Origin of the sequence: Pueribacillus theae, from assembly GCF_003097615.1 — a bacterium.
GTDB lineage: Bacteria > Bacillota > Bacilli > Bacillales > UBA6769 > Pueribacillus > Pueribacillus theae.
In genome coordinates this window covers 1-57,671 of sequence record NZ_QCZG01000008.1, presented here as the reverse complement: position 1 = coordinate 57,671, position 57,671 = coordinate 1, and the positions used below count along the sequence as shown (strand labels likewise).

Annotated in this window: 60 protein-coding genes; 53 read left to right on the top strand and 7 right to left on the bottom strand. The window is 39.8% G+C overall.

What is annotated here, in order from left to right:
• The first annotated feature begins 341 nt into the window (after positions 1-341).
• Positions 342-1,337: a DNA polymerase III subunit delta gene (holA, locus tag DCC39_RS05650; protein ID WP_240613549.1), complete on the top strand. Its 996-nt coding sequence runs from the start codon at positions 342-344 to the stop codon at positions 1,335-1,337.
• 76 nt (positions 1,338-1,413) lie between these two features.
• Here holA and DCC39_RS05645 read toward each other — a convergent pair whose 3' ends face one another.
• Together DCC39_RS05645 and DCC39_RS05640 are read right to left on the bottom strand one after the other, a co-directional pair.
• Complete coding sequence (locus DCC39_RS05645) at positions 1,414-2,028, bottom strand: DUF2306 domain-containing protein (protein ID WP_116553913.1); 615 nt, start codon at positions 2,026-2,028, stop codon at positions 1,414-1,416.
• Between the two features lie 25 nt (positions 2,029-2,053).
• The gene (locus DCC39_RS05640) at positions 2,054-2,488 is read right to left on the bottom strand and encodes a DUF2269 family protein (protein ID WP_116553912.1); all 435 of its coding nucleotides are present in this window, start codon (positions 2,486-2,488) and stop codon (positions 2,054-2,056) included.
• Between the two features lie 577 nt (positions 2,489-3,065).
• Between DCC39_RS05640 and DCC39_RS05635 the strand changes: the two genes are divergently transcribed.
• Both DCC39_RS05635 and DCC39_RS05630 read left to right on the top strand, forming a co-directional pair.
• The gene (locus DCC39_RS05635; protein ID WP_116553911.1) at positions 3,066-3,752 is read left to right on the top strand and encodes a response regulator transcription factor; all 687 of its coding nucleotides are present in this window, start codon (positions 3,066-3,068) and stop codon (positions 3,750-3,752) included.
• Between the two features lies 1 nt (position 3,753).
• Positions 3,754-5,079, top strand: coding sequence for a sensor histidine kinase (locus tag DCC39_RS05630; RefSeq protein WP_116553910.1), 1,326 nt, complete (start codon positions 3,754-3,756; stop codon positions 5,077-5,079).
• Positions 5,080-5,174: 95 nt separating this feature from the next.
• Here DCC39_RS05630 and rpsT read toward each other — a convergent pair whose 3' ends face one another.
• The gene (gene rpsT, locus DCC39_RS05625) at positions 5,175-5,441 is read right to left on the bottom strand and encodes a 30S ribosomal protein S20 (RefSeq protein ID WP_116553909.1); all 267 of its coding nucleotides are present in this window, start codon (positions 5,439-5,441) and stop codon (positions 5,175-5,177) included.
• Between the two features lie 242 nt (positions 5,442-5,683).
• Here rpsT and gpr point away from each other — a divergent pair, with 242 nt between their 5' ends.
• From gpr to DCC39_RS05395, 45 genes are all read left to right on the top strand, one after another.
• Positions 5,684-6,793 carry a GPR endopeptidase gene (gene gpr / locus DCC39_RS05620; protein WP_116553908.1) on the top strand — a complete coding sequence of 370 codons (1,110 nt, stop codon included), beginning with the start codon at positions 5,684-5,686 and terminating at the stop codon, positions 6,791-6,793.
• A gap of 259 nt (positions 6,794-7,052) precedes the next feature.
• A complete protein-coding gene (gene spoIIP, locus DCC39_RS05615; protein ID WP_116553907.1) occupies positions 7,053-8,231 on the top strand; it encodes a stage II sporulation protein P in 1,179 nt (392 codons plus the stop codon).
• 20 nt (positions 8,232-8,251) lie between these two features.
• Positions 8,252-8,578, top strand: a complete 327-nt coding sequence (locus DCC39_RS05610; RefSeq protein ID WP_116553906.1) for a hypothetical protein — start codon at positions 8,252-8,254, stop codon at positions 8,576-8,578.
• Positions 8,579-8,807: 229 nt separating this feature from the next.
• Complete coding sequence (lepA, locus tag DCC39_RS05605) at positions 8,808-10,631, top strand: translation elongation factor 4 (RefSeq protein ID WP_116553905.1); 1,824 nt, start codon at positions 8,808-8,810, stop codon at positions 10,629-10,631.
• Between the two features lie 85 nt (positions 10,632-10,716).
• Positions 10,717-11,856 carry a radical SAM family heme chaperone HemW gene (gene hemW / locus DCC39_RS05600; protein WP_116553904.1) on the top strand — a complete coding sequence of 380 codons (1,140 nt, stop codon included), beginning with the start codon at positions 10,717-10,719 and terminating at the stop codon, positions 11,854-11,856.
• 105 nt (positions 11,857-11,961) lie between these two features.
• Entirely contained in the window at positions 11,962-12,990 is a 1,029-nt protein-coding gene (gene hrcA / locus DCC39_RS05595; RefSeq protein ID WP_116553903.1) for a heat-inducible transcriptional repressor HrcA, read from the top strand.
• A gap of 131 nt (positions 12,991-13,121) precedes the next feature.
• Complete coding sequence (gene grpE, locus DCC39_RS05590) at positions 13,122-13,748, top strand: nucleotide exchange factor GrpE (RefSeq protein WP_240613548.1); 627 nt, start codon at positions 13,122-13,124, stop codon at positions 13,746-13,748.
• Between the two features lie 35 nt (positions 13,749-13,783).
• Entirely contained in the window at positions 13,784-15,622 is a 1,839-nt protein-coding gene (dnaK, locus tag DCC39_RS05585; protein WP_116553902.1) for a molecular chaperone DnaK, read from the top strand.
• Between the two features lie 102 nt (positions 15,623-15,724).
• Positions 15,725-16,834: a molecular chaperone DnaJ gene (gene dnaJ / locus DCC39_RS05580; protein ID WP_116553965.1), complete on the top strand. Its 1,110-nt coding sequence runs from the start codon at positions 15,725-15,727 to the stop codon at positions 16,832-16,834.
• A gap of 38 nt (positions 16,835-16,872) precedes the next feature.
• A complete protein-coding gene (prmA, locus tag DCC39_RS05575) occupies positions 16,873-17,817 on the top strand; it encodes a 50S ribosomal protein L11 methyltransferase (RefSeq protein WP_116553901.1) in 945 nt (314 codons plus the stop codon).
• A gap of 1 nt (position 17,818) precedes the next feature.
• On the top strand, positions 17,819-18,562 hold the full coding sequence (locus DCC39_RS05570; RefSeq protein WP_116553900.1) for a 16S rRNA (uracil(1498)-N(3))-methyltransferase: 744 nt from the start codon (positions 17,819-17,821) through the stop codon (positions 18,560-18,562).
• A 4-nt stretch (positions 18,563-18,566) separates the two neighbouring features.
• Positions 18,567-19,910 (top strand): tRNA (N(6)-L-threonylcarbamoyladenosine(37)-C(2))-methylthiotransferase MtaB, encoded by a 1,344-nt coding sequence (gene mtaB, locus DCC39_RS05565; RefSeq protein ID WP_116553899.1) that lies wholly within the window; start codon positions 18,567-18,569, stop codon positions 19,908-19,910.
• Between the two features lie 70 nt (positions 19,911-19,980).
• The gene (gene deoC / locus DCC39_RS05560; RefSeq protein ID WP_116553898.1) at positions 19,981-20,631 is read left to right on the top strand and encodes a deoxyribose-phosphate aldolase; all 651 of its coding nucleotides are present in this window, start codon (positions 19,981-19,983) and stop codon (positions 20,629-20,631) included.
• Positions 20,632-20,835: 204 nt separating this feature from the next.
• The gene (locus DCC39_RS05555) at positions 20,836-22,191 is read left to right on the top strand and encodes an IS1182 family transposase (protein WP_116553897.1); all 1,356 of its coding nucleotides are present in this window, start codon (positions 20,836-20,838) and stop codon (positions 22,189-22,191) included.
• A gap of 300 nt (positions 22,192-22,491) precedes the next feature.
• Entirely contained in the window at positions 22,492-23,709 is a 1,218-nt protein-coding gene (locus DCC39_RS05550; protein WP_116553896.1) for an acyl-CoA dehydrogenase, read from the top strand.
• 140 nt (positions 23,710-23,849) lie between these two features.
• Positions 23,850-24,623, top strand: coding sequence for an SDR family oxidoreductase (locus DCC39_RS05545; protein WP_116553895.1), 774 nt, complete (start codon positions 23,850-23,852; stop codon positions 24,621-24,623).
• 260 nt (positions 24,624-24,883) lie between these two features.
• Positions 24,884-26,065, top strand: a complete 1,182-nt coding sequence (locus DCC39_RS05540) for a thiolase family protein (RefSeq protein ID WP_116553894.1) — start codon at positions 24,884-24,886, stop codon at positions 26,063-26,065.
• Between the two features lie 184 nt (positions 26,066-26,249).
• A complete protein-coding gene (locus DCC39_RS05535; RefSeq protein ID WP_116553893.1) occupies positions 26,250-26,663 on the top strand; it encodes an acyl-CoA thioesterase in 414 nt (137 codons plus the stop codon).
• Positions 26,664-26,679: 16 nt separating this feature from the next.
• Positions 26,680-27,435: a 2-phosphosulfolactate phosphatase gene (locus tag DCC39_RS05530; RefSeq protein WP_116553892.1), complete on the top strand. Its 756-nt coding sequence runs from the start codon at positions 26,680-26,682 to the stop codon at positions 27,433-27,435.
• Positions 27,436-27,562: 127 nt separating this feature from the next.
• Entirely contained in the window at positions 27,563-27,736 is a 174-nt protein-coding gene (gene rpsU / locus DCC39_RS05525) for a 30S ribosomal protein S21 (RefSeq protein ID WP_116553891.1), read from the top strand.
• 18 nt (positions 27,737-27,754) lie between these two features.
• Positions 27,755-28,198: a GatB/YqeY domain-containing protein gene (locus DCC39_RS05520; RefSeq protein ID WP_116553890.1), complete on the top strand. Its 444-nt coding sequence runs from the start codon at positions 27,755-27,757 to the stop codon at positions 28,196-28,198.
• A 63-nt stretch (positions 28,199-28,261) separates the two neighbouring features.
• Entirely contained in the window at positions 28,262-29,599 is a 1,338-nt protein-coding gene (locus tag DCC39_RS05515) for an NfeD family protein (protein WP_116553889.1), read from the top strand.
• Between the two features lie 27 nt (positions 29,600-29,626).
• Complete coding sequence (gene floA, locus DCC39_RS05510; RefSeq protein WP_116553964.1) at positions 29,627-30,631, top strand: flotillin-like protein FloA; 1,005 nt, start codon at positions 29,627-29,629, stop codon at positions 30,629-30,631.
• A 5-nt stretch (positions 30,632-30,636) separates the two neighbouring features.
• The gene (locus DCC39_RS05505) at positions 30,637-31,119 is read left to right on the top strand and encodes a hypothetical protein (RefSeq protein WP_116553888.1); all 483 of its coding nucleotides are present in this window, start codon (positions 30,637-30,639) and stop codon (positions 31,117-31,119) included.
• Positions 31,120-31,321: 202 nt separating this feature from the next.
• Positions 31,322-31,609 (top strand): sporulation protein YqfC, encoded by a 288-nt coding sequence (gene yqfC, locus DCC39_RS05500; protein WP_116553887.1) that lies wholly within the window; start codon positions 31,322-31,324, stop codon positions 31,607-31,609.
• A 58-nt stretch (positions 31,610-31,667) separates the two neighbouring features.
• Positions 31,668-32,858: a sporulation protein YqfD gene (gene yqfD / locus DCC39_RS05495; protein WP_116553886.1), complete on the top strand. Its 1,191-nt coding sequence runs from the start codon at positions 31,668-31,670 to the stop codon at positions 32,856-32,858.
• A 5-nt stretch (positions 32,859-32,863) separates the two neighbouring features.
• On the top strand, positions 32,864-33,823 hold the full coding sequence (locus DCC39_RS05490) for a PhoH family protein (RefSeq protein ID WP_116553885.1): 960 nt from the start codon (positions 32,864-32,866) through the stop codon (positions 33,821-33,823).
• A gap of 101 nt (positions 33,824-33,924) precedes the next feature.
• Positions 33,925-36,075, top strand: a complete 2,151-nt coding sequence (locus tag DCC39_RS05485) for an HD family phosphohydrolase (protein ID WP_240613547.1) — start codon at positions 33,925-33,927, stop codon at positions 36,073-36,075.
• A gap of 35 nt (positions 36,076-36,110) precedes the next feature.
• On the top strand, positions 36,111-36,545 hold the full coding sequence (ybeY, locus tag DCC39_RS05480; RefSeq protein WP_240613553.1) for an rRNA maturation RNase YbeY: 435 nt from the start codon (positions 36,111-36,113) through the stop codon (positions 36,543-36,545).
• Positions 36,523-36,912: a diacylglycerol kinase family protein gene (locus DCC39_RS05475; RefSeq protein ID WP_116553883.1), complete on the top strand. Its 390-nt coding sequence runs from the start codon at positions 36,523-36,525 to the stop codon at positions 36,910-36,912. The genes ybeY and DCC39_RS05475 overlap by 23 nt, the downstream gene beginning before the upstream one ends.
• Before the next feature lie 30 nt (positions 36,913-36,942).
• On the top strand, positions 36,943-37,341 hold the full coding sequence (locus DCC39_RS05470; protein WP_116553882.1) for a cytidine deaminase: 399 nt from the start codon (positions 36,943-36,945) through the stop codon (positions 37,339-37,341).
• Entirely contained in the window at positions 37,334-38,242 is a 909-nt protein-coding gene (gene era / locus DCC39_RS05465) for a GTPase Era (RefSeq protein ID WP_116553881.1), read from the top strand. The genes DCC39_RS05470 and era overlap by 8 nt, the downstream gene beginning before the upstream one ends.
• A 125-nt stretch (positions 38,243-38,367) precedes the next feature.
• Entirely contained in the window at positions 38,368-38,511 is a 144-nt protein-coding gene (locus tag DCC39_RS05460) for a YqzL family protein (protein WP_116553880.1), read from the top strand.
• Positions 38,512-38,565: 54 nt separating this feature from the next.
• Complete coding sequence (recO, locus tag DCC39_RS05455; RefSeq protein ID WP_116553879.1) at positions 38,566-39,306, top strand: DNA repair protein RecO; 741 nt, start codon at positions 38,566-38,568, stop codon at positions 39,304-39,306.
• Positions 39,307-39,615: 309 nt separating this feature from the next.
• Positions 39,616-40,248: a helix-turn-helix transcriptional regulator gene (locus DCC39_RS05450; protein ID WP_240613552.1), complete on the top strand. Its 633-nt coding sequence runs from the start codon at positions 39,616-39,618 to the stop codon at positions 40,246-40,248.
• 28 nt (positions 40,249-40,276) lie between these two features.
• On the top strand, positions 40,277-41,092 hold the full coding sequence (locus DCC39_RS05445; protein ID WP_116553877.1) for a pyruvate, water dikinase regulatory protein: 816 nt from the start codon (positions 40,277-40,279) through the stop codon (positions 41,090-41,092).
• Positions 41,093-41,523: 431 nt separating this feature from the next.
• Complete coding sequence (locus tag DCC39_RS19780) at positions 41,524-41,823, top strand: DUF188 domain-containing protein (RefSeq protein ID WP_116553875.1); 300 nt, start codon at positions 41,524-41,526, stop codon at positions 41,821-41,823.
• Between the two features lie 14 nt (positions 41,824-41,837).
• Positions 41,838-43,667, top strand: a complete 1,830-nt coding sequence (gene dnaG / locus DCC39_RS05430) for a DNA primase (protein ID WP_116553962.1) — start codon at positions 41,838-41,840, stop codon at positions 43,665-43,667.
• Between the two features lie 39 nt (positions 43,668-43,706).
• Positions 43,707-44,819 (top strand): RNA polymerase sigma factor RpoD, encoded by a 1,113-nt coding sequence (gene rpoD / locus DCC39_RS05425; RefSeq protein WP_116553874.1) that lies wholly within the window; start codon positions 43,707-43,709, stop codon positions 44,817-44,819.
• Between the two features lie 301 nt (positions 44,820-45,120).
• Entirely contained in the window at positions 45,121-45,465 is a 345-nt protein-coding gene (gene cccA / locus DCC39_RS05420; protein ID WP_116553873.1) for a cytochrome c550, read from the top strand.
• A gap of 91 nt (positions 45,466-45,556) precedes the next feature.
• Entirely contained in the window at positions 45,557-46,261 is a 705-nt protein-coding gene (locus DCC39_RS05415) for a tRNA (adenine(22)-N(1))-methyltransferase (RefSeq protein WP_116553872.1), read from the top strand.
• Complete coding sequence (locus tag DCC39_RS05410) at positions 46,258-47,376, top strand: Nif3-like dinuclear metal center hexameric protein (RefSeq protein ID WP_116553871.1); 1,119 nt, start codon at positions 46,258-46,260, stop codon at positions 47,374-47,376. Before DCC39_RS05415 ends, DCC39_RS05410 begins: the two co-directional genes overlap by 4 nt.
• A gap of 51 nt (positions 47,377-47,427) precedes the next feature.
• Positions 47,428-47,790 carry a hypothetical protein gene (locus DCC39_RS05405; RefSeq protein WP_116553870.1) on the top strand — a complete coding sequence of 121 codons (363 nt, stop codon included), beginning with the start codon at positions 47,428-47,430 and terminating at the stop codon, positions 47,788-47,790.
• Between the two features lie 296 nt (positions 47,791-48,086).
• Positions 48,087-49,070, top strand: a complete 984-nt coding sequence (locus tag DCC39_RS05400) for an MBL fold metallo-hydrolase (protein ID WP_116553869.1) — start codon at positions 48,087-48,089, stop codon at positions 49,068-49,070.
• Between the two features lie 81 nt (positions 49,071-49,151).
• Positions 49,152-49,532 carry a hotdog family protein gene (locus DCC39_RS05395; protein WP_116553868.1) on the top strand — a complete coding sequence of 127 codons (381 nt, stop codon included), beginning with the start codon at positions 49,152-49,154 and terminating at the stop codon, positions 49,530-49,532.
• Between the two features lie 104 nt (positions 49,533-49,636).
• On the opposite strand, the gene DCC39_RS05390 is transcribed toward DCC39_RS05395, so the two are convergent.
• Positions 49,637-50,587: a 4-hydroxy-3-methylbut-2-enyl diphosphate reductase gene (locus DCC39_RS05390; RefSeq protein ID WP_116553867.1), complete on the bottom strand. Its 951-nt coding sequence runs from the start codon at positions 50,585-50,587 to the stop codon at positions 49,637-49,639.
• A 163-nt stretch (positions 50,588-50,750) separates the two neighbouring features.
• Positions 50,751-51,257: a VrrA/YqfQ family protein gene (vrrA, locus tag DCC39_RS05385; RefSeq protein ID WP_116553866.1), complete on the bottom strand. Its 507-nt coding sequence runs from the start codon at positions 51,255-51,257 to the stop codon at positions 50,751-50,753.
• Between the two features lie 189 nt (positions 51,258-51,446).
• On the opposite strand from vrrA, the gene DCC39_RS05380 reads away from it, so the two are divergent.
• Together DCC39_RS05380 and DCC39_RS05375 are read left to right on the top strand one after the other, a co-directional pair.
• A complete protein-coding gene (locus DCC39_RS05380; RefSeq protein ID WP_240613546.1) occupies positions 51,447-52,715 on the top strand; it encodes a DEAD/DEAH box helicase in 1,269 nt (422 codons plus the stop codon).
• 94 nt (positions 52,716-52,809) lie between these two features.
• The gene (locus tag DCC39_RS05375; RefSeq protein WP_116553961.1) at positions 52,810-53,703 is read left to right on the top strand and encodes a deoxyribonuclease IV; all 894 of its coding nucleotides are present in this window, start codon (positions 52,810-52,812) and stop codon (positions 53,701-53,703) included.
• A gap of 47 nt (positions 53,704-53,750) precedes the next feature.
• Here the strand turns inward: DCC39_RS05375 and DCC39_RS05370 are convergent, their stop codons facing one another.
• Entirely contained in the window at positions 53,751-54,020 is a 270-nt protein-coding gene (locus tag DCC39_RS05370) for a DUF2624 family protein (protein WP_116553864.1), read from the bottom strand.
• Positions 54,021-54,188: 168 nt separating this feature from the next.
• On the opposite strand from DCC39_RS05370, the gene DCC39_RS05365 reads away from it, so the two are divergent.
• The gene (locus DCC39_RS05365; protein WP_165820783.1) at positions 54,189-55,241 is read left to right on the top strand and encodes a two-component system sensor histidine kinase NtrB; all 1,053 of its coding nucleotides are present in this window, start codon (positions 54,189-54,191) and stop codon (positions 55,239-55,241) included.
• Between the two features lie 36 nt (positions 55,242-55,277).
• Here DCC39_RS05365 and DCC39_RS05360 read toward each other — a convergent pair whose 3' ends face one another.
• A complete protein-coding gene (locus DCC39_RS05360; protein ID WP_116553862.1) occupies positions 55,278-56,231 on the bottom strand; it encodes a magnesium transporter CorA family protein in 954 nt (317 codons plus the stop codon).
• Positions 56,232-56,361: 130 nt separating this feature from the next.
• Between DCC39_RS05360 and DCC39_RS05355 the strand changes: the two genes are divergently transcribed.
• Positions 56,362-57,051, top strand: coding sequence for a TrkA C-terminal domain-containing protein (locus tag DCC39_RS05355; RefSeq protein WP_116553861.1), 690 nt, complete (start codon positions 56,362-56,364; stop codon positions 57,049-57,051).
• A 91-nt stretch (positions 57,052-57,142) separates the two neighbouring features.
• Positions 57,143-57,517 (top strand): DUF308 domain-containing protein, encoded by a 375-nt coding sequence (locus DCC39_RS05350; protein ID WP_116553860.1) that lies wholly within the window; start codon positions 57,143-57,145, stop codon positions 57,515-57,517.
• Positions 57,518-57,671 lie beyond the last annotated feature (154 nt).

Below are 57,671 nucleotides of genomic sequence, written 5' to 3'. Positions count from 1 at the left end.
GCCCTCCTTTTACCCAATTTTAGTATAAGCGAAAAATATGTGAAAAGCTAGGCGGGAATCGATAATATGTGAACATTTTGAGGCCAAACTTTTCCAATGTAAGACCTTAAAGATCCAGAATATCACGATTCCTTCCAGTTTTACTAAGAGTTTTCACCTATAGGTTTTCAAAGCATAGGATAGGATAAGAAATACAAAAGAAAAACATCGCCAGCAAAAGGGTATCCGCGGGCTCTTCTTGCTGGCGTTCACATACATGGGGGATTAGTTTTTAAGCTAATCTCCCTTTTCTCTTGTCAATTCACATAAATGATTATACTCTAAAGATCGAGGTGAAAACAGTGGGTAAAGATTTTCCTCTTTATTTATTATATGGAAGTGAAAGGTTTTTAATCGACGAAGCAACACATGAAATTGTGAAATCAACTTTGGACGAAGATACATATGATTTTAATTTGGCTATTTATGATATGGGGGAAGTGGCAATCGAAGAAGCCATAGATGACGCTGAAACATTACCGTTTTTGGCTGATAAACGGGTTGTCGTCATAAAAAATCCTCTTTTTTTAACGTCTGAAAAACAAAAAAATATCGAGCACAATGTTAAAAAGCTCGAAGAGTATATAAAGAATCCTTCACCGCATTCTATTGTTATATTCGAAGCGCCGTATGAAAAGCTTGATGAACGCAAGAAAATAGTGAAGGAACTTAAAAAATCAGCGAAAGTAATATCGGCCGTCCCTTTAAAAGGCAAAGCATTAATTGAATGGCTAAAAAAAGAAGCAAGCGAGCTTCACTTTTCAATCGATGATGACGCATTAAAAAAACTTGTGCTGCTCGCAGGCACTGAACTTAGAAAGTTGAAGAATGAAATGGCAAAGCTTGCCCTTTATATTGAAGAAGGGGAGAGTGTGACTGAAGAGATGATTGATCGGCTTGTCGCGCGCACCTTGGAAGACAATGTGTTCGTGCTAGTCGATCATGTGGTGAACCAACGTATGGAAAAAGCATTCCAAACCCTTTACGATCTGTTTGAGCAAAAAGAAGAACCAATAAAGCTCGTTGGGCTTCTCGCAAGACAGTTTCGAATCATTTATCAAGTAAAGGAGTTATCGAGAAGGGGATATTCTCAAAAGCAAATGGCTTCTTTTTTAAAGCTCCATCCTTATGCCGTTCAGCAGGCAATAAGGCAAGGAAAAAATTTTTCTGAAGCAGAATGCTTTCGGCTCATTGACAAATTAGCTGAGGCGGACTACCAAATGAAAAGCGGAAAATTTGAAAAGCATTTATTATTGGAGCTTCTTTTTGCAGAAATTCCCGATCGCTCTACTGGGTAACAGTCGTGTGAATCTGATTCATATGATTGTTTTTTTGTAAAAAAATAAGGGTATTCGGAAAAGGTATACTATCCAATTATATAAATACTTTTTTTCTTATCATGGTTTCAGCAATGCATAAACTGATCACCCAGCATAACCATACAGCAATTGTGTAGGAAGTACCATATGAAAATTGCAAGGCATTGTGCGAAATGGCCACAATGATGTAGATGATCATATTGGCAAAGGCAAGAAAGAAGCTTCTTGACATCCATGAACTATGCTTTATCACATTTTTTCTTCTAATATTGATATAGCCTAGAATTGTTGTACCAAACCATAGTGTATTTAAAACGAGAAATCCAATGGTGCTCAACCATCCTCCTGTTGCAAAAAAAGAAACGTAAATACCAGGGATAAAATTTAACAAAATAGACAGCGCATAGACTCGACCATTCCAACGATGAAATTGGATAGATTTCATTCGTAATTTCTTGATCACACCCAAAGGTCCAGTGATAAGGGAGATAATAGCAAAAATTATATGTAACCTGATCATAAGTATCCACAACGATTCGTTAGTTAAAACTTCATCTTTTTTAGCAAGAAAGTTCTGAAGAGTGGGATCAACCATGAAGTTTTTTGAAAATGTATGCATGACCCACATGAACGACACGATTAAAAAAATGATCCAAATGTTATTTTTCATTTATCGTTATCCTTTCCCCTAATATTTAGGCAAATAAACCACGATTTGTCATAACAAAAACAACAGTAAAAATAAGCACAAATGTAAACCAACCGAGTGTATTAAGTTTGGCCTTATTTCGTTGCAACGCATTGTCAGGATCCTCTGCAAGAATGACTCGTTTCAAGTTATTTTGTATCATACCGATCAAAGCACCAATAAGCATAAGCAGGATGAATGATAGCACCACCCATAACAAAGAAGGATAAGTGGCATATCCCATTACCATCCATCCTCCTGTAATGATTAACAAAATTAATGCATAATGGCCAAAGCGGGTAAAGCCTACCAATGTTTTAACAGATATTTTTAATTCATGACCTGAACGTGACAAAGGAGATTTAAACGCAACTGGAAAAGCTAAAAAACTACCGAGCAATAAAGCACCTATTACATGAACAAATACAATAAATGAATACATAACTACAACTCCATTCTTAAGAAATACGATGTCCAATTCATTTTAATGAGGGAAGCATACCTGCCTTTGCTTCACCAAACATACTGTTTCCATCTACAGAAACGATAAATCTTAAAGAAAGTCTTATAGGCCTCTTCATTTCATAGACCACTTTAATTGATTCCCTTCCTGTACAATTAAAACGAAAAGATCCCCAATAGGTGTGGAAAAAGCACTTATCAGTTTGATTAGAGGAGCTGGAACTTGTTGCTTCCATTGGATTTTTATGTTTGCTTTCTTTAGGTGCATTTCCTTCAGCTTTCCAAACTATAGTTGTTCCACCGCATGTGCTTAACCCCCTTAAAGTAGTAAAAGTGAGGCGAAACACTTATTTATAGTGAATATTCGCCGATTGTTTCACAATTAGAGAATAACCTTTAAGTGTCTCAAATGATGGGACAAAAAGATCACAAAACAATCACAATCCATCACAAAAAAGTGATGTGAAGTTATCATTGTTGAAACAGTGATATACTGAAAGTTGATTTCGATGGAAGGCCCATTTCTTTAACTAGCATCGAAGGGAAGGTAGGATTATGTGAAGGAAATACAGACGATTCTGGTTGTGGATGATGACAAAAGCATTGTCGAACTACTAAGGGACTTCTTGGAGAATGACGGTTTCTATGTAAAAACCGCTTATGACGCCGATCAAGCACTGTCCACACTTAAGCAGATTACAATTGATTGCATCATTCTTGACATCATGATGCCGAGACAAAATGGTTTCGAGTTCTGTAGGCAGGTACGGGAGAAAAGTGACATTCCTATCCTCTTCTTGAGCGCCCTCAGTGATGATGTAGATAAAATTCGCGGGCTGGCCCTTGGAGGGGATGATTATATAGTTAAAACTGCATCTCCGGGTGAGATTATTGCCCGAGTGAAGGCTGTATTGCGACGCTCTGGTTCCCAGAAGGGATTTAACAGGACGATCTTGGATTATGGTGGCCTGACTTTGGATTTATCCACAAGAGAAGTATTTGTAGAGGGAAGATCCATCTCACTTACGCCAAAAGAATATGAATTATTGCGACTGTTTGCCGAGCATCCGCAAATTGTTTTTACATATGATCAATTACTTGAAAAATTTTGGGATGGAATTGGCGATAAACATACTGTCCGCGTCCATATTAGCCGCCTACGTGAGAAAGTTGAGTCCGATCCAAGCGAACCAAAATATATAGTCAATGTCTGGGGTATAGGCTACCGTTTTAAAGGAGAATAAAATGAGATCAATTCGCATTCGCACATTTTCTATACTTAGTTTGCTTTTAATCTTGATGTTGCCATGGGTATTTTACGTAACGGCCCACTTACTAACAACAAAATCACTCAGTTTCGGTACGAATGAAGCTCAGAAAGAAAATTTTAAAAAAATGAGCAACTTCATTGAAACAAATATAGAAAACTGGTCTAACCCCAAATGGCAAGATGATTTAAGAGGAAAGTTACAAGCGTTGGACATGGGTGTAGAAATTTTAACCGAATCAAATCAAGAGATTTTTCAATTTTTCCCTGAGGAGGATCACTCATTTACGCGAGCGGAACAGTTTTCAATTATGCAAGATGGACTCCTAATTGGGAGAGTAATGATTTTTCAGCCGAACCCAAGAGGGGGTCAGATGATTGTGGCCTTTACAGGTTTATTGTTAGCCTTTTTTATCATCGGTTATGTTATGCGAAGGTTCATTCTCAAACCGCTTGAGAAAATGAGCCTGGCAGTCCGACAAGTCGCAGAAGGCGATTTGGATGTCCTATTGCCAATGTCCCCGATCAAAGAAATTACGGAAGTATATGGTGGAATTCGAATAATGACAGAAGGTCTCCAAGATTCCATGCAAAAACAAGTGGAATTGGAAGAAGAACGACGATTTATCATTGCTGCAGTCGCCCACGATTTACGGACACCATTATTCGCCTTACGAGGTTATTTGGATGGTCTAGAGGAAGGAATTGCTGATTCTCCAGATAAACAAGCAAGGTATCTGGCGGTTTGTAAGGAAAAGTCAGCACAATTGGCCCGTCTTGTCGAGGATCTTTTTACATTTACAAAGACGGAATATTTGGAGATGGAACTCAAAAAAACCACGGTTAATCTTCCGAATTTATTAAAGAAGTCGATTGATAGCCTGAATCCACTAGCTAAGCAAAACAACATCTCGATTATCACAAACTATTTTGGGGACGATTGTATGATCATGGGCGATTCGTATTTATTAGAGCGCGCAATAAATAACTTATTGGATAATGCTGTCAGACATACACCACACTCTGGTAAAATTTTTATACAATGCTATAAGGACGGTAACAGAGTGGTCTTTACTGTTCAAGATACGGGGAAAGGTTTCTCTTCCGAAGAGATTCATCGCGTTTTTGATCCACTATATCGCGGTGAAGCATCACGAAATCGTTCAACCGGAGGGGTGGGGTTAGGGTTAACTATTTCAAGAAGGGTCGTTAGACGACACGGGGGTGACCTTGTCGTAGATAACCATTCAGAAGGCGGTGCACTGATAAAAGGTTGGATACCAGCTCACTGTTCTAATGCTTGATAACCCTTATTAATGCTATGTGAACATTTATTAGGTAAAATGAGTTTTCTACACTAAAATCCGAATACCCAAAAATAAAAGCGACCTTTACCAGGTCACTTGCTTTGAGCGTTGATTTTTTTAGCAAGCCTTTCTTTATGGCGTGCTGCTGTATTTTTGTGGATCACATTTTTGTTTGCTGCTTTATCAAGCTTTTTTGTTGCGAATGAAAAAGCTTCTTTCGCACCTTCAATATCATCATTTGAAAGTTTCGTTTCAACTGATTTCATCGCTGTGCGCATTGCTGACTTGATTGCAGTGTTATGTGCACGGCGTTGTTCGTTTTGACGCGTACGTTTAATTGCAGATTTAATATTTGGCATTTATGTCACCTCCTAAGTCTAACCGAAACACGAACAAAAGAAAAAATTATTTTTTCAATTAGAACAAATGTATTTTATCAAATCCAACATGCAATTGCAATAAAGAATGAAAAAGGTGAAAAGCGGTGAGAATATTTGAAGAATGAGCTATATAAGCTGAACAAAAGAATGTTGACCACAGACTGCTGTTAAAATCTTCTGTTTCTAATTTATAGAAAGAATGAGAAAAAGGGTGAAGTGATATGGAAAAAGACATTAGTTTGGAAAAGTATGAAATACGCACCGACTTAGCATTAGAAGCTCATGAAATGGTCGTTGAAAAAGAAAAAGGAACAAAAGCCGAAGATATAAATGGAGTCGCCGTAAAAGAAAGAAACGAAAGCGGCATTAAAATAACGACAGTTGAAATTTCGAAAGAAGGGGAAGAGAGAATCGGAAAAAAAGCTGGGCGTTATTTAACATTTGAAATGCAAGGCATCCGCGAAAAAGACTCAGATCTGCAGGAAACGGTTCAAGCTATTTTTTCAAAAGAATTTGCTGCTTTTTTACAGGAGCTCAACATAAAAAAAGATGCAAGCTGCCTTATTGTTGGTTTAGGGAATTGGAATGTGACGCCTGATGCTTTAGGGCCTGCAGTTGTTGAGAATGTGTTAGTGACAAAGCATTTATTTGATCTGTCCCCTGAAAGTGTGAAAGAAGGTTTCCGTCCTGTAAGCGCCATTTCCCCCGGGGTAATGGGGATAACCGGAATTGAAACGAGTGATATCATCAACGGTGTCATACAGAAAACGAAACCGGATTTTGTCATTGCAATTGATGCTTTGGCATCACGTTCGATCAGCCGAATTAATACGACGATACAAATTTCTGATACAGGCATCCATCCAGGTTCAGGGGTTGGAAACAAACGTAAAGAGCTAAGTTTTGATACGCTTGGAATCCCTGTCGTCGCAATTGGGATTCCCACAGTAATTGAGGCGGTAACGATTGCAAGCGATACGATTGACTTTATTTTGAAGCATTTTGGCAAAGAGCTTCGCGAGGGGGGCAAACCATCTAGAAAGCTTACACCTGCCGGCATGGTGTTTGGCGAACGCACTGTATTAACAGATGAGGATTTGCCTGATAAGAAAAACAGGGAAATTTTTATGGGTGTTGTCGGCAACCTTGAGGATGAGGAGAAAAAACAATTGATTCGAGAAGTCCTTGCACCTCTTGGGCATAATATGATGGTTACGCCGAAGGAAGTTGATGTATTTATAGAAGACATGGCAAACGTTATTGCCGGTGGTTTGAACGCCTCACTTCATGGACAAGTAAACCAAACGAACAGCGGAATTTTTACAAAGTGAATCTGCATAGAATGAACTAAAAATTTTAATAGCAGTCTTTTGAGTTTGAATAGCTAAACGAAGAGCACCGGAAAGCGGTCAACGTTGCTATTGCTTTCAGTCGCTCCGTAGGTCTCGAAGTGCCCCGAATACTTCCTCGCCAAACTCAAACCAACTGTAAGTAAAATTCTTTAGTACAACGTATATATTTTTTAAATCCTGTTCTTTCCTTTCAAATGTCTGCATAGATTAAAAAACAGACAAGCTTTGCTTTGAAAGGATGAAGAAGATGGACAAACCTTCTGGAATCCAAGCCTATTTTGAAGGGACAAGCCTGAAAAGGCTTGTTATAACGGGATTTATTGGATTTATAACGATTAGTTCCTTTATATTGTTGCTTACTTCGTATGAAATGAAATATCGTTTCGCATCTTCAACCATTCATAATTGGCTTACGAACTTTTCCAGCGAATCATTAATCTATGTGATGGGGATGGAAAACCGCTATTTTACAACGATACTTCCGGAAGAAAGTGAACCTCCGAATTTTTCATCAGTTGCCTTTGAATTTGCGACAAGCATTAAGCCTGGTGATATTCGCAGTCTTCTTGGAAGGGAATTGCCCGGCTTCGCATTATACGATGCGGAAATCTATGTAGCGGGGGAAGGAACGGATTATACGAGCCTGCCTATTGAGTCGTCCCCACCGATGGAGGTGCTTCTGGCAGAACGGAAAGCATCGATTGAAGAACTGGAAAAATATGAATCTGAAAATGAAGAAGTGAAACCACCTGCAATGACAACCGGAAATAAGAACGTTGTGTTTATTTACCATTCCCATAGTTCTGAATCTTATCTTCCCCACTTGGAAGGGGTAAAAAATCCGAATCTCGCCCACCATTCCAAAGTAAATATAACGATGGTCGGAAAAAAATTCAGCGAGGAATTGAAGAAAAGAGGAATCGGTGCCCAGGCCGATGAAACGAACATCATGAAAAAGTTAAATGAAAGAGGTTTAAAATTTGGCAGTTCTTATCGAATGTCACGAGAAGTTGTACAATCTGCCATGGCGAGTGATAAAAATTTAGCTTTTTTCTTTGATTTTCACCGCGATTCTCAGAGGAGAGATAAAACGACAGTTACAATTAATGGGAAAGCGTATTCGAGATTATTTTTCGTCATCGGAAAAGCAAACAAAAATTATGAAGAGAACCTTCAGTTCGCAAAACAATTAAACGAAAAGTTGGAAAAAAAATACCCGGGCTTAAGCAGAGGAATCATTACAAAAGACAAATCGCAGGGAAACGGTATTTATAACCAAGATCTTTCCGATCGTTCCGCGCTTCTTGAGGTTGGCGGCGTTGACAACACGATGGAAGAAAATTATCGTACAGCTGCAGCATTAGCGGATGTTTTTAGTGAATATTATTGGGACGGTGAAAAAGTTTCAAATAAGTGAGAAAGGAAGGAATGTGCAAAATGTCAAAATTCATTATGGCTTGCCTGCTGATAGGCGCTGTTTTTTATAGCGGGATTTATTTTGGACAGAACTTATCCGATCATCCGGGTAAAACGGGCAAGGAAGAAACAATGTTTTCGGAATATGAAGAATGGAAAGACCAGCAAAAGATAAAAGAAGAAGAGCGTGCGAACGAAACCAAGATTGAAAAAACATATGATGAAAATAAAGACAATGTCTATTCTCTCACAGCAAACGGGATTTCCAATGTATTAAAAAGCACGTCAAGAACGATCATTTTTCAATTTTTATCTGCATTTGAAAAAGCGATCCATACCTTTGTTTAATGAAACTGCAAAATGCAGTTTTTTTGTTTGGCCATAAGTTTCGCTAACACCCTGATAATTCTCGTTTATCGAGACTGCGAACGAAGTGAGTTAGCGAGAATTATACTCTGTGAGTGCTAACCATCAGTGGAGACGAAAATGATCCCCACTGATGAAGTCTCGCTTTATTGAATCAATGCTTGTCAATTGCTATAATCAAGTCTGTGTAGTTCGCCTTAGGAGGAAGAAAATGAATCGAGAAGAGAAATTAGCCCGGCAATCACGGATTCGAAATTTTTCCATTATTGCTCATATTGATCACGGGAAATCGACCCTTGCCGATCGCATTTTAGAAGAAACAGGGGCATTAACTCAGCGTGAATTAAAAGAACAAACGCTTGATGCGATGGATTTAGAGAGAGAACGTGGAATTACAATTAAGCTGAATGCTGTCCAATTAAATTATAAAGCGAAAGATGGGCAAGACTATATTTTTCATCTTATTGACACTCCAGGGCATGTCGATTTCACTTATGAAGTTTCAAGAAGCCTTGCCGCTTGTGAGGGGGCTTTATTAATCGTTGACGCTGCCCAGGGAATTGAAGCGCAGACACTTGCCAATGTTTATTTAGCATTGGAAAATGACCTCGAAATCTTGCCGGTCATTAATAAAATCGACTTGCCAAGCGCCGATCCGGAGCGGGTGAAAAGGGAAATCGAAGATGTCATTGGTTTAGATGCCAGTGAGGCTGTGCTTGCTTCCGCAAAAACAGGAATTGGGATCAGTGAGATTCTAGAACAAATTGTTGAGAAGGTCCCGCCTCCTGATAAAGATCCCGATGCCCCCCTAAAAGCATTGATTTTTGACTCATTATACGATTCTTACCGGGGTGTCGTTGCTTATATCCGTATTGTTGAAGGCAGTGTGAAAATCGGAGATAAAATTAGAATGATGGCCACAGGTAAAGAATTCGAAGTAACCGAACTAGGGGTTTTCTCACCGAAAGCGATTGAAAAAGAGGAATTAACCGTTGGCGATGTCGGCTATTTAACTGCTTCAATTAAAAATGTCGGCGATACGAGAGTCGGCGATACGATTACGAGCGTTTCAAATCCGGCAGATGAGCCTTTGCCTGGCTATCGAAAAATGAATCCGATGGTATTTTGCGGAATGTATCCAATCGATTCAAATCAATATAATGATTTAAGAGAAGCCCTTGAACGCCTGGAATTAAACGATTCTTCGCTGCAATATGAACCAGAAACTTCACAGGCGCTTGGTTTCGGTTTCCGCTGCGGATTCCTTGGGCTTCTTCACATGGAAATCATTCAAGAAAGAATCGAACGTGAATTTAATATTGATCTGATTACAACTGCACCAAGCGTTATCTATGAGGTCGAGCTGGCAGACGGTGAGCTTCTTACTGTTGATAATCCCGCAAACATGCCGCCTGCACAAAAGATAAGTTCTGTAAAAGAACCGTTTGTGAAAGCGACGATTATGACACCAAAAGAGTATGTCGGATCGGTAATGGAGCTTTGCCAGAAAAAACGCGGAGAGTTTATCGATATGCAATATTTAGACGAAAACCGTGTAAGTATCGTCTATCATTTGCCTTTAAGTGAAATTGTGTACGACTTTTTCGACCAGCTTAAATCAAGCACGAAAGGGTACGCTTCACTTGATTATGAGTTAATTGGCTACAAAGAGTCTAAACTTGTAAAAATGGAAATTCTTTTAAATGGTGAAAAAATTGATGCGCTTTCGATCATTGTCCATAAAGATTTTGCTTTCGAGCGGGGAAAAGCAATTACTGAAAAATTAAAAGAGCTCATCCCTAGACAGCAGTTTGAAGTGCCTGTCCAGGCGACAATCGGCCAAAAAATAATCGCTCGTTCAACAATTAAAGCTCTCAGGAAAAATGTCCTCGCAAAATGTTACGGGGGAGACGTATCAAGAAAGCGAAAACTTCTTGAAAAGCAAAAAGAAGGTAAGAAGCGTATGAAAACAGTCGGGAAAGTAGACGTTCCGCAAGAAGCGTTTATGGCCGTTTTGCGGATGGATAATGATTAAACGGTACAGAAATCTATGATGAAAAACGCACTTGACGAAAGATTTGTCAGGCGCGTTTTTACTTTTACGATAGGAGGCGATTCCGATCGTCCAGTCTGTTTATTTCCATATTCCGTTTTGTGAACAAATTTGTTATTACTGTGACTTCAATAAATTTTTTTTAAAAAACCAGCCGGTCGATGAATATTTGGATGATATGGCAAAAGAGATGGAAAACACGGTGAAACGTTTTTCATACTCCCGCATGAAAACAGCTTTTGTCGGCGGAGGCACGCCTTCTGTGCTGAATGAAAAGCAGTTCGACCGATTTTTTGGTGCGATCCATTCCAATTTCAAATTTGAACCGGGTTATGAATTCACCTTTGAAGCCAACCCGGGGAGTCTTGATTACGATAAATTAAAAGCACTGAAAGAATACGGTGTCAATCGTTTGAGTATCGGCGTACAAGCCTTTCAGGATGAATTGCTTAAACGTATTGGCCGGAACCATCAGGAAAATGATATTTATGAAAACATTGAATTAGCAAGGCAAGCAGGCTTTAACAATATTTCGATTGATTTAATGTCTGGCTTGCCGGGACAAACATTACGTATGTTCAAAGAATCACTTGAGAAAGCAAAAAAACTGCCTATTGACCACGTCTCATCCTATTCCCTGCAAATCGAGCCAAAAACGATTTTTTATAATCAGATGAACGCAGGAACACTTCATCTGCCGCCTGAGGAAGAAGAAACAGCAATGTTTGAGGAATTAATAAAGCAAATGAGAGATAATGGTTTTATTCATTATGAAATTAGCAATTTTGCAAAACCCGGCAAGGAAAGCAAGCATAATCTAACCTATTGGGACAATAATGAATACTACGGAATCGGCGCTGGAGCGCACAGTTATATTGACGGCGTGCGCCGAGAAAATGCAGGCCCTTTGAAAAAATACATGTTGCTCGTTAAAAAAGAAGGCTTTCCTTACTTTAGGGAAAACAGATTAACATTAGAACAGAAGATGGAAGAAGAGATGTTTATGGGGCTTAGAAAACGAACAGGCGTTTCAAAAGACATTTTTTATCACAAATTCGGCCGGACAATCGATGATGTGTATGGCAGGGCAATTGATCAACTTTTAAAAAAGGGGCTCATTACGATCGATAACGAAAGTGTTTGTTTAACAGAACAAGGTGTTTTTTTAGGCAATGAGGCTTTCGAAGCGTTTTTAATTGATGGATAGCTTTTTTGTCGGGCAAAAGGATTGACAAAAGGGAGCTCGTTTTGATACTTTATAAGTACATTTAGCACTCAAATGTCAAGAGTGCTAACAGAGGTGATTATCATCATGTTAACGGAGCGCCAGTTGAAAATTCTTCGTGTTTTGATTGATGACTATATTCTCCATGCAGAACCGGTTGGTTCACGTACAATTTCAAAACGGGGTTCTATTAATTACAGCCCTGCAACGATACGAAATGATCTAGCTGATTTGGAGGAAATGGGGTATCTGGAGAAAACCCATAGCTCATCTGGGCGAATCCCGTCGGAAAAAGGTTATCGCTTTTATGTTGATCATCTTTTATCACCTTTTGTTTTTGATCATAATGAGCTTGAAAACATAAAATCATTATTCACTGAGAAGTTTTATGAATTTGAGAAGGTGATTCAAGAATCGGCAATTATTCTTTCTGAGCTAACGAATTATACTTCGATCATATTGGGACCTGAAATGTTCGAAACAAAGCTAAAGCATTTACAAATTATCCCAATTTCAGATACAATTGCTGTTGCGATTATTGTCACAGATACAGGCCAAGTTGAAAACAGGACCATTTCGATTCCAGATGATCTTGATTTATCTGAGTTGGAGAAAGTCATTAACATACTCAATGAACGCTTAAAAGGTGTTCCAATCGTCCAGCTTAGGAATAAGGTCTTTAAAGAAATTGATTCTGTTTTAAAAGCTTATATCCATAATTATGGACAAGTAATGAACATGCTTGCTACGCTGTTTTCAAATGAAAAGAGAGCAGAAAAGGTGTATTATGGCGGGAAAAACAATATTTTGGCTCAGCCCGAATTTCGTGATTTGGAAAAAGTACGGCTATTGCTTGATACAATTGAAGAAGAAGAATTAATTTATCAGATTTTACGGACAGAAAACGATGGAATTGAAGTAAAAATAGGACATGAAAACGACTTGCAAGTGATGAAAAATTGCAGCTTGATCACCGCATCGTATTCTGTCGTCGGCCAACATGTAGGCTCGATAGCCATCGTCGGGCCGACAAGAATGGAATATAAACGGGTCATTGGCCTCCTTGATTTTATTTCGAAAGACTTGACAAAAGCTTTAACGAAACGGTATCAGTAATTTTGAAGAAGGGCACAGTGGTAAATGAGATGGAGGATTCTGTCTTCCATCCCTTTGCTATTTCCAAATACTATGTTTAAATTTATTAAAGAACAACCTTTACGAGGAATTGACATGTAAGGAGTGTCGTCATGGATAACCAGAAGGAAGAGCGTACTTCAAACGTTCTCAATGAAGAGGAAATGGAAGAAACAGAAAAGGCCCAAGAAGAAAAGGTAATCGAAGAACAGCAAGAAAACGCGGATGAACAACTTGAAAACGTTGAAGAAACAGAAGTAGACACTGAAAAGGAAAGAGCTGAAAAGGAAAGAGCTGAAAAGGAAAGAATCGAAGCGGAATTAAAGGAATTAAACGAACGTTTTCTCCGTGTTCAAGCTGATTATGACAACTTCCGAAAACGGACGAAAGCCGAAAAGGAAGCGGCTGCAAAATACCGCTCGCAATCTCTTGCGGAGCAGTTGCTGCCGGTGCTTGACAACTTTGAGCGGGCTCTATCGGTCGAAACGACAAATGAAGAATCGAAATCCATCTTACAAGGTGTAGAAATGGTTTATCGCCAGTTTCTGGAAGCTTTGAAGCAAGAAGATATTGAAGAAGTGGAAGCTTATGGCGTTCCATTTGATCCGAATAAACATCAGGCAGTCATGCAAGAAAAATCTGAAGAACATGAACCAGGAATTGTGTTAGAAGTCTTGCAAAAAGGCTATCGGCTAAAAGATAGGGTGATTCGCCCAGCAATGGTGAAAGTAAACGAATAAATCACTTACTTAATGATGTCATGGGAGGAACAATAATGAGCAAAATTATCGGAATTGATTTAGGTACAACAAACTCTTGTATAGCAGTGATGGAAGGCGGGGAAGCAACCGTTATCCCTAACCCTGAAGGCAACCGGACAACACCTTCTGTTGTTGCTTTTAAAGATGGGGAACGATTAGTAGGTGAAGTTGCGAAACGCCAAGCAATCACAAATCCAAACACAGTTCAATCGATTAAGCGCCATATGGGAACCGATTATAAAGTGGAAATCGAAGGCAAATCTTATACACCTCAAGAGATTTCGGCGATCATTTTACAAAAATTAAAATCATATGCCGAAGATTATTTAGGTGATAAAGTGACGAAAGCTGTGATTACGGTACCCGCCTATTTCAATGATGCGGAAAGACAAGCGACAAAGGATGCAGGAACAATTGCCGGCCTTGAAGTGGAGCGTATCGTAAACGAACCAACTGCTGCTGCGCTTGCTTACGGGCTTGAAAAAGAAGAAGATCAAACGATCCTCGTATTCGACCTTGGCGGCGGAACATTTGACGTTTCAATTCTTGAACTCGGCGACGGAATTTTTGAAGTAAAATCAACTTCTGGCGACAATCGTTTAGGCGGTGACGACTTTGACCAAGTCATCATCGATTATCTCGTTTCTGAATTTAAAAAAGAGAATGGAATCGATCTTTCTCAAGACAAAATGGCGATTCAGCGCTTAAAAGATGCTGCAGAAAAAGCGAAGAAAGATCTCTCTGGTGTCATGCAAACGCAAATTTCACTGCCGTTTATCACGGCAGATGCAACAGGACCAAAGCATTTGGAACTGAATTTAACAAGAGCGAAATTCGAGGAATTATCAGCAAATCTTGTTGAACGGACAATGGGGCCAACAAGACAAGCCCTCAAGGATGCTGGCCTGAGCGCAAGTGATATTGATAAAGTAATTCTTGTCGGTGGTTCTACAAGAATTCCTGCAGTTCAGGAAGCTATTCAAAAAGAAATAGGAAAAGAGCCTTCAAAAGGAGTCAATCCGGATGAAGTGGTAGCACTTGGTGCTGCGATTCAAGCAGGTGTGCTTGCGGGCGATGTAAAAGACGTCGTTTTGCTTGACGTAACCCCACTGTCTCTTGGAATTGAAACAATGGGCGGCGTATTTACGAAACTAATTGAACGTAATACTACGATCCCAACAAGCCATTCGCAAATTTTCTCAACAGCAGCTGACAACCAAACATCTGTTGAAATTCACGTGCTTCAAGGAGAGCGTGAAATGGCAGCCGACAACAAAACGCTCGGTCGCTTTCAACTTACTGATATTCCTCCTGCACCAAGAGGAATCCCTCAAATCGAAGTATCATTTGACATCGACGCGAACGGGATTGTAAACGTCCGCGCAAAAGATTTAGGGACAAACAAAGAACAATCAATTACAATTAAATCATCTTCCGGACTATCTGAGGAAGAAGTTGAAAAAATGGTACGCGAAGCAGAAGAGAATGCGGAAGCAGACAAAAAGCGCCGCGAAGAAGTTGAACTGCGCAACGAAGCGGACCAACTCGTATTCACCGTTGACAAAACCTTGAAAGATTTAGAAGGAAAAGTTGACGAAGCTGAAGTGAAAAAAGCGAACGATGCAAAAGAAAAGCTTCAAGAAGCATTAAAAGGAAATAATTCAGAAGAAATCAGAAAAGCAAAAGATGATTTATCTGAAATCGTTCAACAGCTTTCGGTTAAATTATATGAACAAGCTGCGAAAGAAGCACAAGCACAGCAACAAGGCGAACAAGGAAATTCTGGAAAGCCGAATGATGACAATGTTGTTGATGCCGAATATGAAGAGGTAGACGACGACAAAGATAAATAATCATAATTAATGAAAAGTCAAAGTCAGGGAATTCTTGGCTTTGACTTTTTTGCGAATACGAATGGTGTTATGATTAAGCAAGACTTATCGGGAGTGGATAGTATGAGTAAACGGGACTACTATGAAGTTCTTGGCGTTTCGAAAGATGCGTCACAGGACGAAATTAAAAAAGCGTACCGAAAGCTCGCCCGGAAATACCATCCGGACGTAAACAAGGATGCGGACGCCGCGGAAAAATTTAAAGAAGCAAAAGAAGCTTATGAAACATTAAGCGATCCAAATAAGAAAGCCCATTACGATCAATTTGGCCATACCGAGCCAAATCAAGGCTTTGGCGGGCAAGGCGCTGACTTTGGCGGATTTGGCGATATTTTCGATATGTTTTTCGGAGGTGGAGGAAGACGCAATCCGAACGCTCCGAGACAAGGGGCTGATCTTCAATATTCAATGACCCTTCAATTTGAAGAAGCTGCATTTGGAAAAGAAACAGATATTTTTATACCAAAAGAAGAAGTATGCCAAACGTGCGGTGGAGATGGGGCAAAGCCTGGAACGAAGCCGGAAACTTGTTCTCACTGCGGAGGAACCGGGCAGCTGAATATTGAGCAAAATACTCCGTTTGGCAAAATTGTGAATCGAAGGGTTTGCAACTACTGTAATGGAACAGGAAAAATCATTAAAGAGAAATGCCGCACTTGCCACGGCAGCGGGAAAGTAAAAAGGCAAAAGAAAATTCATATTAAAGTTCCCGCAGGTATCGATGAAGGCCAGCAAATCCGTATCGCAGGGCAAGGAGAACCAGGTGAAAACGGCGGGCCTCCAGGGGATTTATTTGTCGTTTTCCATATTAAGCGCCACGAATTCTTCGAACGGGACGGAGACGATATTCTTTGTGAAATGCCATTAACGTTTGCCCAAGCAGCTTTAGGTGATGAAATTGAAGTTCCAACGCTGTATGGCAAAGTAAAGTTAAAAATCCCCCCAGGAACGCAAACAGGTACGAAATTCCGCCTGAAAGGAAAAGGCATTAAAAATGTCAGAGGGTACGGCCAAGGGGACCAACACGTAAATATCCGGGTCGTTACACCGAAAAACTTAACAGAAAAACAAAAACAACTCCTTCGCGAATTTGCGGAAATAAGCGGCATTCATCTGGATGAACAACATGAAAACTTTTTCTCAAAAGTTAAAAAAGCGTTTAAAGGCGACTAATTTTTGAACAACCTCTTTAATGAAAGGATTTGAGATCATTGCAATGGGCGGAAATTTGCATCCATACGACACAAGAAGCTGTAGAAATCGTCTCAAACATATTGCATGAAGCTGGGTCTGGCGGTGTTGTCATTGAAGATCCGAAAGATTTAGTCAATCTATGGAATACGCCGTACGGTGAGATCTATGATCTCAATCCTGACGATTATCCAGAGACAGGTGTGGATGTAAAAGGTTATTTTCCAGCGGATGAAGAGTTGGACAAAACAATCGAATCCATCAAAAGAATGATAGGACAGCTTTCGGATCGAAATATCGATTTTGGCAGCAAAACGATTGAAGTAAGGAATGTGGACGAAGAAGACTGGGCAACATCGTGGAAACAATATTATAAGCCAATTTCAGTGACGGATAACATCACCATCGCTCCGATATGGGAGAACTATGAACGAAAACATAAAGATGAAATCGTCATTGAGCTTGATCCTGGCATGGCCTTCGGCACTGGAACACATCAAACGACAACACTATGCATCAAAGCGCTTGCGAAGTTCATCAAGCCGGACGATCACGTCATCGATGTAGGTACAGGCTCAGGAATTTTGAGCATTGCTGCTGCTAAACTGGGAGCCGGCCGCGTCTTGGCTTACGATGTTGATCCGGTTGCCGTCAGCAGTGCGAAAGAAAATATTAAATTAAATCACCTGCAATCGAACATCACAGTTGAGAATAACAATCTCCTTGATCATATTGATGAAACAGCCGATCTAATTATTGGAAATTTGCTTGCTCCTATCGTTATCCAGTTAGCCAACGATGTGCCCCGCGTTTTAAAAAAGAACGGCTTGTTCATTTCCTCCGGCATTATAAAAAGTCAACAGAAGCTCGTTGAAGAAGCCTTATTAAAAAGCGGGCTGGCTGTGGAAGAAGTGATGCAGCAAGATGACTGGATTGCGGTTATCGCAAGAAATGTGGAGGAATGAGATGCAACGCTATTTCGTTCAAGCTTTTGATGGAGATACCGTGACCTTGGCAGGGAATGATGCTAGGCATATTTCACGCGTCATGCGGATGGCAGCAGGCGATTCCATTATTTGCAGTGACGGCAGCCGCACTGCGCGATGCAAGCTCCAAGAAATAACGAATGAAAAAGTTTCAGCGAACATCGTTGAATGGATGCATGAGTCGCAAGAGCTCCCTGTTTCTGTTACAATTGCACAAGGATTGCCAAAGGCGGATAAGCTTGATTACATTGTTCAAAAAGGGACAGAGCTTGGAGCCGCTGGGTTTCTTCCGTTTGCGGCCGAACGATCCATCGTAAAATGGACAAAAGAAAAGTCCGAAAAAAGGGTGGCAAGGCTTGAAAAAATTGCAAAAGAAGCGGCAGAACAGTCGCACAGGCAAACGATACCGTCCATTTATCCCCCGGTCACATTCGATGATCTCCTTCAAAAAGGTGAACAGTATCAATTGAAAATTGTCGCTTATGAGGAAGAAGCAAAAAATAAAGAGGATAACGATCTTCCTAACGTGCTTAAAACGATCAGTCACGGACAATCAATTCTGTTTGTTGTCGGCCCTGAAGGCGGGTTTTCAAAAGAAGAGATCGAACAGTTGAAAGAACATCATTTTCACATTTGCGGGCTTGGTCCGCGCATATTGCGTACAGAAACGGCTTCTCTTTATTTTTTAGCCGTCGTATCATACGAAACAGAACTAATGAGGTGATAACATGTCTTCCGTTGCTTTCTATACACTTGGCTGCAAAGTGAACCACTACGAAACAGAAGCCATCTGGCAGCTATTTCTTAAAGAGGGCTATGAGCGTGTCGATTTTGAAAAACGCGCAGATGTTTATGTCATTAATACATGTACCGTTACGAACACGGGCGATAAAAAAAGCAGGCAAATGATTCGGCGTGCGGTTCGCAAAAATCCTGACGCGATTGTTTGTGTAACAGGATGCTATGCGCAAACCTCTTCAGCTGAGGTCATGGATATTCCGGGTGTTGATATTGTTGTCGGCACACAAGATCGCGTGAAACTGCTCGAGTATATTGAACAGTTTAGAAAAGAAAGAGAGCCGATTAATGGCGTAGGGAACATTATGAAAACGAGGGTGTACGAAGAACTAGATGTTCCTTCTTTTACTGACAGAACGAGAGCCTCTCTCAAAATTCAAGAAGGCTGCAACAACTTCTGTACCTTCTGCATCATCCCTTGGGCCCGCGGCCTTCTTCGCTCGCGCGAACCGGGTGCGGTCATTAAACAGGCGCAGCAGCTTGTCAATGCGGGCTATAAAGAGATTGTATTAACAGGCATCCACACGGCAGGGTATGGCGAAGACATGAAAGATTATAACTTTGCCCAACTTTTGCGTGATTTAGATGAGAAAGTGATCGGCCTAAAACGCCTCCGAATCTCTTCCATTGAAGCAAGCCAAGTAACTGAAGACGTGATTGAAGCAATTGATTCTTCGGATAAAATTGTCCGTCATCTGCATATTCCGCTTCAATCCGGATCGGATACTGTCCTCAAAAGAATGCGGAGAAAATATACGATGGACATGTTCGCCGATCGTCTGAATAAATTAAAGAAAGCATTGCCAGGTCTTGCGGTCACCTCTGATGTTATCGTTGGTTTTCCTGGGGAAACGGAAGAAGAGTTCATGGAAACTTACAATTTTGTGAAAGAGCACAAGTTCTCTGAGCTCCATGTGTTTCCATACTCGAAAAGAACGGGAACCCCGGCAGCCAGAATGGACAACCAAATTCCAGAGGAAATAAAAAATGACCGTGTCCATCGCTTAATTGCTCTTTCCGATCAGCTTGCAAAAGAATATGCTTCACAGTTTGAGGGAGATGTGCTTGAAATCATTCCCGAGGAACCGTTTAAAGAAGATCCGGATTCAGGCCTATACGTGGGCTATTCCGACAACTATTTGAGAATAAAAGTTCCAGCAACAGAAGATATGGTAGGTAAACTTGTAAAAGTAAAACTTATAAAAGCAGGCTACCCCTATAATGAAGGACAGTTCGTTCGAGTGCTTGGCGACCATGTGTCAATGACATCCTAGGCGGTTTCTGACTCCACGTTTACTTTCATTCAATTTGCGGTATTGTAATTCAAAAAGGAGTAAAAAAACGATGCACCCATTTTCGAGTATAATTGACCATACCCTTTTAAAAGCAGATGCAACATCAAAGGAAATTGAAGAGCTTTGTGAGGAAGCAAAAGCTTTTCAATTTTGTTCGGTGTGCGTCAACCCTTTTTGGGTAAAAAAAGCGAAAGAACTGTTAAAAGGCAGCGCAGTCAAAGTCTGCACAGTCATCGGCTTTCCGCTTGGATCCACAACAAGTGAAACAAAAGCGTTTGAAGCAAATGAAGCAATCGAAAATGGCGCCGATGAGATTGATATGGTGCTTAATATCGGCGCTTTAAAAGAGGGCAAAACGGAACTCGTTGAAAAGGACATTCAATCCGTCGTTATGGCAACGAGAGGGCGCGCGATTGTAAAAGTCATTATAGAAACTTCCTTGCTTACAGATGAAGAGAAAAAAACCGCTTGTGAGATAGCGGTAAAAGCTGGGGCACATTATGTAAAAACATCGACAGGCTTCTCAACTGGAGGTGCCACAGTTGAAGATGTTGAACTCATGCGTAAAGCAGTAGGGCCTGATATCGGTGTAAAAGCATCCGGCGGCATCAGGGATCGTGAAACAGCCGAAGCCCTCGTGAAGGCCGGTGCGACAAGAATTGGTGCAAGCGCAAGCGTTGCAATCGTTTCAGAAGGATAATAAAAAGCTAGTTGTTTTTCTAAAAATTAAAAATTAGTCTGCTCAACAACTTGAGTTTTCTGAAAAATTTATTTATAGAATCAATTTCATAAATTAAACCCTTAGAGCCCCAAGACTTTTGAGACGCAAAAAAAGGAGTACCTCCCCAAAATGTCGAAATGAGTAGTTACCACAACAAACTCAAAGACTGGAGGAAGACTCCCTATGACTATTATACGACAAGGAAGCCTGTTTGACCTGCAAGAATTATATGATTTAGAACCTACCCAACGATTTGAAGCTATCTTTTCAGCCATTGACATTGACCCGATCTTCGCTGTGGTAACGAAGAAATCACGTTTTGGCAGACCTGTTGACCTTAACTATGCAGCTATGATTTACTCCTTGATTGCCAGAATTACGGAACGAATTCCATTCATCAAAGATTTAGTGAAACGATTAAAGAATGATATGATTTTCCGTCTTGATTGTGGATTTTTGGTATCTGATTCTGTGCCATCAGAAGCAGCTTACTCAAGAATGATTACTGTCATCAGTGAATCGAATGTTTTGGAAAGAGTTCAAGAAACACTTCTTCATCAAGCGATCACTGAAGGTTTTATTACAGATAACACGGTTGCCATTGATGCCACACACTTTGAGGCACGAGATCAGGCACCTCCAAAGGAAGAAAAACCCAAAACTGAACCCAAGAAACGTGGTCGTAAATCAAAAGAAGAACGGGAACAATGGTTAATTGAAAAAGCAGAACGTGAAGCCAGTCTTCCTCTTTTTGAAAAGAAAATTGAAGATCAGTTAGACGTTTCTTTAGTCGAACTTCGCGCTGAAATTCCCCAAGATCCTGAATGGGGTGTAAAGAAAAATAGCGAAGGGAAAAATGTGTTTTGGTACGGCTATAAAGCTCACTTAGCTGTCGGGACATCGAGCCAATACATTTTCCAATCCCTTTTTTCTTCTGGTAACCTGAATGACGGAAAGGGAGCGATTCCTTTATTAAAGGGTATTCATGAACGTCTACCTCTGTCTTCTCTACGCTATGAAACCATGGATGCAGGCTATGATTTCGAACCCATTTATACGCAAATTCACCAAATGGGGCATCAAGCTGTTATTGCTTATAATAAACGTAATGAGCCTGAACCTATTGGCTTTGATAAACATTTTGCACCCACATGTTTCCGGGAACATTCCTATCGTTACGACAGCTTTGACCCGAAATATGAAACACTAAAATACACACAACCAAAAGAATGTAAAGATTGTCCCTTAGCTAACGAAGGCATCTGCCAAAAGGTGTATAAAGTCAAAATCACCACGGATCTAAGAAAATACACTGCCCCAGCTCGGGGATCAAAAGCTTGGAAGACGATATTTAAACGTCGTACCGCTGTGGAGCGTGTAAATGCTTATCTCAAGGGATATTTCCAACTGAACAATGTTCGTTATCGTACTGGGAAACGTGCCAAGGTGCATTTTGATATCGTTACTTTAGTTTATAATGCTTCAAAATTAGCTGCCGATCGTATCAATGCCATGTTAAATCAACAACAAGCTGCTTAAATTTTAAAATTTTTAACAGAAATCAAATTCTGCAGGTCTGTGTTTCTTTAAAATATGGAATTATGAAATTGATTCTATAGTTAAACTAGGTGTTTTCAAAGATTCATATTTTTTGCACGTTAGGAAAGTATAAATTTGTTGCACGGTAGAAATTCGGCGCCGTAACAAATTTTAGGTCCTAAGCATAAGTGCAATTATGCCTCTGCCTGCTCCTTTAAGGCTAGCCAATTGGCAAGTTTTCTTTAAAAACATTCTACATGTTTTATGCTTTGCAACTAACATTGTAAAAGGGAGGGCAACATGTATTTCGAGTACAGCGACAAAGTAAAGGATCTTCAAAAAAAAGTTACTGAATTTATGGAAGAATACGTGTATCCAAATGAAAAGACATACGAGGCTCAATTGAATGCCGGCGATAGCCGTTGGGTTGCTCCGCCAATTATGGAAGAGTTGAAAGAGAAGGCTAAGAAAGCCGGGTTATGGAATTTGTTCCTTCCTGAAAGTGATTACGGCGCAGGTCTAACAAATCTTGAATATGCCCCATTATGTGAAATTATGGGTCGCTCCCCCATTGGTCCTGAAGTATTTAACTGCAGCGCACCTGATACAGGGAATATGGAAGTACTTGTACGATATGGTACAGAGGAGCAAAAAGAAAAATGGCTTAACCCTCTGTTAAACGGTGAAATTCGTTCAGCATTTTTAATGACTGAGCCTGGCGTTGCTTCATCAGATGCGACAAATATTCAATTGAATATGGTAAGAGATGGAGACGAATATGTCATTAATGGCCGCAAATGGTGGTCCTCTGGTGCGCTTGATCCCCGCTGCAAAATTGCGATTGTCATGGGAAAAACGAATCCTGATGCGCCAAAGCACCAGCAGCAATCACAAATCCTCGTTCCGCTCGATACAGAAGGGGTGGCGATAAAGCGTTACTTATCAGTATTCGGGTATGACGATGCACCACATGGCCATGCAGAAATTGAATTAAAGGATGTGAGAGTCCCTGTTTCAAATGTTATTTTGGGCGAGGGAAGAGGATTTGAAATTGCACAAGGCCGCTTGGGCCCTGGCCGGATTCATCACTGCATGAGAACAATCGGCGTTGCAGAACGAGCGCTTGAACTGCTCATTGAGCGAGTCCAACAGCGCACGACATTTGGAAAGCTGCTTGCCGATCAAGGTGTTATCCGTGAGTGGATTGCTGATTCAAGAATGGAAATTGAACAAGCTCGTTTATTAACACTTAAAGCGGCTTACATGATGGATACAGTCGGAAACAAAGTGGCGAAAAAGGAAATTGCGATGATTAAAGTCGTTGCTCCTAATATAGCGCTTAAAGTAATTGACCGAGCAATTCAAGCATTTGGCGCAGCTGGAGTCAGCCAGGATACACCGCTTGCATCTATGTATGCAAAAATTCGCACGCTTCGCTTAGCTGACGGGCCGGATGAAGTTCACAGAAACGCCATTGCAAAACAAGAATTAAGAGAAAATCCAATTATCCAAAAGTGAATGGATGAACGTAAGGCTTTGCGTTTTCAAAGTTGATGACGCTTCTCATATTCGTTGGCAGCCAGAAAGCATTCAATTTTTAAGATAAAAAACAGAAAGCAAATTGAATTTGCTACATACATAGGGGGTATGTTTCGTTTATGCATGTGAAAGAAATTTTTGACTTAACAGGAAAAACAGCAATTGTTACAGGCGGAGGAAGAGGTCTTGGCGAAATGATGGCAGAAAGCTTTGCTGAAGCTGGCGCTAACGTTGTCGTCTGTTCCAGAAAATTAGAAGCTTGTGAAGAAGTAAGCAAAAAATTAAAAGAAAGGGGAGTTGGTTCGCTCGCTTTTCAATGCGATGTTACCAATCCTGATGACATTAAACATGTTGTTGACGAAACGCTGAAGGAATTTGGGCAGATCGATATACTCGTCAATAACAGTGGAGCAACATGGGGAGCGCCATTTTTGGAAACCCCGCTGGATAAATGGAACAAAGTTATGAACGTCAACGCAACGGGAACTTTTTTATTCTCACAGGCTGTTGCCGGACATATGATTGAACGCAAACAAGGGAAAATCATCAATATTTCCTCAGTTGCAGGTTTAAAAGGAGCTGCAGAAGGAATGATGGACACTGTTGCATACAATGCAAGCAAAGGAGCGGTCATTTCCTTTACGCGAGATCTTGGTGTAAAACTGGCAAAACATAATATTCAAGTAAACGGAATTGCACCCGGTTGGATTCCTACGAAAATGTCTCAAGGCTTGCTTGAGAAAGTTGGAGACAAGTTTTTAGAAAGGATTCCTGCAAAAAGATTTGGAAAAGACTCGGATATGAAAGGAGCGGCATTATTTTTAGCCTCAACAGCATCTGACTATGTCGTAGGTCAGACAATCGTTGTTGATGGAGGTCAAATTTCTTCGTAAAAGGATAAACAAACCAGTCTATCATAATTACTATGTAGGTGGAATAAAAGAATTTTAAGCAGCCGTCTTTTGAGTTTGAATAGCTGAACGTAGAAAGCTGGAGAGCGGCCATCATTGTATTTTCTTTCTTTCAATCGCTCGGAAAGCTTCGGAGTGTCTTAATAGCTTTTTTGTCAAACTCAAACCAACTGTGGATTAAAGTTCTTTGGTTCCTTTCTTATAGGAATTATCAATACATAATGAAAAAAGGAGAATTGAGAATGGCAAAAAATGACAGAGATCCAGTAATTGTATCTGCGGTTCGTACGGCTATCGCAAGACAGGGAGGGGCGCTTGCAAGTTTAGACGCACATGTATTTGGCGCCGAAGTCATAAAGGAAGCTGTAAAGCGTGCAAAAGTTACTCCTGAAATGATTGATGACGTTATTTTCGGAAATGTGTTAAGTGGCGGTGGAAATATTGCAAGATTGACAGCCTTGCAAACAGGATTGTCAGTTGACGTTCCGGGATTGACTATCGATCGCCAATGTGGTTCGGGGATCAATGCCGTTAATCTGGCTGCCCAAGCAATTCGGTCTGGAGCTGGAGATGTATATGTTGCGGGTGGAACAGAAAGTATGACGAGGGCGCCATACTTAATGAATCGGCCATCAAAAGCCTATAGCCCTACTCCGCCCCAGTTCCGCAAGTCCATGCTGTCACCAAAAGAAATTGGCGACCCGCCAATGGGAATCACTGCTGAAAACCTTGCCGAAAAATACAATATAACGAGAGAAGAGCAAGATGAATACGCATACGAAAGCCAGAAGCGTATGGCAAACGCAATGAAAAATGGCTTTTATGATGAGCAAATTGTTCCAATTTCAGTGCCTCAACGAAAAGGCGAACCGATAATATTCGATAAAGATGAACATCCACGTCCAGAAACGACGATGGAAGCACTTGCGAAACTTCGCCCGGTATTTAAAGAGGGGGGAACAGTGACGGCTGGAAGCAGCTCAGGGTTAAATGATGCCGCTTCGGCGCTTGTCGTTATGTCTCGGGCAAAAGCCAATGAATTAGGACTTGAAATACTCGCTGTTGTTAGAGACTATGCTGTAGCCGGGTGTGATCCTAACATAATGGGAATTGGCCCCGTTCCAGCAACGCGAAAATTAATGGAAAGAACGGGCCTATCAATCGACGATTTCGATGTCGTTTATTTGAACGAAGCGTTTGCTGCCCAAGTTCTAGCATGCAACAAAGAACTTAACATCGATCGAGATAAGCTAAATGTAAACGGCGGCGCAATCGCACATGGCCACCCACTCGGAGCGACTGGCGGTATTTTGGTCACAAAAGCAGTTTACGAATTGAAACGTACAGGAAAAGTACGTGCCCTTGTTACTGCTTGCATCGGTGGAGGCCAAGGAATTTCCACTGTAATTGAAAGAGATGAGTAAGTTTGTGAATTAAAAAAATGGCAGTGGCATTAGGTATGCCGCTGCCTAAACTTTCATTATGGTAGTATAGAGAAATATATGGTGGGAACAAAAGATTTTAATAGCAGTCTTTCTGTGTTTAAAATTCTTTTGTTCAACTTATATTGAACAGGTCTAATTTGATTTTTTTTTTGGAGTGAGTGGAGTGAAGCATACCATTGAAGTGAAAGTCCGTTTTTCAGAAACAGATTTATTAGGGCATGTGAACAATTCAAGTTATTTCGTTTATTTGGAAGAAGCACGTGTTGAATTTTTTAAAAAGACAAAACCTTATAGCAAAGAAAAGTCTTTTGTCGTTGCTTCTGTTAAATGTGATTTCATTCGTCAAGCCTACTTTGACCAAATCTTGTCAATCAATACTGAAGTTGTAAAGATAGGAAATAAGAGCTTCGAACTGAACCATGAAATTTTAGAAAAAGAAACAGGAACATGCATTGCAAAAGGACAATCAGCCGTCGTTTATTTCAATTTCGAAAAACAAAAGAGCGAGCCAATTCCAGTTGAGATGCGCCACCAGCTAGAAGAATATCTTTCAACTAAAACTCAAACCATTCAATAGATCGGAGTGCATGTAATTGGGGAAGATTGATCTTCTTCTAAAAAAAGAAGAAATTAACGACAACATTATGAACAACAACATCGCTGTCGTTTTCGATATTTTGCTTGCGACATCAACCGCTTCTGCGATGTTTTATTATGGCGCAAAAGAGATTATTCCTGTTCTCGATGGGAAAGAAGCGTTAAAATTAGCGGAAAAACAGGCAGATGATAATTTTATGTTAGTCGGAGAACATCTTGGTATAACAATCGAGGGGTTTTTAGATCCAATTCCGACACGCTTGAAAGATAAGGTGAAAGGAAAAAGAGTCATTTTTTCAACAACAAACGGTACTGTAGCTTTAAAAAACTCTTGGGCTGCAAAAGCCGTTTATGCAGCATCTATCCTTAATGAAGAAATTTTGGCAAACCATCTTATGAATGAGTATGGTGCGGACTCTTACATGCTCGTCTGCTCTGGCTCCTCAGAAAAATTTAATCTGGAAGACTTATATGGAGCAGGATCTTTTATTGAGAATTTAATCCAAGCAGGAGAAACACAAGGCATTGATTGGGAGATGTCTGATTCTGCTTTAGCAGCTCTCCACTTTTATAAAGGAAACAAAGAAAATGGTGAGCAACTTCTAAAGGCATCAAGAGTGGGCAGAAAACTTGTTAATGAAGGCCATGGTGAGGATGTGGAATACATTTTGAAAAAAAATGCCTGCCCGGTTATTTCACGTCTTGAAGGCGAAAGTCTTAGACGAATTGATGCAATAGGTGTTAGCGAGTAAGGCTGCCGTTGGTTAAATATAAAAAAAGCAGTAGTTGACCCTACTTCTACATGTATATTATAATGACAAAAGACATGTTTTCATTCATCCTATTGATGTATGGAAGTTTCGGAGGGAGGGATAGAGAATGGCAGAAACTCGTGTTCGGAAAAACGAATCACTTGATGATGCACTTCGTCGCTTCAAAAGAACAGTATCGAAGGAAGGCACATTGGCTGAGGTAAGAAAGCGAAAACACTATGAGAAACCTAGTGTAAGGCGTAAGAAAAAATCTGAGGCAGCAAGAAAGCGCAAGTTTTAAGAGAGGGTGTGCACTTCAATGAGTCTTGACAAGCTTCTTATGGAACATATGAAGCAGGCGATGAAGAATAAGGAAAAGGATAAGTTATCTGTCATTCGAATGGTGCGCTCTTCATTGCAAAACGAGGCGATAAAGTTAGGCAGAGAATTAACGGAAGAAGATGAATTAACCGTTCTGACACGAGAAGTAAAGCAACGGAAAGACTCCCTCCTTGAATTTGATAAAGCCGGGCGAGAAGATCTCGTTAACAATGTAGAAAGTGAAATTAAGGTGTTGGAAGCCTACTTGCCAACACAGCTTACCGATAAAGAACTTGAACAAATCGTTCAAGAAACCATATCTGAAGTCGGCGCCACGTCGAAAAAAGATTTCGGAAAAGTGATGGGCGCTATCATGCCGAAAGTAAAGGGCAAAGCAGATGGCAGTGTGGTAAATAAACTTGTGCAGCAACACCTATCATAACTTCTAGTTAACACGTCTTGTGATTACAGGGCGTGTTTTTTAATCTAATGAAAGGAGGACGGCATGAAGAAATTTCGAATTTTTATTTATTGCATGTTTATTTTTGGTTCACTTATTTCTCTTGTAGGGCATCACTCCTCGCAGGCTGAAGGAAAAGGTGGAAAGGTCTATTTTATCCCTGTTGAACAGGAAGTGGAACGTGGCCTTGAGGCATTTCTAAGGCGCTCCCTTGAAGATGCCAAAACGCAGGGCGCAAGCCATGTTGTTTTTGAAGTGAATACACCTGGCGGTCTAGTTCAAGCGGCTGGAAATATCGCGAAACTTTTGCGTGAAAGCGATATTCCAACAACAGCATATATTAAGAAGGATGCACTTTCAGCTGGTGCTTATATCTCCCTGAATGCCGGCCAAATTGTTATGGCGCCCGGAAGCCGAATGGGGGCAGCGGCGGTGATTGACCAGGAAGGGAATACAGCGGATGAAAAAGCTGTGTCAGCGTGGCTAGCGGACATGAAATCTTCTGCTGAATTGCATGGCCGTGACCCAATCTATGCATTGGCGATGGCTGATCCAGATATCGATTTGCCTGAGTATGGCGCCGAAAAAGGGAAATTGCTTACACTAACCGCAAACCAAGCGCTTGAAGTAGGCTATGCAGAAGCCATTGTAAAGAACCGTAGTGAATTACTTGAATTTCTCAATTTAAGGGATGCGGAAATCGTTGAAAGTGAAATTACAATTTCTGAAAGAATTGCAAGATTGGTCACCCATCCTGTAATCGTTCCGATTCTATTATCTCTTGGCAGCCTTGGGCTTATTTTAGAATTGTATTCTCCCGGGTTCGGCATCCCAGGGATTATCGGTTTGAGTTCACTTTTTCTTTTCTTTTTTGGCCATGCGATTGCAGGTTTTGCCGGATGGGAATCATTTATTTTATTAGGTGCAGGCATTATCTTAATTTTGATAGAGATTTTCACGCCAGGCTTTGGTATATTTGGTATTAGTGGACTAATAGCGATGCTCATAAGTATTGTGATGTCTACCGGCACGACAGTTGTAAATAGCTTGCTTTATATTTTTATTGCTTTTATTATCACCTTAGCCGCTTCGGCCCTCTACATAAGAGTATACGGATACAAGGGATTTCTAAGAAAAATAGTCCTCACAGATTCTGAAAGAACAGAACTTGGCTACGTATCGAATGAAACGAAGCACGATCTTGTAGGCCACATTGGGCAAACCGTTACACCTTTACGGCCAAGCGGAATAATTGATGTCGGAAGTGAACGGTTGGATGTTGTCTCGGAAGGAGGATATATCCAACAAGGGAAGCAAGTTGAAATTGTAAAGGCGGTAGGCTCACGTATCGTTGTTCGCGAAATAAGGCACGATAAAGAATAAAATGAATAGGGAGGAAAAGCAATGGGTTTGGATCCTGGTACATTAGGTACATTGTTATTAGTTGGGTTAATTATCATTGTCGTAGCTGTATTGTTTACATTTGTTCCAATCGCTTTGTGGATATCGGCATTAGCCGCTGGCGTGCGAATTGGAATTTTTACCCTTGTGGGGATGCGCTTGCGCCGCGTTATCCCGTCAAGAGTCATCAATCCGTTGATTAAAGCAGAAAAAGCGGGGCTCGATTTAAGTGTAAATCAACTGGAAAGCCATTATCTTGCCGGAGGTAATGTCGATCGGGTCGTTAATGCTTTAATTGCAGCTCATCGAGCAAATATTGAATTAAGTTTCCAACGTGCGGCTGCGATTGACTTGGCTGGCCGTGACGTACTGGAAGCTGTGCAAATGAGTGTTAACCCAAAAGTCATTGAAACCCCGTTCATTGCAGGTGTAGCAATGGATGGAATTGAAGTAAAGGCAAAAGCAAGGATTACTGTACGCGCAAATATTGATCGGCTTGTTGGGGGAGCAGGAGAAGACACCGTTATCGCACGTGTAGGGGAAGGGGTTATCTCAACGATTGGTTCGAGTGACAACCACAAACTTGTTTTAGAAAACCCGGATTCCATTTCACATACTGTTTTAGCTAAAGGTCTCGATGCGGGAACTGCATTTGAAATTTTATCAATCGACATCGCAGATATTGATATCGGTAAAAATATCGGGGCTGGCTTACAAACCGATCAAGCGGAAGCAGACAAAAAGATTGCCCAAGCAAAAGCAGAAGAACGCCGTGCCATGGCTGTTGCGCAAGAACAAGAAATGCGCGCACGGGTTGAAGAAATGCATGCTAAAGTTGTTGAAGCAGAAGCAGATGTTCCGTTGGCAATGGCCGAAGCGCTTCGTTCAGGAAAGCTCGGCGTGATGGATTATATGAACTTGAAAAATATTGAAGCTGATACGGATATGCGTGAATCGATTGGCAAAGGAAGCGAAGTAAAAAAAGATGACGATCACACGAAAGGAAAGAGGTAATCCTTTTGTTTATTGAAGAGATCATTAACTTCTTCTTCCAAAACATTTTCTTTGTGCTTGTTATCCTGTTTGGAATCAGTCGTTTTTTCAAACGTGCTGTTTCTTCGACAGAGCAAAAGGAAAGAAAAGCGGGGCCGCCACCGCTGCCTCCTGTTGCAAAGCCTTTCTTTGAAAAGAAGGTTGAAAAAGAAGAGCATAACAAACCGCAAACCGATTTTGCTGAAGAAGTAGAAGAATTGGACGGCGTTAAGACGGAAAGCGATGAATTTGCGATTCCCATACCATCAGTAGATATTGGTGAAACCATTGAATTGCCATCTATGAAAAGGAAATGGGAAAATAAAAATGAAAGGCTTGCTTCCGTGTCGCATAAAGGGACTTTTCATGCGCCAACACATCGCCAAGTGGTGGATGGCATCGTATGGGCGGAAATTCTTGGACCTCCTCGGTCAAGGAAACCTTATGATTACAGGCGACGGCGTTATTAGAGAATACTCGAAAAGTCCAAAGGCTTATAGTAGGCAAGTCAGTTCGACGTTATCACAGGACGCGATGCCTTTAGTCGAACTTCCTTTTTAAAAGAGAATAAATTTCATTGAAAAAAGATCGGGCATCGATTTGCCCGATCTTTTTTTAGTGTGATAGTTGGCACGTTTTTTTCATACATATGAAAGGAGAGGAGGTTATCCAATGGCAAAATGGCGAGATAATTTAAAAAAATGGTTATGGAGAAAGACGGAGTTACCCGCTGATGCCTTTTTGGATTTACCTCGAATCACAATGATTGGACAGCTTCATATCTACATAGAAAATCATAAGGGAGTTCTTCGCTTTTCAAAAAATGAACTTCGTTTATCTTTAAAACATGGCCAGCAACTGCAAGTAAAAGGTGAAGATTTCGTGATTAAAACCATTTTGCCCGAAGAAATTTTGTTGGAGGGAAAGATTGCAAACGTCCAATATATCGATTCGATTTGAGCAGGATCGATTGGGAGGTATTCACCTCCCAGTCTAAATATTCCAAACCGAGGTGTGATTGTTGAAAAATCGCTTATTTCATTCGTTACGAGGATACGTAAAAGCCGAAATCAAAGGGAAGTATACTGAGCTTTTTCTTAACAGGTGCACGGAAAAAAACATCCCGATTTGGTCTGTAAAAAGGGTGGACGATGAAACAATAAGTTGTTTTTTTTATACAAAAGATATTAAAAGCATTCGCAAGCTGATGAGAAGGACAGGTTGTCGAATGTATTTTAAAGGAAGATATGGCTTTCCTTTTTTTCTGAAAAAAGTAGATGCAAGGAAAGGCTTTGTATTAGGGCTACTCTTTTGCCTTTTTATAATTTTTCTCTGTTCCAACATCATTTGGAGTATACAAATCAAAGGCGCAAGCCCGGAAGTAGAACATAAAGTCAGACAAGCACTTCACAATGTTGGGGTAAAAAAAGGAGCCTTTATTTTCTTTTTACCAAGTGAACAAGAAATTCAGCAAACGGTCACCGAACAGTTGGAAAACGTTACTTGGATGGGAGTAAAACGTTTAGGAACCCAATATTCTTTCGATGTGGTCGAAAAAAAAATACCGAAAGAAAAACCGGCCTTAAATCCCCGCAATCTAGTTGCCAAAAAAAAGGCAGTGATTCATAAAGTGTTTGTTGAACAAGGCCAAGCAAAGGTGAAAGAAAAAGACTACGTTCAAAAAGGGCAGATTCTTGTCTCAGGATATATTGGAAAAGATGAAAATACAAAGGTTGTACCTGCGAAAGGAAAAATCTTTGGAGAAGTATGGTATATCTCTGAAGCATCGGTACCTTTGAAGACGATTGTAGTGACAAACACGGGTAAGGCAGAAAGTAAACATATTATCCAGTTGGGCAAACTAAAAATACCTGTTTGGGGATTCAATAAAAAAGGCTTTAAAGAAATGGAAATTATAAATGATGAAAAACCAATTTATTTTTTAAAATGGAAATTGCCGATCGCTTACATCAAGCAAACAATGCTTGAAATTGACAATGTAACGCGATCCTACACGAAGAAAGAAGCTGTAAAAACAGCCATTGAATTAACAAAAAAAGATCTGCTAAGAAAACTTTCCGAAGATGCAGAAATAAAAGGGAACAAAATTTTGCAGCAGAAGTATGAGAATGGTAAAGTTAACGTAATGATTCATTATCAAGTCATTGAAGAAATATCGAAAGAACAACCGATTATTCAAGGAGATTGAGAATATTGACAGATACACATCGAATTCAACTTGAACTAGATCATGCAAAAGAAACGCAAGCACTATTTGGACCGAACGATTCCCACTTGAAAATTATCGAAAATGCCCTCCAAATTTCAATCGTAACAAGAGGAGAAAAAGTCATCGTCAAAGGCAGCCAAGAGACATCGCTTCTTGTAGAACGCATTCTTACTACGCTGCTTCAGCTTATTCAAAATGGCATCAACGTATCGGAAAGAGATGTTGTTTATGCGATCCAGCTTGGCCAGAAAGGGTTAATTGATCAACTGCTGGAATTGTATGATGAGGAAATTACGGCAAGTTATAAGGGAAAGCCGATTCGAGTGAAAACACTGGGCCAGCAACACTATGTAAAGGCAATTTATAAACATGACCTCGTATTTGGCATTGGCCCGGCAGGTACTGGGAAAACGTATTTGGCTGTTGTTATGGCCGTAGCAGCTATGAAACAAAATAAACTAAAGCGCATTATTTTAACGAGGCCTGCTGTGGAAGCTGGCGAAAGCCTCGGTTTTTTACCTGGAGATTTAAAGGAAAAGGTCGATCCATATCTGCGGCCGTTGTATGATGCCCTTCACGACGTATTAGGTGTTGAACATACCGAACGCCTTATTGAGCGTGGGACGATTGAAATCGCTCCACTAGCATACATGAGAGGCCGAACTCTAGATGATGCATTTGTTATATTGGATGAAGCTCAAAATACAACGCCCGAACAAATGAAAATGTTCCTTACGAGACTCGGTTTCGGTTCAAAAATGGTTATAACCGGTGACATTTCCCAAATCGACTTGCCGAAGGGAAAGGAATCTGGCTTGAAAGTGGCCGAAAAAGTGTTAGAGAATGTAGACGGGATTTCTTTCGTCTATTTACAAGGTTCAGATGTGGTCCGCCATCCGCTCGTACAGCGAATTATTGCGGCTTATGAACAGAATAAAGAATAATTTGAGACCTGCAAAGGTCTTTTTTATATTGGAAAAACGATATTGACCTTCCAACACTATATCGAACATGGTAGACTTTGAATATAGTTCAAGGTGGTGAGGTGACAGAGGTGAAACTCTATTTTATACCGTGGCTGAAATCGTATTTCTCAAAAAAAAGTAATCAAATTGTTGTTGGTTTCTTTTACTTTTTGATTGCCCTCATCATGTATGTAAGTTTGCTCCAAAATATTTTGCCGGAGAAGATGGATATTTCTCTTTATAGTGTTGCCGAAAAGGATATTGCATCTCCGGTTACGATTGAAAACAAGCAAGCGACAATTGAAAAACAAAACGAAGCTGTAGAAGAAGTTGAACCCGAATATACAGACAAGCCGGAAATTGCACAAACACAAGTAGAAAAAGCCGAAGACTTTTTCGAGTTGATCGGAAAAATAAATGGAGAGGCAGCTTCCTCTGGTGATGAAGAACAGACAAAGACCCCAACATCAATTGATGACAAATTGAAAGAATTAAAAGAATTGCTGTCGCATTCTGTCAGTGAACTATCGGATGATACATTAAAAACATTTTTGTCTGCAACCTCAACACAGACTGCCATATCAAAAGATCTAATTATTAAAACAGTAAGGGATCTTCAAAATGAAAGGATTACAGTTGATCAATTAACCGACGTAAAAAAAGAAGCGGAAAAAAGGGTGCAAGATGCAAATTTAAATGCCGATGTTCGAAAAGCATCAGCGGAATTAACGAAATCTTTAATTGTCCCAAACTATTTCATTGATACGGAGGCAACAAAGCTTAAACGCCAAAAAGTTGTCGAGTCTGTGAGCCCTGTCATGATACGCCAAGGACAAATTATTGTGAGGGAAGGGCAAGTGATAAATCGCGACGTCCTTCAACAGCTTGAAGTGGTTGGTTTGCTTGATGATCGGTTGAACGTTTATCCTTTTTTTGGCCTTGCGCTTTTCGTCATTCTTCTTACTGTATTTCTTGCTTTTTTTCTACAAGATGCCAAGACACATTATAAACAACGCCATCTTCTGCTTTATGGGACGATATTTTTTCTTACGATCTTTGTTTTTAAGACGGTCAGCCTTTTTGACGAATACTCGAAAGGCATTGCTTATCTTCTTCCTGCAGCAATGGGGACAATGCTTATCAAGCTATTAATGAATGAACGCCTGGCCATTGCGTCTGGACTTGTTTTTGCTATGACAGGAAGTATATTATTTAATACAGAGACAGTTGGTACATTCCATGGAGAATTTGGCCTTTATATTTTGTGCAGTTCATTTGCCGCGATTTTTTACTTAGGCAAACACAATATCCGTTCAAAGATTTTAAAAGCCGGGTTCGTTGTGTCCATTGTGAATATGGCTGTGATTCTAATGATTAGTATGCTTAGAAAAGGCCAAATTGATTGGATGGAGTTAAGCGTGAATTGTGGATATGCCTTTCTTTCCGGCTTTCTGGCGGCTGTACTGACGCTTGGTCTCATGCCTTTTTTTGAAGCGGGATTTCGGATTTTATCAACGACGAAATTAATTGAGCTTTCTAATCCCAATCACCCATTGCTGCGAAAATTGCTTATGGAAGCGCCCGGCACGTATCATCATAGTGTCATGGTGGCTAATTTAGCGGAGGCTGCATGTGAAGCGGTTGGTGCGAACGGCCTTTTGGCAAGAGTCGGTTCGTATTATCATGACGTAGGGAAAACGAAGCGGCCCCATTTTTTTATTGAAAACCAAATGAATATGGAGAACCCACATGATAAAATTGCCCCTCAGTTAAGCAAGACGATTATTGTTGCCCATGCTTACGATGGAGCGGACATGTTAAGGGCTCATAAATTGCCGAAGGAAATTGTCGATATTGCGGAACAGCACCACGGCACAACATTGTTGAAATTTTTTTACCATAAGGCGAACTCGGCAGCCGAAGTGAAGGTTCCCGAATCGGACTTTAGGTATCCCGGGCCAAAAGCACAGACGAAAGAAACAGCAATTATTGGGATATCTGATGGTGTTGAAGCAGCAGTTCGCTCAATTGCGAAACCTACACCGGTAAAGATTGAATCATTAGTTAGAAAAATTATTAATGATCGGCTCGAGGACGGACAGTTTGATGAATGTGATATAACATTAAAGGAACTTGATGTAGTGGCGAAAACAATATGTGAAACGCTTCAAGGGATTTTTCATTCTAGAATTGAATATCCGGAAGATCTAAAGAAGAAGGTGAATGCATAGTGGGTTTGTTCGTCCATTGCTTAGATGAAACGGAAATGGTGCAACCCGAAGAATGTGAACTTGTCGAGAAGCTTCTTCTTACTGCAGCAAAATTAGAACAGGTAACAGGGGCTGCAGAAGTATCGGTCACCTTTGTCGACAATGACAGAATTCAAGCGATTAACAAAGAATACCGCGGTATTGATCAGCCGACTGATGTTTTATCATTTGCTCTTGAAGAGATGGAAGAGGATGAAATCGAAGTTGCAGGGGGAAATCTCCCTAGGCTTCTTGGCGATATCATCATCTCTATTCCAAAAGCAAGGCAGCAGGCAGAGGAATATCACCATTCGTTCCATAGAGAACTTGGATTTTTAGCTGTCCATGGCTTTTTACATTTGCTCGGTTACGATCATATGACAGAAGAAGATGAAAAAGAAATGTTTACAAAACAAGAGGGTATTCTTGATGAATTTGGGCTCACGCGGTAAAAAGGATTACACACTTTTTGATGCATTTCGCAGCGCCTTTTCCGGTATTATTTTTTCTTTTAAAACGGAGAGGAATATGCGTATCCATTTGCTGGCGGCGATCATTGTTATTGTCAGCGGCTTCTTTTTTTCGATTACGAATGTCGAGTGGATGGTTCTTATTTTGGTCATTGCCATTACCATTGCGCTTGAGCTTGTCAATACAGCAATTGAAAACGCAGTCGATTTGATCACAGCCCAGGAGCATCCGGTTGCCAAAGCTGCTAAAGATATTGCCGCTGGGGCGGTCCTTATCTTTTGTATCGCAAGTGTAGGAATTGGGCTAATCATTTTTATTCCTTATATCATTGAACGATTTTTTATGTAAGGAATAAAATAATGGAAAGGAATAGCGAAGATGAAGGAAAAATTAATTGAAGCTGCGAAAAAAGCAAGACATCTTGCCTATGCCCCGTATTCGAATTTTCCCGTTGGGGCAGCGCTCATGGGAGAGAACGGAAAAATTTACATGGGCGGCAACATTGAAAATGCTGCTTTCAGCTTATGCAACTGTGCAGAAAGAACGGTATTGTTTAAAGCTTATTCCGAAGGGGAAAAACGCTATGCTGCACTTGCCGTTGCCGCAAAAACGGATCAGCCGGTTTCGCCATGTGGCGCATGCCGGCAAGTGATGGCCGAACTATGTGAACCTGACATGCCAGTTTTCTTAACGAATGGTAAAGGAGAAGCTTATGAAACAACAGTGTCTAAACTACTTCCATATGCTTTTTCAAGAAAGGATTTGAACAATGGATAATGAAAATTTCAAATCTGGTTTTGTTGCATTAATCGGCCGTCCAAATGTCGGAAAATCAACGCTTCTGAATGCCATTCTTGGCCAAAAAGTTGCCATTATGAGTGATAAGCCCCAAACCACTCGAAATAAAATTCAAGGTGTCTATACAACAAAAGAAGCTCAAGTGATTTTCATTGATACGCCGGGAATACACAAGCCTAAACATCGGCTTGGGGAATTTATGACAAAAGTTGCGGAAAAAACGTTAAAAGAAGTGGATCTCGTGCTTTTCTTAGTGAATGCGGAAGAAGAGTTGGGGAAAGGCGATGAGTACATTATTGAACGCCTAAAGAATATCGACCGCCCGATATTTTTAGTTATCAATAAAATTGACAAGGTCCATCCCGATACATTACTCCCATTCATTGAAAGGTACCGTAATGAAATCGAATATACTGAAGTCATCCCGATCTCTGCTTTAAACGGCAACAATGTTTCGACTCTTTTAAATGAAATCATCAATAAACTGGAAGTTGGGCCGAAATATTATCCGGATGATCAAATTTCAGATCACCCGGAACACTTCATCGTAGCTGAAATGATTCGTGAAAAAGTACTTCACTTAACACGTGAAGAAGTACCCCATTCTGTGGCGGTAACGATTGAACAAATGAAAAAACGGGAAAATAAAGAGATCATTGATATTCACGCAACGATTATCGTCGAAAGAGCTTCTCAAAAAGGGATTATTATCGGCAAAAACGGCCAAATGCTTCGTAATATTGGTACCCGGGCAAGGCGTGATATTGAAATGATTCTCGGCAATAAAGTATTTCTTGATCTTTGGGTAAAAGTTCAAGAAGATTGGAGAAACCGAGGGAGATTGTTAAAGGAGTATGGCTTTGACAGCGATCAATACTGATCAAGGTTTCGGATCTTTTTATTCACTTTTTTCAGAGATAATTTTGTCAAATTTTATATAACATCGTCTGCAAGAAATATGGTCAATCTAAAAAATGAGGGAACAAATGAAAGGCGGGATTTTTCTTGTTAGATTTCACTTGGAAGTTTTTTTGTATGACAGGAAACATCGATACCTATCTGCTTTTTAAAGAAATGGAAGGTTTCAACGAACTTGATAACGAAGTACAAGTTGAGGATGAGACTGAAAATGGTTCCACTTTGCATTGATTCATTGCTTGCATTGAAAAGACGTTTTCACAACAAAACAGCGTGGTGAAAAATGTGTTAAAGAAAGGCGAAGGGATTATCATTCGTACGACCGATTACGGTGAGTCGAATAAAATTCTCACAGTTTATACGAAAGAATTCGGGAAAATAGGCATGATGGCGAGAGGCGCAAAAAAACCGAATAGCCGCCTCTCTTCTGTTTCACAATTGTTTACATATGGCAGTTTTTTATATCATTCATCAAGAGGTCTTGGCACATTATCTCAAGGAGAGGCCATCCACTCATTTCGTGCGATCCGGGAAGATTTATTTAAAACGGCTTATGCAGCATATACCGTGGAATTAATCGATAAATTAACAGAGGAAAATGTTCCGAATCCATCGCTTTTCAAATTGCTCTATCATACGCTTTATTATATTAATGAAAATTATGATATGGAAGTCGTCACATTTATATTTGAAACGAAAATGCTTGCCGTTGCAGGTATTGCACCATATTTGGATGGATGTGTGAATTGCAAAAGAGAAGAAGGGCCCTTTGCTTTTTCGGTTAGAGAAGGCGGGTTTCTATGCCAGCGTTGCTTCTATTTGGACGATAACCGCATTCCACTAACTGAAGCTTCCCAAAAATTATTAAGGCTCTTTTTGCATTTTAATTTAAAAAGGCTTGGAACGATTTCATTAAAAGAAAAAACAAAACAAGAAATTAAGCTTATTCTTGATAAATATTATGAAGCTTATTCGGGTTTGTACATAAAATCAAAACGGTTTTTAGAGCAGCTAGACAAGTTATAAAAACGCCTGTGAAAGATCGTGCCGCAACATGGAGCCAAACGTAGGCGTATATCTATTTGAACCTAAGAAACGTTTTTCTTTTCAAAAATTCTTGGAATGTCGTATCATTAGAGTACGTGTTCAAAAAGGGGAACAACGAGAGGAAGCTGATGTAGAAATTTGCAGCCTATTAGGGAGTTCGGCTAAATGCATCACTTTCTGTGATAACGTCGAACTGACTTACCTCCTGTAAGTCCTGTAAGCCTCCGGATTTTTTGAACATCCTTTTAAAGGTAGAGAATGCGTGTGCATGAAAGCAGGTGACGACCTATCGAACTTTCGAAACGACAAGAACAAATTTTGCAAATCGTGAAAGACAAAGCGCCAATAACCGGCGAAAAAATTGCAGAATTGTTAAATTTAACGAGAGCGACGCTTCGCCCCGATTTGGCAATCTTGACGATGGCTGGCTATCTTGACGCAAGGCCTAGGGTTGGGTATTTTTATACCGGCAAAACCGGCTCCCAGCTTTTAACAGAAAAAATTAAAAAAATTAAAGTCCATGAATTTCAGTCTCTCCCTGTTGTCGTACAAGAATCAGCTTCTGTTTATGATGCGATTACCACAATGTTTCTTGAAGATGTCGGTACATTATTTATTGTAGATGAAAAATCGAAACTAGCTGGAGTTGTATCGAGAAAAGATTTGCTTCGGGCAAGCCTCGGCCAACAAAATTTAAACCAAATCCCGGTTAATATTATTATGACAAGGATGCCGAATGTAGCTGTTTGTTATAAAGATGACCATCTCATAGAGGTTGCCAGGCAATTAATCGAAAGACAAATCGATGCGATGCCAGTCGTTGAAAAAATAGATAATGATGGATTTGAAGTCATTGGGAGAGTGACAAAAACAAATATTACGAAAGCTCTAGTCGATTTAGCGGTCGATGAACTTATCTGATAGAGAGTGGCAATGGAGGAGATTTTGCATGACAGATAATCATAACGGGCGAGTCGTTGTTTACGTCATATCTGATTCAGTGGGTGAAACGGCAGATTTAGTCGTAAAAGCCGCAGCAAGCCAATTTCAATCGACTGACATTGAAGTGAGAAGGGTGCCTTATGTCGAAGATAGAGAAACCGTACGTGAAATCGTCTCTTTGGCAAAAGAGGCTGGCGCAATCATTGCTTTTACACTTGTCTTGCCGGAAATAAAGAAATATTTGTTAGAACTCGCTGAAGAATCTAAAGTTAAGGCAGTGGATATTATCGGGCCAATGATGAATACGCTGGAATCCCTTATTAAAAAGCAACCACTCCAAGAACCCGGTCTCGTCCATAAACTAGATGAAGAATATTTCCGTAAAATTGAAGCCATTGAATTCGCGGTCAAATATGATGACGGACGGGATCCGAGAGGAATATTGCGTGCCGATATTGTTTTAATTGGCGTATCCCGCACATCGAAAACGCCGCTTTCTCAATATTTGGCCCTTAAACGCTTGAAGGTTGCAAATGTTCCAATCGTTCCAGAGGTGCGGCCTCCTGAAGAATTGTTTAAAGTGCCAGTAAACAAATGCATTGGGTTAAAAATCAGTCCTGAAAAATTGAACCACATCCGCAAAGAACGGTTAAAGGCGCTTGGTTTGAATGCTGATGCGAACTATGCAAAGCTCGACCGTATTAAAAAAGAACTGGCATATTTTGATGAAGTTACTGAAAAAATTGGCTGCGGAGTTATCGATGTATCCAATAAGGCGGTTGAAGAGACAGCAAACCTTATTTTAAAACATTATAAACATTAACACGCAAAGATAGATTTACCCCTCATTATTTTTATAAGCATACATAAAATCTTAGCAAGATTTGTGTGTGTGATTTTTTTTTTTTGCATCTTTCTAGATTTTTTTAATACAATGGGTTAAAATTAAACATTGTGATCTAAATTTTTACGAATAAAATAAGAAAGAATTGTTTACAATGGTTCAAAAGTAATAATTACTGTATAAATAAGGAGGATTTTTCTTTTACTCTTAGAATTAATTTATGAGAGAGAAAAAAACAAACTCAATTTATGTCGAAGCATAGGCTTGCCCGGTCGTTTTACGGGATTTTTTATTGGGTAAGAGTGGTGAAAAAGAAACGATTTTGTCGCATTTTGCCACACCAAACAGCTCAACAATTTCGATCGGTTTCTGTTGAATAATCGTTGATTCCACGTTGAGGCGGCAGATATATATATCGCCAATCGTGTAAAAAAGGAGATATTGTCTTGACAATTGATCTAGGCCTGACCGCTCTTATCCTTCCTGAAAACGTTTATGCCGCTTCACCTTTGGGTATTATGTACACGAACAATACGAGTGGCATCTATCCAAAAAAACCATCCGTTTTGGGAAAGAAGAAAAGGATCCCAAAAAATACAATTTGGAAATTTAAGTCGATTTATCAACGATCGAAAAAATTTTGTCAAAAGAAGGACTTTGCTAATATATCTAGAATCATATTACTTAGAATCGTAGCATGTAATGAATAATGAACGGTGATAGAATGGGAAATCGAATTCCTGAAGAAACGATTGAAAAAATTCGCCGCACGGTTGACATTGTTGACATTGTCTCTGAGTACATTCCGCTCAAAAAGCAAGGCAGAAATTATTTCGGTTTATGCCCATTTCACGGTGAAAAAACACCCTCGTTTTCAGTAGCGCCAGACAAACAAATTTTTCATTGTTTTGGGTGTAAAGCAGGAGGAAATGTTTATACTTTTTTGATGGATATTGAAGGCTGGTCATTTTTGGAGGCCGTTCACCATCTGGCGGAAAAGGCAGGAATCGATGTTCCGAAGAACGTTGATAGCCAGGCGCCAGCAGGAGGCAACTCCAAACATTTGGACACCATGAAAAAGATGCATGGCCTGCTTGCTAAACTTTATCACTACTGCCTTACTGAAACAGACTTTGGCAAAGACGCACTTGCTTATTTGGATAAACGAGGCATTGCCAAAAATACGATCGAAACGTTTCAAATTGGATTTTCGCCGGACTCCTGGGAATTTTCAACAAGTTTTCTAGCAAGAAGAGGCTTCTCTTTGGATGATGCTGAAAAAGCCGGGCTTTTATCAAAACGAAATTTTGACGGTAAACTGTTTGACCGCTTTCGAAATCGGATCATGTTTCCAATCCAAAACGCGAAAGGCGAAACCATCGCGTTCGGAGCAAGAATCCTTGGAAAAGGCGAACCGAAATATTTAAATAGCCCGGAAACACCGATTTTTAATAAAAGCAAAACGTTATATGGACTTCATTTGGCGCGCTCAAGTATTCGCTCTAAACGCCAAGCTGTGCTCTTTGAAGGATATATCGATGTCATTTCTGCCTGGAAAGCCGGTGTAACCAATGCGGTTGCGACGCTTGGCACTTCTCTTACAGAGGAGCAGGCGAAACAGATTCGAAGAACAGCTGAAACAGTAGTTGTTTGCTACGATTCAGATGAAGCCGGAGTGTCAGCCGCTCTCCGGGCGTCGGAAGTCCTTGAAAGCGCTGGTTGTTATGTAAAAATCGCTAAAATGCCCGATGGCTATGACCCAGACGATTATATTCAGACATACGGTCCAAAAAAATTTCTTGGTGAAGTCATTGCGCAGGCGTCGACACAAATGTCTTTTAAAATGGAGACGCTTCGCCGTGGGAAAAACCTTTTGGATGAAGGGGAACGTATTCGTTATGTCGAAGAAGTGCTGCAAGAAATTAGCCGTCTTCCAAAGGCGGTTGAACGCGACCACTATTTAAGACAGCTTGCCGATGAATTCTCCCTTTCCCTAGACGCTCTTAAGAAGCAGCAATTTCAATATTATTTGCAGTCGAAAAGAAAAATGGATAAAGACTTTAATATGAGAAATGCTAAGTCAGAGAAAAGTTTAGCGGCAAACCGCCTTTTGCCAGCTTACCAAAATGCTGAACGTTTACTTTTAGCCCATATGATGAAAAGCGATGAAGTTGCATATAAAGTAAGAGAAGCAATTGGCGGTTCATTCAACGTTGAAGCGCACAGTGCGTTGGCAGCCTATATTTACGCTTTTTATGAAAAGGGCTATCTTCCGAATGTCAGTGCTTTATTGGAAACGATTGATGATAAACAAGTACTTCAAACAGCATCAGAGCTGGCAATTATCGAACTCAATGATGAGTTATCCGATGAAGAGCTTCAAGATTATATCCATTCGGTTGAAACTTATCCAAAATGGCTAAGTATAAAAGAAAAAGTGAAAGAGAAGAATGAAGCTGAGCGAAGAAATGATTTTATTGCAGCTGCCCAAATCGCAAAAGAAATTATCGAAATGAAAAAAGCTTTGAAAATGGATAAACATGGGTTGCCATAATAGATTGAGTGTTCAAGTAGTCTGGAAGGAGGGGATCGAATGGCAGAGAATCCAATGCGGCAAGAAGCAGAAGGTGATCTAACCATCGATCAAGTAAAGGAACAAGTCGTTGAACTTGGCAAAAAAACAGGTATTTTAACTTATTCTACTATTTCCGAGAAGCTCGCTTCATTTGAACAAGAACCCGAACAAATGGATGAGTTTTATGACTTTCTGGAAGAACAGGGCATCGAAGTGATAGAAGATACGGATGAGCCTAGTTTGCAGGAGGCTGAGAAAGAAGAAGAATTTGATTTAAATGATTTAAGTGTTCCGCCAGGAGTAAAAATCAACGATCCGGTTCGTATGTATTTAAAAGAAATTGGCCGAGTTGATTTATTATCAGCAGAGGAAGAAATTGAGCTTGCAAAGCGGATTGAACAAGGCGACGAAGAAGCAAAACGCCGCTTAGCTGAAGCGAATTTACGTCTCGTTGTCAGTATTGCAAAACGATACGTTGGCCGTGGCATGCTTTTCTTGGACTTAATTCAGGAAGGAAATATGGGATTAATTAAAGCCGTTGAGAAATTTGATTATCGCAAAGGCTTTAAGTTTAGTACGTATGCGACATGGTGGATTCGCCAAGCGATTACAAGGGCGATTGCGGATCAAGCCAGAACAATTCGCATTCCTGTCCATATGGTCGAAACAATTAATAAGCTCATCCGCGTACAAAGGCAGCTTTTGCAAGATTTAGGAAGAGAACCTACTCCAGAAGAAATTGGAAAAGAGATGGACTTATCTACCGAAAAAGTGCGTGAAATTCTTAAAATTGCCCAAGAACCAGTTTCTTTAGAAACGCCGATCGGCGAGGAAGACGATTCTCATCTCGGTGACTTCATTGAAGATCAAGAAGCTTTAGCCCCTTCAGATGCGGCGGCATATGAGCTTCTGAAGGAACAGCTTGAAGACGTACTTGACACATTGACAGACCGTGAAGAAAATGTCTTGCGCCTGCGTTTTGGTTTAGACGATGGCAGAACACGGACGCTCGAAGAGGTCGGAAAAGTCTTCGGAGTCACCCGGGAACGAATCCGTCAAATCGAGGCGAAAGCGTTAAGAAAATTACGCCATCCGAGCCGAAGCAAACGTCTAAAAGATTTTCTCGATTAACCAATTTAGTTTACTTCCTAATAGTGCGTGTTCAAAAAGGAGGACGGCTTTTTGAACAATCTCTAACAGGGAGTAAACTATTCTTTTTTATTATTCTACTCACTTTCTTTTTCTTTTGCAAATCGATTGAAAAACAATAACAGCGAAACGAAGTTCTTGAATAATTCATGACATTACCTGAAAAAACATATGAAAGGCTTTTCTTCTTGTCTATAATCAAGTAAAATATATAAGTGGTTTCTATCTATACATATTTTTAAAAAAACGCAGCAAACTTAATCGCATAAGGAGGAAAATCACAATGATGCGCAATCCGATTATTCCGTATCTTATCACCGGTATTGTTGGAATCTTACTTGTTATTATCCTTTCTTCTTTCGGTATTCACCAAATGAACGAGGAAGCCGGTGGTGAAAAGGAAGAATTGGCTAGTCCTGAAGAAATTTTTCAGCAGAATTGTTCTTCTTGCCATGGTGGCGAATTGGAAGGCGGTATGGGGCCGGCACTTAATAAGGTTGGTGCTAAGTATGATGCTGAACAAATTGCCGACATTATCCAAAACGGTAAAGGGTCGGGCATGCCTGCCGGGCTAGTTACTGGAGAAGCACAGCAACTGCTTGCTGAATGGCTCGCAGAACATAAATAAATATTGAAAAATGTAAGCTTTCCGATCAATTATTGGAAAGCTTATTTTTTACGGTGTGTAACTATTTTGAATAGAAAATTAGGTGATCGCAGTGAACGAAAAAAAATTATCGCAGCGGCTGGAATGTGTGGCAAGTTTTTTGCTTCCGGGAAAAAGATTAGCCGATATTGGCAGTGATCACGCATATCTTCCATGCTATGCTTATTTAAAAGGCGTTGTGCCCTTTGCAATCGCTGGTGAAGTAAACGAAGGCCCTTTTCTTTCAGCAAAAGAGCTCGTGAATAAGCTCGGACTGTCAGATTATATATCTGTTCGGCTCGGCAATGGCCTTAGCGTTGTAGAGAATGGAGAAGTTCAGCAAATTACAATTGCCGGTATGGGGGGCGGTTTGATTCGCTCAATCCTTGAAAAAGGGAAAACGAAGCTGAATCATGCTGAGCGGCTAATCTTACAGCCGAATGTCGCTGCAGACAACGTAAGAAGATGGCTCTATAACAATCATTGGAAGTTGATTCATGAAGAAATTTTAGAAGAAGACAAAAAAATTTACGAAGTGCTTGTTGCTGAGCCGGGGAAATGGAAAGTAGATCGTGAAAATATAGAAAAAACAATGATGTTCGGTCCTTATTTATTAAAAGATAAAAACGAGGCATTCCAAAAAAAATGGCAGATTGAATTAGAAAAAAGCGAGTTCATTTTAGCGAATCTAAACAACGCCGCTAGATCGGATGAATTAGCCCGCAAAAAGAACGAAGTGTTCAAACAAATTAAGCTTATCAAGGAGGTTCTATCATGAAATTTGTAAATGGACAGCATTTAATTCAGCTTTTCGAACAATTTAGCCCGAAAACTTATGCTTTAGAAGGGGACAAAATCGGCTTGCAAGTTGGAACATTGAATAAACCGGTAAAAAAAGTAATGATTGCACTTGATGTACTTGAAGAAGTGGTAGATGAAGCGATCGCAGAACAAGTCGATTTTATCATCGCACATCATCCGCTCATTTACCGTCCTTTGAAAAAAATTGATATGGGAACAACGTATGGGAGAATCGTTGAAAAATTAGTAAAGAACGACATTACTGTATATGCTGCCCATACGAATCTTGATGTAGCCAAAGGCGGCGTGAACGATCTTCTTGCAGAAGCACTTCAATTGGAGAATTGCGAAGTGCTTGTTCCGACTGTGGAAATTCCTTTTAAAAAATTAGCTGTTTTTGTACCAGAATCTGACACAGAGAAGGCAAGGCAGGCAATTGGCGATGCAGGAGCGGGTGCGATAGGCAATTACAGCCATTGCAGCTTTATGAGCAAGGGAACGGGCTCATTTCGGCCGGGTGATGAGAGCAACCCTCATATAGGCGAGCATGGAAAACAAGAATTTGTCGGTGAAGTGAAAATTGAAAGCATCTTCCCTGAAAATATAGAGAAAAAGGTCGTCCAAGCGATGCTAAAGGCACACCCCTATGAAGAGGTTGCCTATGATTTGTACACTCTTTCGAATACTGGAGAACAATTGGGACTGGGAAGAATAGGAACACTGCCAGAGGAAATGACATTACGGGAATTTGCCGATCATGTCAAAAAGTCATTTTCAGTGAAAGGTGTAAGGGCAATCGGCAAGTTAGATGCGAAAGTAAAAAAAGTGGCAGTTCTTGGCGGCGATGGGAACAAATATGTTTCGCAAGCAAAAATGAAAGGGGCCGACGTCTATGTAACGGGTGATCTTTATTACCATGTTGCTCATGATGCAATAATGGAAGATTTAAATATCATTGATCCCGGCCACAATGTTGAAAAAGTAATGAAAGAAGGAATCAAGCTTCGTTTGTCCCAAGTATTAGAGGACAACAAATACTCAACAGAAGTTATTGCATCAAAAATAAACACCGATCCATTTATTTTTCTTTAACTTTGGCTTGTATCACATCCAAAATGAATGATGATGGGGGTGTTCTTATTTATGAAGATAATTTGCCGAAAGTGTAATGTAGAAATTTCAAAACAAGTTAAGGAATTGGATGACTTATCATTACTTAACGAAAATGATGGTAAAGACTATATCCCGGAAGGATTTTTTATAGTTGATAAAGATGAAGAAAATATTGGAACAAAAGGGAACATTATTATAAATCTAAAGGATTTAATTAATTCAAACTACCACCCAGATGAAAGTAGACTAAATGGTTGTTGTGGTAATGACGGATTAGATGGTTTAAACAGGGTTTGCGTCAATAATCACGAAATTGGAACAGAGAATTCTGACTGCTGGATGCCACATTTTATTGCATTAGAACCGCATTTAGTTAAATTGGTTAATAACTAAAGCATATGTTTATTGCACTAAAAAGGGCGTTAGTTGAATAAGAATGGAGGAAACCCTATTTATTAGGGTTTCTTTAAATTTTTATGCAATTATCAACATTAAAATTTAACAGAGCCTTAATTTAAAAAAAGCTGCACTACATCACTTATATATAGTGGTGTACTTTTTTGTTTATTAGCCTTCAATGAAGCAATAGTAAATCTATTTTTACTATTCTTTAAATTGTGTATAATGTAATTGAGCGAACGTTCACTCGTGATTGTTTAGTCATTGAATTTACGAGGAGGATTTAGATTATGAGAAAATCCAGCATTATTTTCTTTGAAAGAAAATTCCCAAGTGCAAACATGATCCTTATTAAGGATCAGCTCTCGATCCTTATTGATACTGGTTTCGGGAGTGATGTGAAAGATACGGAACAATTAATTAAAGAAGTAGGCGTTTCACCAGAAGAATTACACCTTATTGTGAACACGCACTATCATAGTGACCATGTAGGAGGCAATTTTCATCTTCAGAAAAATTATGGTGTTGCGATTGCTGCATATAAATGGGAAGCCAATTTAATTAATTCTTGTGACCCTGAAGCCTGTAGTGCAGAATGGTTAGATCAGCCAGTAGAACCTTATCGAATCGATACAAAACTCTCAGATAACGATGAGATTCATACAGGAAGTAGAACGTTGAAAGTCTTGCACACACCGGGACATACGTTGGGGCATATTTCTTTATATGAACCTGAAGAAGAGATATTAATTTGTGGGGATCTCTTTCACAAAAATGATATCGGATGGTTAAATATCTTTCGGGAGGGTGTTGCATCAATCCAACGATCGTTGGAAAGTTTGGATCGGTTGTCCAGGCTCCGGATCGGACATGCATATTCAGGACATGGGCCCCAAATAGACAATCCGGTCGCTTCCATTGATGCAGCAAGAAAACGATTTGAAAAGTGGCTCAAGGCACCAGAAAAGATTTCATGGCACGCCTGCAAAAGGATTTTTTCATTCACATTAATCATTAAAAACGGATTAGCAAAAGAAGAAATCGATAACTACCTTCTAAAGTGTGGTTGGTTCCAAGATTTTGCACGCTACGCTTTCCAGCTTCATCCAGAAGAATTTATACAAATCCTACTTGATGAAATGATTCGTTCGGGAGCGGCAATTTGGCACAATAAATATTTAATCGCCACGGCCCCATACCAAGCACCACAAAAGAAATGGATGGATAAGAACATCAAACCAAGAGGTTGGAAGCCTCAAGATTTTCTCACATAATTAAAAAGGTGGGATGGGGGCTTTCTATAATTCCGCAATAATCGACTATATGCTATTTAATTTATAAAGGGGAGAATACAATTGTCTTTAAAAGTAGGCGATATCATTTCATTTGAACGGACATTCACAAAAGAAGATGTTGAAGTATTTACAAAAATATCTTGGGATAAGGGAAGTCACCATATGAATCCTGATGAACAGGGGAGACTTGTCGTTCAAGGGTTGTTGACTGCTACATTACCTACAAAAATTGGTGGAGATAACAATGTGCTGGCTCGTACGATGAATTTTGAGTTTTTGAGACCAGTCTTTACTGGAGATACAATAGGATGTGAAGCAACAATTGAGAAGTTTGAAAAGCAAGATAATAACCGAATATCTATTTCGGCATCTTTCCTATGCACAAATCAGAATGAGAAGCGAGTATTGAGAGGAAACTTCGCGGGAGTAATATTATTATAATGCCATAGGGTAAAAACTAAATGAGATCCTACGCAGTACAAAAAGGATAGATGAAAGCAGGTATTTCTCCCTTACATCTATCCTTTTTGAAGTGCAGTTTAAATTTAAGTAGTCTTTTGGACTTTTACTTTCGGTAGAATTTTCGAAAGTGGAACTTTTTTCTCTGTTGGCCACGTTGAAGGATCATTTGGATCGTATTTTTCGAGATAAGCGATCACTTCCTTCGTAATTGGAGTGGGTGTACTTGCGCCAGATGTAACGGCGACTTTTTTGACGCCATCAAGCCATTCCTGCTTAATTTCAGTTACGTCACCGATTCTGTAAGCTCTTGTACCTGCTATTTCTTCAGATACTTGGGCAAGGCGGTTCGAGTTGTTGCTTTTTGGATCGCCTACTACAAGAAGTAAATCTGCTTCACTGGCTTGTTTTGCCACAGCTTCCTGGCGGACTTGCGTTGCCATGCATATTTCCTTATGGACTTCCGCGTGAGGGAATTTCTCTTTAATCTTGTCCATTACATGAAGGACATCCCATTGGCTCATTGTTGTTTGGTTTGTAATAATCAATTTATCATTCGTTAAGTTAAAATTATCTACATCTCCTTCGTTTTCAATGAGATGGACGGCGTGGGGCGCAACACCAATCGCTCCCTCCGGTTCGGGATGGCCCTTCTTTCCAATATAGATGACGTCATAGCCTTGTTCCGTTTTTTCTTTAATCAAGTTATGTGTATTTGTTACATCAGGGCAAGTGGCATCCAAACAGGTAAGCCCTTTTTCTTTTGCTAGTTTTTTTACTTCAGGAGATACCCCATGGGCAGTAAAAATAACAGTGCCTTTATCCACTTTTTTTAATATATCCAGCCGATTTTCTCCATCAAGCGAAATAATCCCTTCCTCAGAGAAAGCGTCAGTTACGTGTTTATTGTGAACAATCATACCTAGTATATAAATCGGTCTTGGCAGCGATTTATCCATAGCCGCGTTTTTGGCAATGACCATTGCATCAACAACCCCATAGCAATAGCCGCGCGGTGAAATTTTAATGACATCCATCCGATCACTCCCCTAGATCCCTTTTTTGAAAAATAAATATAAATTGGCCGTCCGCCAATTCAATCAAATCCTACTTCTCATCTTTATATTATACGGGAGTAACCATTGGAAGACAATGAAAGGAGTACCTAACTGGAGATTCTGAAAATGGGTCTTCTTGATTTCAAATATAAAGTTTTGGCACTGATTCCCCAGTTTTTTCAGTTTTTTGTGTTTTTTTCTTAGGTTCTTCTTTTTCTTTTCCATTTGCTGATTTAGAAGTTCTTTTTTTTGGGCGTTTCGGTTTTTTTTCTTTTTCCTCTTCCTCTTCTAATTCTTCATCATCTTCATCTTCATCGGAAGAATCTTTAAATAATGAGAGCAGTGCCGGAGCGCTTTTAATTAGTGGACCATATTGTTGAATCATCGGCGTGACTTGCTCAGCCATGTTCAGCGCTTTTTGAATATTGCCAAGTAAAGATTCTATGTTGATTGAACCAAGCCCGGAGGCAGCGGATCCCGCTGCACCTGCGCCCGTACCTGCAGCTGAACCCCCTCCTAACAATTTGCCTAAAAACCCCGTGGCTCCTTGTTGGGTTGCGGGAATCGCATTAGAAACCGGGACTTGAGGCATTTGGCCATACATAAATGGGTTAGGCCCTTGCATTGGACCAGGGAAAAATCCGTTCAAAACAAACCCTCCATTCCGTACCAAGTGAGTAATCCTAATTATTAATATGCTTGTTATAAAAGTGGGGTGTTGGATCTAAGTAAAATGGGCATTTACACTTTGAACACGCATCATTATTTGTGTACCGTTTGGATCATCTACTTTTATTGTGTAAAATATAGAAAGTCAAAAAAGAACGGGGGCATTGCATTGAACAATACAAAATTTAGGAAATTCCATTTTAAAGCGTTTATATTAGAAGCGCTTGGTAAGCAGCACTTTCATGAACCGACTGAAATTCAAGAACGATTAATCCCTTCTATATTGAACGGGTCCAGCGCGATCGGACAGTCCCAGACAGGTACAGGTAAAACGCTTGCTTATTTGCTTCCGATTATTGAACGGATTGACCCTGTAATGAATGAATGCCAAGCGATCATAACAGCACCTACCAGAGAATTGGCAGATCAAATTTATAAAGAATTCCTGAAATTTTTGCCTGAAAAAGAAAACGGTTATCGGGTAAAAAAAATTGTCGGCGGTACAGATCGCAGGCGGATGATTGAAAAATTAAAAAACGTTCCACACGTTGTGATTGGAACACCCGGCAGAATATCCGATTTAGTAAAAAACAATGCGCTTGATATATACACTGCTTATATGTTGGTTGTTGACGAAGCCGATCAAATGCTTGACATGGGCTTTCTTGAAGAGGTTGATTACATTGCGGCACGCATGGCTGAAAAGCTGCAAATGCTCGTTTTTTCTGCAACAATTCCTGAAAAAATGCAGCCTTTTTTGAAAAAGTACATGCAAAATCCAAAATTTGTCCAAATTGAACCAAAACAAGCTGCGGCAAAAGAAATTGAGCACTTATTACTTCCATCCAGACATCGAGATGTAAGCAAGCTTGTCGTTGAAATCTCCAAGGCAATTCATCCGTTTTTAGCCTTAATTTTTGCAAATACGAAAACAAAAGCGGACGAAATTAGTTCTGCCATGCTGGAAAATGGATGTAAAGTTGAAACATTGCATGGGGGTCTGGCGCCAAGGGAACGGAAGCAGGCTATGAAAAGGATTGAGCGACTCGAATGCCAGTATGTTGTGGCAACAGACCTTGCGTCACGAGGAATTGACATAAAGGGAGTGAGCCATGTCATTAATGCCGAGATGCCGGAGGACATCGATTTTTATATTCACCGGGTGGGCAGAACCGGAAGAGCGGGAGCTAGCGGAACAGCAATCACAATCTACCAACAAGAAGATGAAAGCAAGCTCCGGGCATTGGAAAAAAGAGGCATTCGATTTTGCCATGTCGATCTAAAAAATGGAGAATGGATTGAAATGAATAAAAGAAAGGAACACAAAGCTACAATACATGAACCGAAAATTACCCTTCCAAAGCCGAAAAAAATAAAGCCGGGCTATAAGAAAAAATTAAAAAAAAGCCAGGAAAGGCAACACAAGAAGCGGCGCTAAAGCAAGATGCTAGGATCGAATATAATATGATGCGTGATTCCTGTTTCACAACTTTCTATAGTGTATAATTGGGGAGGAGAGGAGAAGATAGATGATGTTAAAACTAGGTTCACACGTATCAATGAGCGGAAAAAAAATGCTGCTTGCTTCAAGTGAAGAAGCCATTTCTTATGGATCAAATACATTCATGATTTATACAGGCGCCCCACAAAATACGAGAAGAAAACCAATCGATGAATTGAATATAGAAGCTGGAAAAGCGCATATGTCTGATCATGGGATTGAAGAAATTGTTGTTCACGCACCATATATTATTAATATCGCGAATACAACGAAGCCAGCGACGTTCCGGTTAGGGGTTGACTTTCTGCGATCAGAAATCGAACGAACTGAAGCAATTGGTGCAAAGCAAATCGTCCTTCATCCAGGGGCGCATGTCGGCGCAGGGCCTGAAGAAGGAATCAAAAAAATCATTGAAGGCTTAAATGAAGTCTTGACAAATAATCAAGATGTCAATATTGCGTTAGAGACAATGGCTGGCAAAGGCTCAGAATGTGGACGAACATTTGATGAGCTGGCGAGAATTATTGATGGGGTCACCCATAATGAACATTTGACAATTTGTTTCGATACTTGCCATACTCATGACGCGGGCTATAATATTGCCGAAGATTTTGACGGTGTCCTAAATGAATTCGACAAAATTATCGGGATGGACCGTTTGAAAGTACTGCATATAAATGATAGTAAAAATCCGATGGGATCCCAAAAAGACCGCCATGAAAACATTGGTTTTGGCTATATTGGATTTGATGCTTTACAATACATCGTCCATCATCCACAGCTTACGTCTATTCCAAAAATTTTAGAGACGCCATATGTAGGAACAGATAAAAAGAATAAGAAACCTCCATATAAGCTGGAGATTGAAATGTTGCGTTCCAAAAATTTTAATGAAAAAATGAAGGAAATGCTTTTAGACTTGTAGAAGATAGCTATAACAAATAAAACCGATACTCAAAGTGGGGTATCGGTTTAAGTAAGATTATTCATAAAGCGGGCCAATAATTTCTGAACTTGTTTCATTGCATTCGGATTTACTTCTCTTTTTATTTTTAATAAGATTTTATTGATTTGTTTTTGGTTTGCAATATTTACCCTTTCTTTTCTTAAAATTGAAATGACTTTTTGCGCCTCGCCTTTTGATATGTGGATACCGTAATCAGAAGATAATTGAACAAGCTCACCAGCAGTTATGTTATTGATTTTATGATTAATCATTTGTTGTAAAAAAGCCTGATTCACTTATTTCACCTCACTCTACTTTACTTTATGAAAAAAAACAAAAATCAGTGAAACGGATTGATACATATTTTCAAAAATGGAAGTTGCTGTATAATAAAATTAATATGATATCTGTTATCCTCCTATCGAAAATAGATGGCAATGTTTTTTAAAAGGGGAGATTATTGCGTGCACTCATATTTAGATGAACTTATATCAACAGGTGATGAGGACTTCTTTTCAGATTTGCTTATCGCGTGTATGATAATAGAAGACGGAATCATTGTGAAATGCAATGAGTTTGCATTGTCTTCCTTTGCGTTAGACGATAAAAAAGATTTAGAAAGAAAAAGCTTTTCTCTTTTTTTAAACAGCCGGCCAGTGGCCAAAGTAATTGAACAATTAATGAGTGAAATCTCTGGCAAACGAAACATGGCGTCGACCATTTACAAAAAAAACAGCGGCACTTATTTTTTGCGGGTAAAACGAATGAAAGGAAACCGTATTTTCGTTACGATTCAGGATCGGACTTTTGAGGAGCAATACGATCAATTGCTTCTGAACAAAATGCAGCTTGAATCTGTTTCACATCTTGCTGCAGGCGTGGCCCATGAATTAAGAAATCCACTTTCGGTTATCCAAGGATTTATACAATTATCGAATGTGACAGGGAATTTCAAAAAGTATTACCAAACCATCCTTTCTGAAATAAAGCGAATGAATCATATTATTGAGGACTTTTTATCTGTAGCAAGGAAAAAAGTGGATAAACGCCATATGACTCCTCATGAATTGCTTAATTCAATCACGGCTTTGATTCATTCAGAGTGCTTGCTGCACAACATTAATTTCGACTACAAGTTATGCAGCACTGAAGGGTATTTGTATGTAAATGAGAGCATGATTAAACAAGTGATGCTTAATTTGCTTAGAAACTCGATTGAAGCATGCAGTGAAATACCAAAAAAATGCGTTTTTCGTTTGCACGCGGGCGATGTTAATGGCAAATTTTTTATTGTAATAGAAGATAATGGGCCTGGAATGAGTGAACAAGTCATGGCAGAATTGGGCAATCCTTTCTATACGACGAAAGACACAGGTACAGGGATAGGTATTCCTATGTGTAAAAAAATAATCAAAGAACATGATGGAATATTTAAAATTGATAGCGCACAAAACAAAGGAACTAAAATAACCATTCAATTGCCGCTAGTAAAAAAATTGGAAAACCAATATTCATGAATGTTTTAAAATCTAAGAAACCGAAATAAAATATTCTTATTTCGGCTTCTTTTCATTTTTCATGCTCGTTAAAATGTCACCTGTCCAGCCTTTTTTATAGAGCCACCAATAAATGGCTGCTGACATCATGATGATAACGACCCAGGCAAATAAATAGCCGTATTTCCATTTGAATTCAGGTATATATTCAAAATTCATTCCCCAAATAGCGCCAAGAGCCGAAATAGGTGTGAATAAAACGGTAAAAACGGTGAGTGCTTTTATAATTTCATTGCCTCGGTACGAGTATAGGTTCATGTTCATACGGAGCAGTGTTTCAATTTGACCTTCATAATGGGAGAGCAAATTCATCGTGCGTTTTAACCTTAGTTTGGTTCTTTTAAATGTTTCGGTGTTTAAATCTTCAAGGAAAGCTTCTTCAACTGCAGTTAAAATCTCTTCAATCGGGATCACTAACTGTTTTAGAAAGAGCATCTCAGATCGATGCTCGAAGATTTTTTCAAGGGATTTGCCGTTGTTTTTAAAATGGATCGCTTTTTCAAGATCAATCAAATGCTCTTCAAAATCGTCAATGCCTTGCAGGAAGGTATGTAAAAGTTCTCCAATAAGAATCAAAAAACCTTCAGAACCATCTCTGCAACGATCCAACCGATTCAACAATTTATTTTTATTCACATTTTCCAGAAAATCCAAGTCAAGATTTATAGTAAGGAGCTTATCTTTTGAAACCTTATAATGAAAAAGTTTATTTACCTCCGGATTATCTGGATCTTGCGAATAATTTAGAGATCCGATAACAAAAGGAACGCCGTATTCATTTGTGTCAACATATAAAAAATTTGTTTCAGTATTTAACTGGTTTTTGATCCAAACCTCAGTTTTGCCGAAATCCTCCTTTAACTCCTGAAGGGAATCCTCATTAATTAAATGAAAATCAAACCATTTCCACCCTTCTTTAAATTGAAAAACATCATTTTTCTCTTGATCCATATCCTTCACCACCTTCTCATCAATATCAATTAAAATTCCCTTAATCTTTGTGCAAAAAACCTGTTTTAGTTTAACGAATCATATATTGGGGAAACGTAGAAAAAGAATGATTGAAAGGTTGGCTAGGTAAATGGAAATCGTTTTTATTCTCATTTATATGGCGATCATCGGTTTCATCATTGAAATTGCAACATTTCTTCTTCAATTGACTGGGATTGACAAAAAAGTTTCCCGCTATCAATCGATTTCCATGCTTACAAACACAGGCTTTACAACCGATGAAGCAAAGTTAATAGCGGATCATCCTGTCCGTCGGAAAATCAGCGCTTTTCTTATCCTGTTCGGCGCTTTTTCATTAGCTGTTCTTATCTCTGTATTAAGCAATTATCTTTCCGATGATCTTCGTTTGCCAAGAATGTTTATCATCTTACTTGTGGTAGCTCTCGTATTTTTATTGCTCAAAACAAAAATGATCACTACAATTCTTCAGAAAAAGTTAAAAGGAAATTTGGAAGAGCATTTTGAAATGGACGAACTGCCGATTAAAGATGTGTTGTATTTAAAAGATAATGATTTTTTGACAAAAATCAGCATTTCTAAAGACTCATCATTAATTGGTAAAAGGAGCGTGGAAGTTATAAAAGATGATGAAGATATTTTTCTCTTATGTATAGAGAGAGGAGAAGAGGTCATTCGAAAATACCTTTATGAAGAGACGATAAAGGAAGGCGATGTTTTGTTTGTTTATGGAAATCGCCATGATATAAAGAGGAGATTTGCTGACGAAATAAAAGGCGGAAACCAACAAACGGCTGGTTAAATTCTAATTTGAAATGATTGGCATCTATAAAGAATGGTGGATAAGCCCCATACTAAAAATGCTCCTAAATTCAAGAAAGTGGGGGATGAAGATGAAAGAGGAAGAATTTCAAAGCGAAAAACCAAAAAACGAAGAGAATCCTGAGCAACGTCATCGCTTTTTAGAAGAAACTGCTGCTGAAGTTGTACCGATCCAAGATGGAAGGCAACATGAATATGATCGACAACGCCATCTAGAAGAGGATAAAGAGGAAAATACAAAGGTCGATGCAAAAAGCAGTATCGGGATTTTCGCACTCGTTTTGTCGATTCTTTCACTTCTGTTTATGCCAATCATATTAGGAGCTGCAGGCATTATCGTTGGCTTTTTGGCAAAAAGGCGTGATGCCAACACAATGGGAAACTGGGCAATTGTCATAGGTGCCGTTTCAATCATTGTCAGCCTCTTTTTCTCACCCTTTATCTAATAAGAAAAAACGCCTTGTGTTTTTCTGGGAAGTGAAAGGTGAGGTTAGATTAGAATAAATTGGTGAACTGCCAATTTATACTTCAAAAGAGGCTGGGACATAACTAGCCAAAAGTAGTAAATAAAAAGGTTCCAAGCAAATCAAAAGTTTGCTT

Coding starts and splice junctions, on each gene's coding strand:
- DCC39_RS05645 (WP_116553913.1), bottom strand. CDS start 2,028: ATGAAAAATAACATTTGGATCATTTTTTTAATCGTGTCGTTCATGTGG.
- DCC39_RS05640 (WP_116553912.1), bottom strand. CDS start 2,488: ATGTATTCATTTATTGTATTTGTTCATGTAATAGGTGCTTTATTGCTC.
- DCC39_RS05630 (WP_116553910.1), top strand. CDS start 3,754: ATGAGATCAATTCGCATTCGCACATTTTCTATACTTAGTTTGCTTTTA.
- rpsT (WP_116553909.1), bottom strand. CDS start 5,441: ATGCCAAATATTAAATCTGCAATTAAACGTACGCGTCAAAACGAACAA.
- gpr (WP_116553908.1), top strand. CDS start 5,684: ATGGAAAAAGACATTAGTTTGGAAAAGTATGAAATACGCACCGACTTA.
- spoIIP (WP_116553907.1), top strand. CDS start 7,053: ATGAAGAAGATGGACAAACCTTCTGGAATCCAAGCCTATTTTGAAGGG.
- DCC39_RS05610 (WP_116553906.1), top strand. CDS start 8,252: ATGTCAAAATTCATTATGGCTTGCCTGCTGATAGGCGCTGTTTTTTAT.
- lepA (WP_116553905.1), top strand. CDS start 8,808: ATGAATCGAGAAGAGAAATTAGCCCGGCAATCACGGATTCGAAATTTT.
- hrcA (WP_116553903.1), top strand. CDS start 11,962: ATGTTAACGGAGCGCCAGTTGAAAATTCTTCGTGTTTTGATTGATGAC.
- grpE (WP_240613548.1), top strand. CDS start 13,122: ATGGATAACCAGAAGGAAGAGCGTACTTCAAACGTTCTCAATGAAGAG.
- dnaK (WP_116553902.1), top strand. CDS start 13,784: ATGAGCAAAATTATCGGAATTGATTTAGGTACAACAAACTCTTGTATA.
- dnaJ (WP_116553965.1), top strand. CDS start 15,725: ATGAGTAAACGGGACTACTATGAAGTTCTTGGCGTTTCGAAAGATGCG.
- DCC39_RS05570 (WP_116553900.1), top strand. CDS start 17,819: ATGCAACGCTATTTCGTTCAAGCTTTTGATGGAGATACCGTGACCTTG.
- mtaB (WP_116553899.1), top strand. CDS start 18,567: ATGTCTTCCGTTGCTTTCTATACACTTGGCTGCAAAGTGAACCACTAC.
- deoC (WP_116553898.1), top strand. CDS start 19,981: ATGCACCCATTTTCGAGTATAATTGACCATACCCTTTTAAAAGCAGAT.
- DCC39_RS05555 (WP_116553897.1), top strand. CDS start 20,836: ATGACTATTATACGACAAGGAAGCCTGTTTGACCTGCAAGAATTATAT.
- DCC39_RS05550 (WP_116553896.1), top strand. CDS start 22,492: ATGTATTTCGAGTACAGCGACAAAGTAAAGGATCTTCAAAAAAAAGTT.
- DCC39_RS05545 (WP_116553895.1), top strand. CDS start 23,850: ATGCATGTGAAAGAAATTTTTGACTTAACAGGAAAAACAGCAATTGTT.
- DCC39_RS05540 (WP_116553894.1), top strand. CDS start 24,884: ATGGCAAAAAATGACAGAGATCCAGTAATTGTATCTGCGGTTCGTACG.
- rpsU (WP_116553891.1), top strand. CDS start 27,563: ATGGCAGAAACTCGTGTTCGGAAAAACGAATCACTTGATGATGCACTT.
- DCC39_RS05520 (WP_116553890.1), top strand. CDS start 27,755: ATGAGTCTTGACAAGCTTCTTATGGAACATATGAAGCAGGCGATGAAG.
- DCC39_RS05515 (WP_116553889.1), top strand. CDS start 28,262: ATGAAGAAATTTCGAATTTTTATTTATTGCATGTTTATTTTTGGTTCA.
- yqfC (WP_116553887.1), top strand. CDS start 31,322: ATGGCAAAATGGCGAGATAATTTAAAAAAATGGTTATGGAGAAAGACG.
- ybeY (WP_240613553.1), top strand. CDS start 36,111: ATGGTGCAACCCGAAGAATGTGAACTTGTCGAGAAGCTTCTTCTTACT.
- DCC39_RS05475 (WP_116553883.1), top strand. CDS start 36,523: ATGAATTTGGGCTCACGCGGTAAAAAGGATTACACACTTTTTGATGCA.
- DCC39_RS05470 (WP_116553882.1), top strand. CDS start 36,943: ATGAAGGAAAAATTAATTGAAGCTGCGAAAAAAGCAAGACATCTTGCC.
- era (WP_116553881.1), top strand. CDS start 37,334: ATGGATAATGAAAATTTCAAATCTGGTTTTGTTGCATTAATCGGCCGT.
- DCC39_RS05445 (WP_116553877.1), top strand. CDS start 40,277: ATGACAGATAATCATAACGGGCGAGTCGTTGTTTACGTCATATCTGAT.
- dnaG (WP_116553962.1), top strand. CDS start 41,838: ATGGGAAATCGAATTCCTGAAGAAACGATTGAAAAAATTCGCCGCACG.
- rpoD (WP_116553874.1), top strand. CDS start 43,707: ATGGCAGAGAATCCAATGCGGCAAGAAGCAGAAGGTGATCTAACCATC.
- cccA (WP_116553873.1), top strand. CDS start 45,121: ATGATGCGCAATCCGATTATTCCGTATCTTATCACCGGTATTGTTGGA.
- DCC39_RS05410 (WP_116553871.1), top strand. CDS start 46,258: ATGAAATTTGTAAATGGACAGCATTTAATTCAGCTTTTCGAACAATTT.
- DCC39_RS05405 (WP_116553870.1), top strand. CDS start 47,428: ATGAAGATAATTTGCCGAAAGTGTAATGTAGAAATTTCAAAACAAGTT.
- DCC39_RS05400 (WP_116553869.1), top strand. CDS start 48,087: ATGAGAAAATCCAGCATTATTTTCTTTGAAAGAAAATTCCCAAGTGCA.
- DCC39_RS05390 (WP_116553867.1), bottom strand. CDS start 50,587: ATGGATGTCATTAAAATTTCACCGCGCGGCTATTGCTATGGGGTTGTT.
- DCC39_RS05375 (WP_116553961.1), top strand. CDS start 52,810: ATGTTAAAACTAGGTTCACACGTATCAATGAGCGGAAAAAAAATGCTG.
- DCC39_RS05360 (WP_116553862.1), bottom strand. CDS start 56,231: ATGGATCAAGAGAAAAATGATGTTTTTCAATTTAAAGAAGGGTGGAAA.
- DCC39_RS05355 (WP_116553861.1), top strand. CDS start 56,362: ATGGAAATCGTTTTTATTCTCATTTATATGGCGATCATCGGTTTCATC.
- DCC39_RS05350 (WP_116553860.1), top strand. CDS start 57,143: ATGAAAGAGGAAGAATTTCAAAGCGAAAAACCAAAAAACGAAGAGAAT.